Raw genomic sequence first — 57,671 nt, 5'->3', positions numbered from 1 at the left:
CCCGTTTTTTGCCCGTCATGTAATCATCAATCATTTTTGACCAAATCAGATCATAAGTCCTTAACATTTGAAAAGAACCGGCCATATGTTTGGGATCAAGATACCCTTTTTCCCACATCATATTTTTGAGAAATGCTATTTCACTCTCTGTAATGAACAGCATCAACTCGCCTGCCTTTGTAAAATCACCTTGTGCAGCCAAAAGCGAAAGGGTTTTAAGGCGATAATCTTTATTTCGTGCCATCGCAGCAGCAGTGATCATCGCTAAAGTTCCTCCAAGGCAATATCCCATTAAATGAATTTTAGTATTAGGTAAAATAGAACTCACTGCATCGATTGCTGCCATTGCACCAAGGCGATAATAATCATCCATTCCTAAATCCCGATCCTTCTCATCCGGATTACGCCATGAAACGATGAATACCGTATGTCCTTGCCCCACAAGCCATTTAACTAAAGAATTTCCAGGAGATAAATCTAAAATATAATATTTCATTATCCATGCTGGTAATATAAGTATTGGCTCTTTAAAAACCTTTTCTGTTTGTGGTTCATATTGAATTAATTCAACCAAATGGTTAGTAAACACGATTTTGCCAGGGGTAATTGCAACATTCTTGCCCGGTTTGAACTTTCCAGCCCCCGGGGGAGGTAGACCAACTAATCTTCTTAAAGTATGTTCAATAGCAAGCTCTGTACCCTGAATCAAATTGACCCCACCGGAGCGAATCGTTTCATAAAAAAGATCAGGATTGGTCATTACAAAATTGGAAGGCGATAAGGCATCATGTAACTGGCGAATATAAAATGAAACCGTACGCTCTGCTCGACCTGAAAGGCCAGGAACTTTTCGGGTTGCAAATCGCCACCACTCTTCGCTCTGAAGAAAAACTTCTGCATAAAATCGCCAAGGCATCAATTGCCAATTCTCTTTATGAAAACGAACGTCAGTCCCTTGTGCTGGTTGCTTATCACACAGCAGATGCGTCAGAAATTCATCGGAATGTGTGATGTGAAAAAAAGCCAGTGCCAACAAATGCCCAGGTGATTGGGCTAATTGTAAAAGCCAAGCACAATGAGAAGTTCCGATTACAGCTGGACTCATTCCCATAGTAATCTTACCAAGATTTGCCTGATATAATTTATTGATATAATAAAAAAAATCATCTAACTGATTCTTAAATATTTCGTACTGAGGCTTAGCCCCACTCTCGGCTAGAGAAGTAGATTGAATCTTTAGGTGTCGAGTTGAAGCGTTTGTTTTCTCAGTTCCTTTCATAGTGAATATCCTTGGGAGCATTCCAGCATTGATTGGGTGAACAATAAAGTGTTGATATAAATTATAGTATTATTTTTAAATAGAGTGCGTGAATTAAAAAAATAGAGAAAGCAAACAAGGAAATCTTGAGTAGTTCCGATATTAGAGTATGCTTAAAGGAATAAACCAGATAAGGAAAAAAATGAAAAAAATATGGATTATTTTATTGTATGCCGTTCATACTGCGTCATTTGCTGAAGATTTGGGTAAAACAACTTATGAGATATCATGTCAAAATTGTCATGCAGCTCAATTTGCAGTTGGAATGAAAGCTCCTGCCGCCTTTGATAAAAAAGCATGGAGTGTACGTTTTAAAAACGCAGCGCTGGAAGCGAAACAAAATCCTACAGAATATAAAACCGCCATGGATTATTTATTATACAGTATGAAGCGAGGTAAAGGGCTAATGCCTCATAGTGGTTTATGTAAGGAAGTGGATGCCCCTCAGAAAAATTGTTCTGATGAAGCATTCGTTCAAGCCATTCAGTACATGTCACAAAACTAAACGGTAGTGTTTAAATAACTGTGTCATCTCTTTTAATTTGTTTATAATTTAACACTTAAAAGAGGTAGATATGAATAAAAAGAAAATAGATTTATCGAATTTTGATTTCAATGAGTTCAAATTAGAGGCTTTGACCCAGTTAAAGTCTGGCCAATCTCTCACTGGAAAAGACGGCATACTGACCCCCTTAATAAAAGAGCTATTAGAGGCGGCATTAGAAGGTGAAATGGATTCTCATATGACTGATTGTCATGAGACAGGTATTTCAAACCGTCGCAACGGCAAAACGACTAAAACAATTAAATCAACAACTGGAGTTTTTGATTTAGAAACACCTCGAGATAGGGATGGCAGCTTTGAACCCGAGCTTGTAAAAAAACGTCAAACGGTACTCAACGAGTCACTGGATAATAAAGTCCTAGCCCTCTATGCGATAGGCATGAGTTACGAGGCGATAAGCGAGCATTTATCTGAGATGTATGGACTAGAAGTCTCGAGTGCTAAAATCAGCCTGATTACTGACAAACTATTACCCCTGATTACCGAGTGGCGTAATCGCTCCCTAGAATCTGTATACCCAATCGTTTTTCTTGATGCCATGCACTTTAAAGTACGTGTTGAAGGTAAGGTCATAAGTAGAGCATTTTACACCGTCCTTGCTGTAAATTCAGAAGGTAAAAAAGATATTCTAGGGCTCTATTTATCTGAGGCAGAGGGAGCTCGTTTTTGGCTTAGTGTATTAAATGACCTTAAAGCTCGTGGTGTAGAGGATATCCTTATAGCAAGCATCGATGGACTTAAGGGATTTCCTGATGCCATTGCTGAAGTTTTTCCTAACACCGAGATCCAGCTTTGTGTCGTTCATCAAATTCGCAACTCATTAAAGTATGTGGTTAGTAAGGACCAGAAAGCCTTTATGGCCGATTTAAAGCTGGTTTATAAGGCTTCAAGCAAAGATATGGCTTTGCATCATCTACTTGAGTTGGAAGAGAAATGGGGCAAAAAATACCCGGCGGTGATGAAATCCTGGAATAACAACTGGGAAGCTCTATCACAATACTTCAAATACCCAGAAGAGCTAAGACGCATCATTTACACTACCAATATTGTTGAAGGCTTTCATCGGCAAATTCGCAAGTACACTAAAAATAAAGGCGCTTTCACCAGTGAAAACGCCCTTATTAAGCTTATTTATTGTGCTTGCCAGAAAGTACTGGAAAAATGGAATCAGCCCATGCACAATTGGGCGCTTATCGTGTCCCAGTTACAAATCTATTTCGAAGACAGACTAACCCTGGGACTTAGATAATGACTGAGGTGACACAGTTGGATGAACACTCTCAACTAAACATTATATTAGTATCCAAAGACCACTGATTTTGATTCGAAGCCACAAATGTAAGTTCAATTATACTTTGGAGCTTCTGGGGTAGGAGCTTCCTCTCCCTCAGTTTTCAGAGATAAAAGCTCCTCTTTCAATTTCGTTTGCTGTTTGTTGCGTTGTTTCTCTTGAACTTCCTCCGCATTATAAGAAAAAAGGCTAAGATTTAAATTGGATATCGCATCCCATATTCTTTTAAAAACACCTCGTACGTTAGCTGGTTGTACTTTTAAAGTATCCTCATTAACGTTTTTTACAAACATATTCACAGCATCGCGGTATCTATTAAGCACATAATCTCTTTTAGTCATTTCCGATGCAGAGGGCATTAAAAGATCAGTTTGCAATGCTGAATCTAATTTATCTTTTAAGGTTGTTAAGGCTTTATAAGACGGGTCAGTTTTATCTACATTTTGATGATCCAATTCATCAAGAGATGTAACTACCATAGAATAAAAATAATTTATTTTTTCTGTAATCTCCTCGAAACTAATATTACTTTTCGGATCATCTAACATAGCCAAGTTAAATTGAGTAGCCATAACTTGTAATGGTTGAACTATCTCTTCTGTAAATCTTCCTAATTTAGGACTGAGCAAACTATTTACCGCTTGATTTAAAGACTCAGCTTCACTTACTAACTTAATCAGTTCATTTATATGACCTTTGCTTACATTCTCGAGGTCAATTTCTGCAATTTGTTGATTAAGCTCTGCAATTTTTTGATTCAGTTGAACTAAATCTAACTCTTTAACATTACTCGCCTTTTTTTCATAGCTTGGCATTTTGCCGTCATTGACTTCTTTTATTTTCTCTTTTAAGGCACTAAATTGGTCAAAGAGTCTCCTATTATTTTCATAACATTTTCTTTCTTCAGGTGATAAGTTGTAATCTTGAAGAAGCAGGGAGTAACTGGTTACTATAGATGCCATAACATTTCTCGCCACATCTGCCTCTTTTTCTGCAAACGTCTTCTCTTCACCAGGCTTTGCTTGAACTCTCCCGTCAACTACTACGCCATTAACTATGTCTTTATAATTGTCTATGCCAATAGCAGCAATCACATCATCATGTAAACGAGTTCTTTCTTTATTGAGGAGCATTTTTGCCGTTTCATTTAATATAGGGCGCATGTAAGCCATGGTACTCCCTGCTTTTTCAATTCTTTTATTAAAAGAGGCACGATCAACAATAGGCAACTCCAAAGCATCAAAAAGTCTTGATAATTTTCCTATCGTATCTTTAGCTTCTTTTACAATGTTTTTTGGTTGATTTTCTTTATTAGGTTCAGGATCTTTTTTCAAATGCTTTATAAATTGCTCTTTAAACGCATACAAATATACTTCATCTGATCCAGGTGCTAACCCAGCTAACCATGAAATATTTTTTCGTAACTCATCAATACCCACCTCGTTCATAGCACTTGTAATAATCGCCGGAAAGGTAATACCAAATTCTCGTTTTAAATTCTCGACATCACCTTTAAATTTCTCAAGGGCAGCTTTTTCAATGTTATCTGTTTTAGTAATGGCAATAATAGTTCTAGCATTATCGCCTGATACCTCTGCAATTTTTTTTGCATATTCCTTTGCTGCTACTAATGAGTCTGGATTGTTCGGGTCAATACAAATAACTCTTATGTCTGAGTATTTATTAATATTCATCGGCGTTAGACCTGAAAATTTCAGCTCTCCTGCCGTATCAAAAAGCTCAAGCTGAAGACCCTCTATATCTGATGGTACGTTTTGATGGAATGTAAATCCTTGTGTAGGCTGATGATTTTGAAAAAATCTCGGCAATTTATTTAAGCCTTCTTCGGTTAATAATGCACGAGAAAGTTGTGTCTTTCCACTTCCAGAGCTACCAAAAAAGCCAACCTTCACTGTTTGTTTCTTTTCTTTATTAGCTTTTGCCTGCGTCATAATTTTGCTCAAAAAGTCATTCATAAATACTATTATAGTATTTTAATTATACTTTATGAGCAAAAAAAACTTCGATAAAAGCAAGGCAATGATCAAGGCTTATCATGATACAAAACAATTAATTCCTTACTGGAAGAACAGCCTAATAATTCCATGGTTTTAGCTAAAGTTCCTTCTACAGTTCGGTAAGAGATATTCATTTCCCGGGCGATTTCTTTGGAACTTTTTCCCAGAGCAAGTAATCTAAGACAGACGGCTTGTTGTTCTGATAAACGGATGGGTAAATGGGTCGATTTATGAAACAGCACCATATCCTTTTCGTTTAATGAGACTGGTTTGGCTTGTTCTGTATTGCTTTCAGCAACACACTTGAGAGTATGTAATACATGTTCTTCTAAGGCATTATCATCCGTATCAAGAGAGATACTCGCTACCTTTTCAAATAGGTGATCGCGCTTGCTATGCAGCGAATCAAAAAAAGTTTTGAGGTCAGTTGTTAATAATGGCAGTGGATTTCGTGAAATTCGTCCTAGTTGTACGTCAGTACTGACTTGCAAAAATACGACAAGCTCTGAAGACAACAATTCTTGAATTGCTTCATCATCAATAATGCTGGCATCAGTGGTTGCTACAATATGTTCTTTAGCGCGTAACCCCATCAATACTTCTTTTTGGCACTGGTAAAAATTTTTTTGTCCCTCGACGCCGAAAATCTCATGCAAAGTACGCCCCACATGATATTCGATTCCAAGATCCGCATCGATAAACTCCCAGCCCAGTTTTTCAGCCAGAAGCTTTGCGAATAAGCCCTTGCCTGCACCAGGCAGACCGACAATAAAAATACGTTTAGGTTGATTCATCATTTTTCTCCCATGCGTGGCTTCCAATAAGCTTTGAATCTACTCATAGTATAAAAACGTATTTAAATTGCAGCAATACGTAAAAATACGTATCAAATATTAAATTTTTTATACAAAATTTTTTATCCCTTCTGTTTTACTAACATGTGTTTTACAGTTAATAAATCAAGATATGCTTTTTTCTTATCGGCTGGATTTCGTAAAAGATAAGCAGGATGATAGCTTACGATAAAAGGAATATTATTGTAATGATGGAGTGAATTTCGCAATTGTTTCAGCGGCAGTGGTTGATTCAGTAAAAATTGACCCGCAAAGCGTCCTAAAGCCAAGATCAAATGCGGCTGAATCAGCTCAATTTGCCGTGCGAGATAAGAACTGCATTGGGTAATTTCCTCCATCTGAGGATCTCTATTATTGGGTGGTCTACATTTCAAAACATTGGCGATGTAGACATCGTGTTCCTGCATTTCAATGCTCTGTAACATTTGATTCAATAAACTTCCTGCCTTACCTACAAAAGGTAACCCTTGCTGATCCTCATAAAAGCCAGGAGCTTCACCAATAATCATTAATTTTGCGTTCGAACTGCCACGGAAAAAAACAGTTTGCGTCCGCGTTTTATGTAAAGAACATCGAGTGCAAGCAGCCACTTCTTTAGCTAAGGCAGATAATCCTTGTTCACAGGAGGGATGCGAGCTACGTCGCTCCCAGAGATCGATTCCCATAACCTGTAGATAATAACGATTTAAAGGGTCTGACATAGAAGGCTCATTTTACACAATAATTGCTCGAGAAAAGTTGGATGGTTATTTTCGTTTTTAATTTTTGATAAATCAATGCTTCCATAATTAAAAAATCCCCTCATCCCGCCTAGCGAGGCTCTCCATATCGTAGAAGAGTTCTATTGGATGGGAAATCCCTCGCTAGGCTTGGGATGACGTTGGAAATAAATTAGCCGATTCTTTAAGTATCATCTTGCGAGCATTTATAAATTGCGTCTCATTCCAAATGTTTTCTACGAGTAATGTTCCCTTATCGAGACATTCTTCATAAGCAGCTAATCCAATTAATAAATGGGAGAATTTAATTTTTCTAAATTTGCGCAAGGCATCAAATAAAGTCAATCGTTCAATTTCAGATCCACATATATCATCCCCGCATTCTCCATCAATGCCTTTAAATTTTGCCGCAAACCAATCCTCTAAAGACTTTCCTTTCATAATAAAGCTATGGGAGATTTGTGAACCACCAAGTACTCGAGTATCTAAATATTGCTGAATATCAACACAAATTGAGTTGTTCTTTATATATTCCAATGCTTCAGTAAATAATGGGCTTAATTCGAAAGGTTGCACCTGAACTCTAGCACGTAATTCCATCAATGATTTAAGTCTATTTTGTTGTTTTACCTGATTTTCTGTAGTCTTATTTCGCGAAGTTTGTACCTCCTTTTTCATCGCCTCTATTTGATTATCGAGTTCAACTACAATCTTGTGCAGACGAACAGAATTTTTTCCTTTCGTAACCATTTGATCGTGCAACCAATTGCATAACTCTGGAGATAAAGATTGAGTTTGTTTGCTCGAAAATACTTTGGTTAATGCAGCATCGAAATCATCTGGAGTTAATCGATCATAGAGTTCGGCCGCTTTTAAATAAAGATTCGCATGCTCTTCTTCCAGATGTTCCTCCAACATTTTTCGCTCCCAATCATCCATTTTGGTGGCGTTGCTTAATTCAATCATCCCGCCCCCAGGTAAAAGATAATAACCGTGATGTTTTGCAAAACGAATTCGCCCCTGTGCATCGACATGAATTCTATCCACCGCTTCATTTTTAAGCGAACCACCCATTTGAATCTGAATTGGATAGAGTTGATTCGCGGGGGGATGAGCAATATTGAGCTGATCCAAATTAAAAAGATGAGCTTTATTCGTTTTCCTTAAGTGGGCTTTTTGAGCTTCACGAAATTTTTCCCAAATTTCTGACGTATACTCAGGGATTGGTAGTTTCAATCTCATCTGCCCCGGGGTACTACCAAACTCAAACCAAGCGTTTAATTCGTCATCCATCTCCATATTATAAAAATCGAATAAAATTTCAAAAAAGTTCTGATTTTCGATGCGTTGCAAAACATCAGCATAATTAATGAAAGTTGCAGCATATGTTAACTCTTTATAATGTGCCTTCACTTGGCTCTTATCAGTCACTTTACCCGCAAGTTTTTTGATGTCTGCCATTTTATCCAACATTATGGCTTGTCGACCTTGAGTGTTCGCTTCTTTATATTGAATCAACATCGGGCCAATATCAGTAAATAACTGCACCATGTTTTTCCTTATCTGAGATTTGATAAATGTCAGTTTATAACAAAAATGTAAAATTTTAATACATCTGATAAAAATCAAATTATAATACTATTTGAGTTAATTTTATGCTTTCGCTATGCCTCTTATTATAGATTCGCAAAATATTGCACATAATGAATGGATTTGGGATTATCTAGAGTCTCAGCGTCTCGTAGGGAAAGAGGTTTGGAAACCGAATGAAGTATTTACCTATAACGGCACTTCGTACACATTTCAGCAACCTGTATTTGCAAGAAAAAGAAAAAATCCTGCTCAGGGCTATGCTTATGAAATGCTATCCACAAAACGTCTCGGCGCAGGAGAATATGGATCAGTATATCGTATTTCCTGCACTATGAGCCAAGGGAAAACAAATACCTTCCAAGCTAAAGACAAACATCGAGTCGTAAAATTTCTCGATCCTCATCATGCCTTGAATGAGTATGAGGTTGCACGTTACGCCGCACATTTACATATTAAAGCACCAACTCAGCACTACTTGGTCATGAAAGAAATGCCAGGCGAAACACTATTTAGTTTTTTAAGCAAATACGCTCTAAGCCGGCAAGAAAAATTAGATCTGTCTATAGCGCTCGCTTATGCAATTAAAGAACAACTCATTGATATAAAAATTATTCATAGAGATCTTCATGGAGGTAATATTTTAATAAAATATGATCCCCAGTCTTCACAAAACCCTTTTATAGTAAATATTATTGATTATGGGATTGCCAGATATATCCCCACTTTAACTGTCTATCGAGAAAATTATGATGCTTTTTCATTATGTGAGCTTTTAGAGTGGATTTGGGCAAATGAATCAGATAGACCTAAGTACATTAATCGATTATTGTATTTAAGATCAAACGATATACTAGATTACCTTTGTCTTGATGAAATAGTTATATCCCCCACCTCACGATCTCAAGAACCCCTGGATCACATGTTTGTCTATTTAAACAAGTTGGAGAACAAAGAGTTAGCCCAGGAATTACAAACTAATCTATTAACTGCATTAAAAGGATCTAAGGCGAATAATTTAGCTTTGATGAGGCAGGCCGTCCAGGAATGTATAGATAGATTGCAACAACACAAAATTGATCTGAGTACCTTTCCTTATCCAATCTTTATAGAAGATCTAGAGAAACAAAAGCTGTTTAATGATATTAATACCTATTTTAGGCTTTTGGAAAATAAAGGAAAATCCCTGAAGAACACGTCTCAAGAATTAGAAGGAGAACAACTGTGTGCTCTGGCCCACAACTTAAGACAGAAAACATATCAAGCCGCTATGATGCCTTCCCATGATCAACGAAATGCTTTAGTTGAATGCAATGAATATTGCAAACAAGTCTTAAAAGATAATAAAAAATTACTTGATATCCATCGAGACTCCAATTACATTTGGGCGGAAATTGGGATAGCCCTGTGTTCTCTTATTGTGTTCTACCCCGTAGTTGGTTTTATTCATTATCTTGCAACGGATAGGTTTAGATTTTTTAATCAAACCGAATCAGCTGCAGGAGCCCAAAAAATAGAAAAGAATTTTAATCAACTATCTACTCTCAAAGTGGATTAGCAGTTTTTCTTTTACAATTCACATCAATGCACATTGCTTTAAGCACCATCTATAAATTTTTTCCCATAATAGTTAATGATTCAAAATTATTTTGCTAATATAGCTGCCGTTGTCATTATAAGAAGAATAATCTATGACATTAGCAAAAAATTCAAATCCCTATTCAGCTGATACTGCATTTCAAGATGGCCGATTACGCCAAGCGCAGCTAAAAATGCTCGCTATGCTGGAAGTAGTAGACTCTATCTGCAGAAAACATGGTTTGGATTATTGGCTTGATGCAGGAACTCTTTTAGGTGCTGTCCGCCATCAAGGGTTTATTCCCTGGGATGATGATGTGGATATTGCCATGCCCCGCGCCAGCTATGAACAATTTCTACGTGTTGCTCCATTAGAGATTCCAAGCTGGATGTGGTTGCAAACAATCCATAGCGACCCAGGCTATTTTAATATGGCTACTCCTTTAAAAATCAGGGATCGTGCCAGTCGTTTTATTGAAAAACACGAAAAGGGGAATGAGCCGTACGTTCAAGGTATCTTTATTGATGTATTTGTCTATGACAGGATGCCAGTAGACCCAAAACAACGTAAACGATACAAATTCTATGCTAAAAAGCTCTCCCGTTTATTAAGCACTAAATACAGTAAAGTAAAAATAGGACACTATCCTACCCTCTATAAATTGATCGCCTCATTTTTTCCTAAACCTCTGCTTGAGTGGAGTTTGCAGAAAATCATCCATCAAGCAAATGCCAGTCATAGCCCATATATAGGACGAGGTTATAATTGCGTAGGCAAAAATTTAATTAAAAAAGAAGAAATCTATCCTTTGCAGCGCGTCTCTTTTGAAACCAAAGAATTTAATATCCCTCGTAACGCGGAAGCGTTCCTGATCCAACAATATGGTGATTATTTGCAGTTACCTCCAGAAGAACAACGAGTCATGAGACATTGTAAGGAACTGATTCCCCACCTGGAAGAAGCAATATAGCCCCCTACTCCCTGAGTATTGACAGATAATCATGCAATCGGATACAATTGTACCCAATATCTAACAAGCACATCTCTAAGAGGCTTAAACTATCATGGACATTATTTCTTAAGTACGCCTTTTATTTCGGGCGATGACGGAAGCAGTCAAAATCACTGCCCATTTAGAATACTTAAGAGAGTTACATGATGCATAAGCCTATTCGATTTGAAGATCTTAGTCTTTCTTTCCCCCACAAAACATGTTTTGTGGACTTCAGTGGCCAAGTTTACAACGGCAGTCGAATTGCAATTATTGGACGCAATGGCACTGGAAAATCAACTCTGCTCAAAATACTTGCAGGATTGCTTCAACCAACCGAGGGTGACATCCATTTTCCTCAAGCATTAAATATAGGTTATGTCCCCCAAGTCATTGAAGAATATAACTCATTAAGTGGAGGACAACGTTTTCAAAAATTATTGACGCATGCTTTTGCTGCGGATCCAAATCTTTTAATGCTCGATGAGCCTAGTAATCACCTGGATCGTAAAAATCGACATTCTTTAATAAGAATGCTTTCTGATTATCGAGGAACCTTAATTATGGTGACTCATGATATTGAATTACTGCAATCCACTGTGGATACGATTTGGCATATTGATCTAGGTAAGGTCAATGTTTTTACTGGATGTTATGAGGATTACTTGCGAGAAATCACGATTCAGCGCCATGCGATTGAAGGTGAACTTGCGGAACTGATACGTCAGAAAAAGCAACTCCATGTCGACATGATGAAAGAACAAGTACGAGCCAAGAGCAGTAGAGCTCAAGGTGAAAAACACATTCAGCAGCGGAAGTGGCCAACCATTGTTTCACAGAGTAAAGCGAGGAATGCACAAGAGACTTCTGGACGTAGAAAAAGCGCAATCTGCCATAAGAAACACGAGTTAAGTCAACGTTTATCAGAACTCTACTTGCCCGAAACGATTCAACCCAAATTTGCTGTTCCTGGGGTTGCAACAAGCCAGACCTTAGTAACAATCAGCGAAGGAACTGTTGGTTATGTTGAAAATAAGTCAATTTTGCGTGAGTTGAGCGTTTCAATAAAAGCACGAGATCGGATTGGGATTTGTGGCGATAACGGTTCAGGTAAATCCACTTTACTCAAAGCCATTTTAGGTAGTCCGTCTGTCATCAAAACAGGAAATTGGACGGTCCCGCAAGCGGATGAGATTGGCTACCTTGATCAACATTACACGACTCTGCCAGCAGAGAAAACAGTATGGGAGGCGATAAGCTGTTGCTTAATGAATAAATCCTATACCGAAATTAGGGAGCATCTAAATGATTTTTTATTTCGAAAAAATGAAGAAGTTAATGCCTTGGTTTCAACCTTATCTGGTGGAGAAAAGGCTAGACTCTCTTTGGCACAAATTGCGGCGATTACACCCAAAATGCTGATTTTGGATGAAATGACAAACAACTTGGATAGAGAAACACGTGCTCACGTCATTCAGGTACTCAAAGTTTATCCTGGGGCCATGATTGTTATTTCCCATGATGCTGATTTTTTGCATGCTATCCAAGTAACTGATCGGTATGAAATTAAGGGTGGTCTATTAAGCGCCTTATAGTTGTACCCAAAACTGAGTAAAGATTATGAATAAAAAAAATAATTCGCTAAACAATTTTTTCCTGAATCTGATAAAACCATACAGTTGGTATGTTATTGGATTATTGCTTACTGCTGCTTATTGGGGGATTAATAATGCCCTGTCTCCTTATGTGTTAAAACTGATTATTGATAAGGTTGCAGCATTTTCGGGCAATAAATCAGCCCTATTTGATGCGATAAAACCCTATATCATCGTATACATTACGTTGTGGGTGTTAATTGCTATGGATATGCGCCTTTCAGATTGGCTCCGGTTGAAGTTATTTCCCTACTTACGATATGACCTGGTTAATAACATGTTTGCCTATTTGAATCAGCATTCACATCGTTATTTCCAAAATAACTTTGCAGGCAGTTTATCCAATAAAATCTCTGATATGACCGCGGGCACCATCTCGATTTTTACAACAATCGATGATGCTGCCGCGCAAATTGTCGGTCTTATTATTGCGATTATCAGCATGCTGCTTGTGCAGCCGATATTTGCTTTGATTTTATTTGTTTGGGCTATTACTTTTTTGGGAGTCGCAATCGTTTATTTCAAGCCGGTGCAAGATCTTTCTAATATCTTTGCGACCAGTAAAACCACTTTAGTTGGAAAAATTGTTGATAGCATAAGCAATATCACGAACCTGCGCTTGTTTTCCAGAGCAGACTTTGAGAATCAAGTAATTCGAAATGCAACCCAGGATACCACAGATAAGGATCAGACCATGCAATGGACTATCTTGAAAATGCGTATCTATTGGGACGTGAGTATTATTGTGTTGATTGCTACCAACTTATATATGTTGGTCGTTATGTACAGTAAGGGTCAAGTATCAATAGGTGATTTTAGTTTCGTTATCTCATTGTCACTGAGTATTTTCTATAATTTATGGTATCTGGCGAGCCAATTCGTACATTTTGCTGAAGAACTGGGAAAGTGCCGACAAGCCCTAACCCTGATTTCAGAACCCCATGAGATCAACGATCAACCGAATGCGCAGCCACTTACAGTCACTCAAGGTCGGATTGAATTTCAAAACGTGAGCTTTCACTATGATGAAGGAGCCCACCTTTTTAAAAATAAATCCGTTGTGATTGAACCCGGGCAAAAAATTGGTCTGGTAGGTTTATCTGGCTCCGGAAAAAGTACTTTTGTCAATTTGATTCTTCGCCTGTTTGATGTGGAGTCAGGTAAGATTTTGATTGATGGACAAAATATTCGCGAGGTAACTCAAGAATCACTACGCGAAAATATTGCAATGATTCCTCAGGATGTAACCTTATTTCATCGCACTTTAATGGAAAACATTCGTTATGGTCGAATTGATGCAACAGATACTGAAGTAGTTGCTGCATCAAAGAGAGCACATTGCCATGAATTCATTTCCAAACTTCCTGAGCAATATGATGCGTTAGTTGGTGAGCGTGGAATTAAATTATCGGGTGGACAACGACAAAGAATTGCCATCGCCCGAGCTATGTTGAAAAATGCACCGATTCTTATCCTAGATGAAGCAACCTCAGCCCTGGATTCGTTGACTGAAAAATTGATTCAGGATGGCTTACATGTGCTAATGCAAAACAGAACAACCATTGTAATTGCGCACCGACTCTCCACTTTATCTGAAATGGATCGCATCCTGGTTTTTGAAAAAGGCCGTATCATTGAAGATGGTTCTCACGAGGAACTGCTCAAAATACCGAGTCATTACAGTCGTATGTGGAAAATGCAAGCCGGGGGATTTTTACCTGATGCGTTATAACGATCATTAGTGCGGCGCAATTTGGGATTTTTTGTAACTATACCCTCACCCTATCCCCCCCCCCAAAGGGGCGAGGGGATAAAAAACACTCCATAAAAAATCCCCTCTCGCGCTTCAGGTGAGGGTATTAAAATAGCTTTTTCCTTAGATCAGATACTTGTTCCCCCTGAGATATGCACAAACCGATTACGCTATGCTCATAAGAACCACTGAAACAATAAAACAACTATTGTGTTAATTCAGTGACCGCTTTTTTACTCTGCTCATACTGAATGATCATTTCAGAAAGTGCTTCTGGTGAAACGTCTACTTTGGGGTCAATTGCTTGCTCACTCCATTTAGGAATTCGTACTGGCTTAAAATAACGACCTTCGGCCGGTTCAGAGCGTTTATCATACTCAACTGTATAAAGCTTCCCAAATCCCGTGATTTTTCCCTCATCATCTGCCTCTAATTCTACAATAGCCTTTTGGATTGCAGTTTTGGCGTCTATTTTTTTACCCTTAATTCCATCCTCCAGGATCTTCTTAGCATCTTCTATCGTTTCATAAAACAAGACTTCATGACCTAATGAATACCCACAAACTTGCTCAAATGCTAATGTATGAAGAGGGGAAACGAAATAAGAAGCCAAATCAGAAAAACTATCACCAATTTTGGTATATGGAGGTTTCACTAATGCGTATATTTTTTTCATTTTATTCCCTAAAAATTTAAAATATATAAAAAGACAGTTCTCGAATGGGAACTAATCACAATTCTCCGTTGCGTTTGAACTTGAAAAAATGCAGTGACGCAACCTATAAGTGTTTCTTATATCCAGAACAGTAAACACCTGCAGTAGCATTGCAACCATTTTTTTCAGGTTAAATATTATCACACTTGTTCTATTTGTATATAAGCTTCTGCCCCCACTTTTTATTATGAATCCATGGCATTTATTTTGCGTCAGGGTAAAAAAGTACGGTACCAATTTCAGTACAAATTTGATGCAAATTCCTTTGGACAATCTCCTTTGAATATAAATGAACATGGAGAATAATTTTCACCCACTCAACTATACTCAAAATAACCCAGTCGAAAAATTGAGAACTTGCAGGATGCAATACTGGGCTGACTAAACAGGAGTTTTTTTATGAAAGTTAATTATCTGCTCGCCCCTTTTATTTTAATGCCACTATGTGTTTTCAGTCAGACTCATGATGATGTGACCACCTTGATGATTTCACAAAACCCGGAGAATAAAAACAACCAAACCCTCACTTATTCAAATGAAATAGATAACTTTAAAAAAAATAAATCATTGATTCGCAGCATTGATTTTCCGACACAAATCATTCGTATGGATCAAAACATAGAAAATCAACAACTCACCTGTGATGAAGTAAATAGCCAAATTGATAAAATCTTAGTGCAAAAAATAGTGAATGAGCAATTTAGTTATGCGATTTATATTAGTTGTTATTATAATCCGGAAACTCGATTAGCAACCCAATTCATTATCAACAGCTATTTTGATCCTTTAAATGACGAAGCAGTTACCTACTTGGAATCCTATCTTAGCGAATACAATGGCACTGATTTATTTGGGACGAAATATAAAATTGAATCTGCAAAAGGTCTCATCATTTCCTTAGAAGTTGCTGCAGGAATGAAAAAAAAGCCGAATAGACCTCCTTTTGTCGAGTATCACAAAGACCGTAGTAATTTCTACTTCAAAAGCAACTATGAAATGAAAAATAAGTTATTCAGTGATATCTATCAAAATTTCTTTACTCCTGATCCTAATAAAATACTGCCTTTCCTAGATAAATGGGTTTCATCTCATGCAAGCTCCATTTATAAAGCAGTCTTAAGAGATTCAAATTATGTTGAATTACAGCCCGAAAAAATTTTTCTTATGGAGAATGAGGAACTATTTGTTTCTAACTTTAAACAATATTTTGCGCATTATTGCGAGCCTTATGAAAACCATCGATGCTTGAATCCTGGGGGTAAAATAGATAATGAGGAAAATCTTTCGAAAGTAGCTTTGTAAGTTATGAAATGAGTCGTGCAGCAAAATTCCCCTCATCCCTCGTTGCGCATGGGATGAAGGGGATTCTATTTAACCCAATTCGGCTTCATAAGAAGCTATTTTTCTCGGTTTTAATTCGGCTTGCTCCTCGGCAATTGCTTTATCATTGACGATCTTGGTGACACAAGCATCAGACCATACATTTAAAGCAGTTTCTAACATATCAATTAAACCATAGAAAGGTAAAATAACCCCCATAAGCACGATAGGAACGTTCATACTGGATAAGAGGCTAATGCTCAGGAAGAAACATCCCATAGGTACCCCAGCATTGCCAATAGCAGCAACAGTCGCAACGAATACCCACAAAACCATCGTCCCGTAGGAAATGGGCATGCCATGATTCTGCATTAAATAAATTACCGTAGCAAAAATAAAGGCAGCACAACCATTCATGTTAATGCTGGTGCATAAAGGTAAAACAAAACGGCTTACTGCTGGCTTTACCTGTAAATTCTTTTCTATAGTATTCATGGTGACCGGTAATGTCCCTACGGAAGACTTAGAGAAAAAAGCCACTGATAAGGCAGGAAGCATAGAGCGCATTGCAGCAAAGGGTTGAATATTATTCTTTTTTAGCCATAAAGGTAAGACGACAAAACCTTGGACTAAATTGGCTAAAACAACGATTAGTAAATACTCACCAATCCCTTTGATATCCATACCTGAACGCAACTGAACTACTGTTGAGGTAATAAAGCCGAACAAACCTAATGGAATTACTGCAATAATCCAACGCGTCATCACTAAAAACATACCGTGCGCGCCTCGGAAAAAGCGCGTAATGGTATCACGTGCTTCTTCATCAGGTATTTGCCGAACCGCAATACCGATAATAATACTTAAGAACAATACCCCCATAACTTGTTGTTCAAGAAAAGGAGATAATAAATTAGTGGGTATAATATTCGCCAGATATCCCAAATAACCTAAACTGCTCGTTGATGTGGTTGTTTGCGCATCCAAATTGACTTGCACCGAACTGGGTTGAATGATGAGATAAAGCAAACAGCTGATCACCGCAGCCACTATCGTAGTTGAAAAAGTATACTTTATTGTACGTTGCCATATTTTTTTCATATACCCATCAGTTTTGTAGTTTGCCAAAGTAACGATGATGGATAAAGAAATAATGGGTAAACTGATGCACTTAAAAAGTTTAATAAATAAATCAGAAATCAATAGACCTGTTTCTTTCAAAACAGCAACATTTGACATTCCACTGGCAATACCCAAACCAATCATTAAAGCATAAATCACCGGGGTGCTGAAAATGAGTTTTTTCTGTTGTTGATGTGCTGCACACATGTTGGGAATCCTTAAAAAATCAAAAAAATGAACATAAAGAGATTAAGTTAGCAGCAACAACAAGAAACAAGTTTAAAATGAGCGAGGGTTGAACGGTGCATTGTTTGGTTCGAGTGAGTTAACATAAAAACCTTATACTCTGGCTGATTAAAATATGTACAATGAGAAATATTCTAACACATCTAGCATGTTCGTCAAGTTATTTATGTCAAACCACAATCGTTTAATACTGATCTTAAAAGAAATTTCTCTCGGATAACCGAAAAGAGAGCGCATATAAAAGAAGATGCTTATAACTAATTCTCCGCTTTTGTTAGCCATTCATAATCTGCAAAATTCATCTCCTTGGCGATAGGAGGATCTATGAGGCCCTCGCCCGCGCGAAGAATTTGATTAAAAATAAACTTTAAATCGGGGGGGTATTGTGCAATATGCTTTAATTAAAAGCAAAGTAAAGCGTGGTTAGGCAAAAAATTATTGATTATAAAGTAAAAAATAAATAGCCTGACTATCACAGTAATCAGAGTTAATGTAGTCGGATTCATTCGCCCTGCTACAATGATCCTCGTTACATCAACATACTTGACCAGATTATAGTAAATATAAAAGTATGTTGAAGAGATTTTTCTGTGAATTGTTGGGTCCGACTCAACCTACTTGCTCCGTAGTGCCTTGGCTGGAAAACCAACATCCATTGTGTATAATTTTAAATCAATAGAAAGGTAATCATTGGTGTCAATATGTATAGTTTCACTAGAACAGAGAAGTCCTAATAGCAACGAAGGCAATCTGATACTAACACAGGGATATTTTGATTTTTATCCTTTGTTTTGGCCAACAAAAGAATATCTCTCCACAGCAAATCTGAAGGATATGAATGACTATTCCGACGCGATGACTCAACTTCGTAATAAAGCAGTAGGAAATGAAGCTCTAAGTAATTATTTTGGTAAGGTTGAAGATCCGGTATGCTCAATGACGGTATTATTACCTGGCCATGAAACTGGCATTCTCTTTTCTTATCCCGCTATTGGAGAAATTAGCAAAGCGAAAGTAGCAGAAAAACCAAAGGACCAGGATGAATCTCAACCAGTTTTGCATAATATCTTAGTGGGCAATTGCCCTCAAATCGAACTAATTCCATATTGATCGGTTAGCAGATTGGAAAATTGCTAATAATAATAATTAAGGAAATTAGCCTTTTGTTCATTACTGTTTGATTTTGGCTATTTTTCAATTGGGATCTCAGCTACCATCGGTAACATCGTTGCACTGTTTGTATTGTGCAAATTTATGCGAGGTAAGAATTGATACAATGAGTTCGGAACAAGATGATTTAAGGTAGGGAATGCGTTTTTTCATACCTGCGATAATTTCAAACAGGATTCCAAATTAAGCAGAGCATTTTTAATAAATTCTCAAGCCATTGGCGCAAATTAAGCAACTCCCTTATTTATGTTAAGCTCATGTGTAGTGCTTTGGGAGTAGCCTAAAAAAGTGTGAATCAATTCTAAAAATTTCTGTCTACCACATAATGAGCTATCGCTTCTAATTTATTCACTGGAATACCCGTTTTTTTTAAATGTTTTAAGGCTTTATTGAAAATTTCGTTTTCTTTTTGCTTCGCTTTCTGCATCCCAATCAGGGTTGGATAAGTAGGTTTGTTTCTTTCCTGATCCGAACCTTGATGTTTACCTAAAGTCTGGGTATCAGACTCAATTCCAATAATGTCATCATGGATTTGAAATGCTAATCCGATATAGTCTCCAAATTTTTGTAAATTATTTAAAATATTTTTATCATCACAATTGGCAGCGAGGGCGCCCAGTAAAATACTTGCGGTAAGTAAATATCCGGTTTTTAGTTTATAAGTATTTTCTAATTCATTTAAACTTACGTCCTTATCTTTCATCTCAATATCAAGCTCTTCCCCTCCAGCCATCCCTAAAGATCCAATTGCTCGCGCCAGGAGGCGAATCATTTCTATTTCAATCTCAACTGCAATTTTATTTTTATCCAGACTGGCAATAGTTTCAAAAGCCAGGGTCTGTAACGCATCACCCGCTAATATAGCAGTAGCCTCAGAAAATGCTTTATGACATGAAGGTTTACCTCGACGTAGATCATCATTATCTAATGCAGGTAAATCATCATGGATTAAAGAAAAAGCATGGATCATTTCAATAGCGGAACCAAGGTGATCAAGTATATCAAAATCAGCCCCTAGTGCTTCTCCTGTTGCATATACTAAAGCTGCACGTATCCGCTTTCCGCCATTTAATACCGCATATCTCATCGCTTTATGCAGCTCAACAGGTTGTTTATTTTCTGCTGGTAATAAACAGGTTCCATTACTCAGGAAATGATTAATTCGTGTTTGATATTCCTTGAGATAAATTTCTGCATTCATCATGTTGTTTCACCTTATCAACCATTTTGTTATTACGACACAAAGAGCAGCTGAAAAGCCAAGCTTACTCCCCTAAGGATTGGAGCGATCCCCAAAAAGCTCCCTAAGTGCTTTGTCTTATTTCCTTAAGAATTTCGAGTGCATCAGTCTCGTTAACACAATGCGTTTGCTCTAATTTTCCTATCAGCATTTGACTTAAAAGAGGTATCTCTTCTTTTTGCGCACCTACAGACAAAACCAAATTTTTTATATGTAATTTCATATGGCCATTAACAATACCATCAGAAACAAGGGCATTTAATGCAGCAAAATTTTGTATCAAACCTACAGCCGCAACTACTCGGGCAAGCTCATCTGCCCGAGAGATCCCAAGTATCCCGAGACAAATTTTAGCAATCGGATGAATTTGCGTTACTCCTCCTACCGTTCCCAGTTGAATTGGAACTTCAATCCGCCCATATAGATTTCCATCACGCATTTCCCATTTGGTGATTGAACTGTATTGTCCATTCCTAGCTGCATAGGCATGAACTCCAGCCTCAACCGCTCGCCAATCATTACCTGTAGCAATTAATACCGCATCAATGCCATTCATAACCCCTTTGTTATTTGTTGCAGCTCGATAAGGGTCTATTTGAGCAAATAAAGAAGCCTCTTCAATACGTTTTCCCAAGATTGGATCAATGTCATAAATTACTGCATTAGCAACAGTGATTTTTTGATCAGACAAATTGGATAAGATACACATGGTTACCTCTTCATGTGTGTGCGCCTCGATTAGCCCTCGCAAAAACTCACAGGCTTGATTAATTCTATTGGCCCCCATTGCATCACTTGGATCAATTAATACATGTAAAATACCCATAATTTTTTTATCAGGTCGTTCTATAGTACGAACAATGATGTCTGATGCCCCTCCGCCACGCTTGATTAAGGAGCTGAGAACTTTTTGATTTACCTGGTCGAGAAAAAACTCTTTCTGTTCACTAATTTTTTTCTCAAAACGAACTGGATCACGAAGACATGCAAATTGAATTTGACCTATAGCGTGTTTCCCTAAAATTTCGGTGCTCAAATCGCCATGAAGGTTAATAAACTTAGCTGCCTTGCTGAGGCCTGCGATAACGGAGTGTTCTTCAATCACCATTGGAATAATAAAATGTTTTTTATCGATACAAAAATTAACAGCAACTCCTAATGGAATCCCAAACCAACCAATTGGATTTTCGATTAATGTTTCGAGCAGTTCCTCTTTAAAAGTACCTCCATGCTGCAATGCAACGACACCCTCGGGATCCAAAAAAACCGTTGCAACGAGTCTTTCAAGTTTCTCTTTTTTAGTTAACTTGGAAAAACCTTCCCATACTTTTTTACCATTTAAACTAATACTGCTCATCTCAAATAACTCGATACGTTAAAAAAATTTCCATTTGAGCCCAGCCCCAAGTTCCTGTTCCAAGTAAATAATCCGTAAATTCTTTTTCATACACCATTCCAGGCACTATGAGAATATGCGGCAAGAGCAAAAAACTGGGTGCATCTTTCGCAGCAGAACCATTAAGGACAAAGGATGGATGAGAAGTTAGCAGAATCACCATCCCCCCTCTAAGGACCAGATATTCTCCCAAAATGAACGTTTTTGCAGGTACCGATAACTGACAATTCATTATCCTCATCCTTTTATTAGGGATTCGACCAAGTTGGACTCGTTCTTATTGCGACGACGCATTTGCATATAGGCTTCTGCATTAATTTCTTTTCTGTTTTCCAAATCCTTGTTCACATCCTCTCGCCATTTACCCTCTGCTGCCAGATTACCTGCCGTCAATAGCAGCAATTCTGCTCCACAGCCTGAACCATAGGAGAAAGCAGTGATTTGATCGCCAGCATGTAAGCCGCATAGGGTTTTCGCTACAGAAACCCATAAACTTGCCGTATAGGAATTACCGGTTAAAGAATTCCATTCCATTGTAGGATTAACTTTCTCCATGAAGAGCTGTTCACATTTTTGAGGATCTATTCCTGATGATAGGCATATATCTGCAAACGCCTTTTTCACCATTTTAGGAAAGGGTACATGAAAACAAAGCGCTTTATAGACATCAAACAAATTGGCAAACTCCATTTTTTTATCAATACACAATGCCTTGAAGCAGCTACGTGCGGCTTTTTTATAACATTCAAGACTAAAATCCCCATTGACTAAAGGAAAGGGTTCATTCTCCGGCCTCCAAAAATCAAATACTGGCTTGCTGAAAGGGTATGATGCAGAATCGATTGCAGCAATATCGGGAGTATCAATGATAAATGCTACAGCACCGGCTCCTTGCGTGGGTTCTCCGGGATCACCCACTTTATAGAGAGAGATATCAGCAGCAATCACCAACGCGGCTTTTTGGGGGGCAATATTGGCAAGTTTCCACTCCAAAGCTTGTCTAATGGCTAATGTACCTCCGTAACAGGCATGTTTGACTTCATAGGATCGAACAGCACCGTGAATGCCTAATTTTTCTGCTACGAATGCACTCAAAGGCCTACTCATGTCCGGTGCACTTTCAGTGCCTACTGCTAACAACCCAATATCATCCAGTGTACCTCCCCATCGAGAAAGAGCACGTTTTGCTGCCTCTACAGCCAGTTCGACTACGCTTATATTTTCAGGACAAAGTGAAATTTTTCTGCAACCCAGTCCAATAGTGTATTTATCAGGATCTACATTTCGTAGTTTTGCCAGGTTTTCTACAGAAAGAAAAATGGGTGGAAAATGAAGCCCTATTGAAGAGAAACCAACTTTATTCACCTTGCTACTCCTTACAAACATCTTAACGTTATAAATTTAGATATTTACACGATACAACTTGAATGGTAGATCTACTGTCGGCTCTTTTTTCCATAAACTTAGAACATATCCTCCATAACCTGCCTCTATGACTTTGCAAGCTAAAGCATACTTTTTGAGAATATCTATATGACTCTTAACTCGTTCTGATATGAGTCCCCATTCAAAATAACATTCATTCGCGAGATTCAGTGCATCTGCTAGCAAGAATAATCTGTACTTTTGATTACTTTCCAAAGCATGTCTGGTTTCAATGGAGGAAGTTATCATTTTTTCGTCAACAAGAGCGGCTTTAGAAGGCTCCAATAATCTCATTTCATTAATTTTTTGCAGGCAATCGTCACTTATTGTGGTTTCTTTGGTACTTGATATATAAAGATGAGGGTGCCATGTAGGGTTTAATTTTTTTATTTCACGTGAATAGGAGTACATGATGAGGCTGGGTGACATCACTCCTGCAATATCGGCTCCATTACTGCTTTCCCGGAGTGAGCTCTCTAGTTTTAAAGTAAACTCAAACAAATTACTTCTTTGCATGAGGCCGTAATAAACAAGCCACTCAGCCACGGCATAATAAAGAGCAGCAAAAAAACCAAAGCCATTACATGGAGGGATGTTGCAATTTAATTCAAAATATCCTGTCAACACGGAGCATTCCTTGCCGAGCAATTCCAAAGCCCGGCTTATCACAGACCATAGAATTATCTGGGTGGAATTAAATCCCTCTCCGGTAATCGTTCGAATTGTTTTGATTTCATTAGGATAATATTTTAGAACTAATTTATAGCGCTCAAATGGACTAATAATTGCATATCCTTTCTGGTTGTTAATAAACTCACCGCTTAATATGCATTTTGCAGGAATACAGACTTTAAAACCCAACATAGACATCATCAAGAAAATTAAGGTATCTATAAATTTAGCACATAATTACTCGATTCGTATTATTTTTATACAACTCTAGAATATTCTTTGTGATTTCGAAAGTCTAAATAATTGCGAATTAACTCCACTCACTTAGCTCATAAAACTTAAAATTAATCAGCTATACTTTTTTTTATGCTATGAATAAAAATTGAGACGGTGGAGACGGCAATGACTTTCAAAATTAACGTACCAGCAAAATGTATTTTAGCTGGTGAACACCTTATTCTGGAACGTGGTTATGCAATTGTTGCTCCATTTTATCAGTATAATTTAACCCTGAGTTATGAGCCGGATAAAACAAAAACAATGCATCTTATTTCTGCTGAAGCTAATGATTCCTTTGGCATTATATTATGGCCGGCGATTTATAAAGCATATGAACTATTACAAAAAGATCCTCATAAAATTACAGGTGTTTTTGATATCAAATCAACCATCACTCCTTGCGGAGGTCTAGGTTTTTCCGCTGCGCTATGCGTTGCCATCACCGAGTGGATTATCTATCAAGGATTATTACCTCGTTCTCAATTATTTCAGTTTGCAGTAGAGTTGGAAAATATGTTTCATAAACAAAGTAGTGGTGTGGATATTGCCGGTGTAACGGCTAAAAACATGATAAAATATTTCCCTAATCGTGAACTATGTGAGATAGACCTTGCATGGCAACCTCTTTTTTATATTTCTTCATCCAATGAAACCAGTTTTACTGGACCATGTGTTAAAAAAGTCCAGGAATTAAAAAAGGAAAATCCCCAAAAATCGGAAATTATTTATGAAAAAATGTTACATGCGGTTCTCTTAATTCAAAGTGCATTAGAAGAAAAAAATGATGAGAGTCTGCGTATTTTGGCGCAAGGGCTATCAACTGGAAATGAATGTTTTTATGACTGGGACTTGGTATCTCCCCAACTACATAATCACATCCAGCAATTAAAAGAGTATGCATTAGCCTGTAAAGTAGTGGGCTCAGGTTTTGGTGGCCATGTTTTAAGTTTATGGAAAGAGCCTCCTCCTTCTGATTTTCCTATCCAATTACATCCTCTGATACTAAATTCAACTAAAAAAGCAGAGCTATCATCGTAGATATCGAGGAGTGTAGGCAATTTTTTTATTTATGTTTATTGGTCAGTCATTATGAAGTGCTTTAAAAGCATATTTTGGAGGTTTTATGAAATCCATGAGTAGCAATTTCCCTATAAGCAACTTTACTACAACACTAATTAGACTAATAAAATCTCGTATAGTAGTTATCTATCGGCCAATTTTTGCCTTATTAACTTATCTGGCTTCTGCTGGACCTGATTATAAGATATCGACCAGTATTTTAGTTGTACTAACAGTTTATCTTGCGGGATTTGGGACATATCTTTACAATGATTTGAATGATTTTGAAGAAGACAGTATGAATAATGAGGTGACAAGTTTTACCTATGATGTCACTTTATATCGTACGATATTGATTGTTTCTATTTTTTGCCTGTGCAGCGCATTACTTTTAGGAATTTATCTTAGTATCTACAATCTCTTTATTGGATTGTTTAGTTTATTATTAGCGTTCACTTACTCACATCCGAAAATTCACCTCAAGACTTATTTCTTAATCAAAACAATAGCCACTGCTGTAGCTTCCGTATTAGCAGCCCTTGTAGGTGTTGCTGCATCGAATCATTTCTCCTGGAAAATTTGGCCTTTCTTGGCCTTGGCATTCCTGATTTCATGGGCAATTTCACCATTGAATGATGTTCGAGATATCAAGGGAGATAAAATCAGCGGACGAAAAACTATTCCTATTGTACTAGGAGTTAAGGTCACTTTTTTCATTACTTGCAGCGCGGTTCTAATCTCCTTAGTCATTGCGACTCTTGGTGTCTATAGCATTACCCTAACTGTAAATTACAGTTCTATGATTTTAGCGCTTATAGCGGGTTTTTATTCGCTGTATTTGCAACTGTGTTTGTATAATAATCAAACGGATAAGCCTCTGATGAAAAAGCTTCTTAGTCACCTTCAGATCTCTATGATTAGTATGCAAGTTGCAGCATTAATTGCCTTTATATGGGGTTAGTCAATTTGAAAAAGCGATGAATTTCTTGCATTCGTCTTGCCCCTGATTGGGATAAAAATTATGTCATATAATTCGTTAGAAGAGCAAAACACCCATGTTATTTTAGTCGATTCACAAGATAACTGCATAGGAATAATGGATAAACTGTCTGCCCATCGAGTAGGGAAACTCCATAGAGCTTATTCTATATTGGTATTTCGCAAATATAGAGACACCATTGAGCTCCTTATCCAACAGCGTGCCAATAGCAAATATCATGGAGGAGGACTGTGGACTAATACATGTTGCAGTCATCCACAACCCGGCAATGATTTACTTGAGGATGCAACGAAGAGATTATTTGTAGAAATGGGTATCAAAGTAACATTGATTGAAGTTGGAGTATTCCAGTATTTTGCCGACTTGAATAATAATATGTTTGAGCATGAGATAGACCATGTTTTAATTGGCTATTGGGTTGAACAGAACGTTCATCCTAATCCTCTGGAAGTTGATAATTATTGCTGGATAAGCATTCATAAACTACAAGAACAGCTGGCAGAATGCCCTAAAGTATTCACCCCCTGGCTACCTCAAGTTTTAAATATTGCCTTAACAAGCAAACAGTTTATTCATTATTTTGGTCAATTAAAGAGATTATCATGAAGATAAAATACCCCTCTCATTTAGCGATTATTATGGATGGAAATCGGCGTTGGGCAAAAAACCGGTTTTTACCCGCGATTACAGGATATATTATTGGAGCTAAAACAGCATGGAAAATTCTGTGTACCTGTATGGAGTTAAACATCCAATATCTTACTTTATTTTCCTTTAGTACCGAAAATTGGCAAAGAACTCAAAAAAAACAATCATCTCATCTTCTTAAATTTATAATTTCCTATCTATCCCATCATGTAGAACGTTTTCATAGTAAAGGTATCAAAATACGTATTATTGGTTCTAAAAAAAGACTCAATGAAAACTTATTGAGAATGCTGGATGAGGTTGAGAAAAAAACAGCACAAAATTCACGTTTAACATTATTTATTGCTTTAGATTATGGCGGAAAATGGGACATTCTCAATGCGACCAAACAAATTGTTCGGCAAGTGACAGAGAAACAATTAGATATTGAGAATCTTGATGAAAAAGATTTTGCCAAATTTTTGGCGACTCAAGAAGCCCCTGATCCCGAGTTAGTCATTAGAACAGGAGGCGAACTCAGACTTAGCAATTTTTTATTATGGCAAATTGCCTATTCAGAAATTTATTATACTCCTGTATTGTGGCCAGAATTTAATGAGCAGGAATTGTTAAAAGCATTTGCTGCATTTACAGAACGCCAACAAAATTTTGGAAAATAAGAGCCTGTCCGGAAAGTGTCTGCCCCCAATGCCAAAGCTTTTGTGCTAACAGCCATGTTTAGCCTGAACTATAGACTTTTATGACTCATGTTTGGTGTGTTTTATTTCTCTTATATACTCTACCAGGAGTTTCTTTTGTTCCTTTAGCTGATTGGCGCCAAATCCCACATAAATCCCATGAATTTCCTATAACCTCAAGAGACTTTAAAACCTTAACCACAATAATTTATTAATAAATCTGGGTCAAAAAACGGTAATTTCCCTAGGTGAACTTATGTACCAAGGTAGATGTTATGAGTTCTCAATCAACTAACTCAATGCACTTAATTTGTTGCTTTAAACGAATGATTCGACGGTAGGCATCTTCGATACGTTGTTGCTCTATTTTTTGTTCAAAAATAAGTCGTTCAATTACTTCAATCACTTCTGGAGCCGAAATTTTTGCTAATTGATTTGCGAAGATGAGCATATCAGCCCCTGCGTTGATTGTCATACATAGGGCATCCTCAAGTGAGTAATGATCTGTAATTGCCTGCATTTGTAAATCATCAGCGATGATGACTCCATCATAGCCAATAGTCTCACGCAATAAGCCTGTTAAGATAGCATGGGATAAAGTAGCAGGTAAGCCTTGCTTATCCAACTGTTTATTCACCACATGCGCCGTCATAATCAAAGTAGGTTTATAAGCCTCTTTTGCTAATCGATAGTAAGGAATCAACTCTTCCTCATGAAATGTATTCGTAACATCCACAAATCCTTTATGGGTATCACCCAATGCACTACCATGTCCTGGGAAATGTTTATAACAACACGCGATACCATAATGAGAAAAGACATCAACAAATTTTCTAGCCAAATGAACTACATCATCAGGATTGCTTGAAAAACTACGCTGTAAACTGCCAATAATTCCTTGCTCTTCTTGTAGATGCAAATCAACAACTGGGCTGAAATTAAGATTAAACCCTAAAGACTTTAGGGTAAATGCCATTTGTGTCAGTTCAGCCTGCAACGCTTCAGGAGATAATTGTGCCATCGCGTAGGCACTCATAGTGGGCATGCATCCTTCAATCCGTGACAATCGATCTATGGCGCCCCCTTCATAATCGAGGGCAATTAATAAAGGCAATTCATTGTTTTTGTAATTTATTTCTGAAGAATAATAATTAAGTTGGTGTGTTAAGCGTTTGATTTGTGCTTGATTTTTTAAATTCCTACCATATAAATCTGTAGAAATATCGTAATCGAATAACAGAACGCCACCTAATCCATCTGAAGATAGCCATTCAGCAACAGGGCTTTTGTTGTGAATATCACAGCCATCAAATCCCATGACTAACATCTGACCAATTTTATTTCTAAGAGTAATCATCAGTCGCTCCGTCAACAAATTAGGAAAAAATCCTTCCTAAAAAATTAGTTTATGTTGTGACGAGAATCATACACAAAGATAAAAATTAATGCCATTTATATCTTTTTTGGCGGTATCGCCGGAATATCATTAAAATTGCAACTGCAATTTCCTGATGCATCGGGAGGCAGCGGGACTAGTGAAAAATCACTCGGGTAACAGACCGTGACATTCCAGGCTGAATCTCCAGGATTTACAGTATTGGGCAAAGACCAATAATTTTTAGCAATGTAAGTTTTCCCTTTGTCACTTTCCCAAAAAACTGGTGAAAACTGAGCTCGATACATTAGCTTTTGCCCAGGTTCACAAGGAAAAGTCTGTCGTATCCAAGATTTTCCAGAAGGAACTGCTACAGTTGTTAGCGTTTTACCTGATGCTGCATCCATGATTTCCACAGATACATCATATTTAGTCCAACAATTATCCTTAACTAAAGTGTAATAACAGGTAATAGCAGCCGAAAGAGAACTTGATGAAATAAGGCTTAAAATAGTAATAAAAGTGCTTGCTAACATAATTTAATCCTTTTAAATGGTGCGTGTTAACAATTTGCTTGGCCTAAAAGCAAACAATTAAAATGAATTGTTAACAGACTTTAGAGCCATTTATTAATAGTATATACAATATCAATTATAAATTATGTAGATAAGTTATCAATTTAGGCCCGTACAAGGGTTGATTTTATTATCCGACCTGTATAAGCTTGCCCGAATTGGAGAGATGGCCGAGCGGTCGAAGGCGCACGCCTGGAAAGTGTGTATACGGCAACGTATCGAGGGTTCGAATCCCTCTCTCTCCGCCAAATTCAATAAAAAAACGGTTAAATTATGCTTAAAGTGCCTACCGTTTTTTTATGTTTACTATTCCCATAGGTACTTTTGCAGTGATGGAACTAGGGGCTAAAAAATTCAAATTATTGGCATGCAAAAGTATGATTATGAACAATTCATTTAGGGATATGGCATATGAAATTAATTATAATAGGAATTTTATTATCATTTAATGCAATCGCTGGTGATTATTTCCCTAAACTAACATCACAAGATCAACCATGGTCTGTTACTGCGAGTGCAGGCACAGGCAATTACCAAATCTCTTCCAGAGACAAAAATGCTCCAATAGGACGATTAGCCCTGGCTAATGAAATGATGCTTGCAGGAAATATTGCATTAGGCTTGGAATTAGGACTGCAAACTGGGACTCGGATAAAATTAAACATGACCCGAGAAACACTCCATGCACTTAAAAAATGGATACCCATGCAAACTACTCTTGCTCCTACGCTGGATTTATTAATTACCACCAAAAGCGACCCCCTGGGAAATAGTTCTTTTTTTGCCCAATTAAAAGGGGGGCTGGCTTATCGGCATTGGCGTGACGATCGTGTTCCTCTTAATGACATCTCCCAATTAGCTGGCGAAATACAAGCAGGTTTTGGTTATCCAATTACTGCTTTGGCTAGCCTAAGTTTGTTGTATCAAGGAATATTTAGTGGTAATGGTCCAAATTTTCATTTGGAAACTTATTCTAAAAAAGAGCAGTTATCTAACATCCCTACATTACACGCCGTTCTCCTGGGTTTATCGGTTAACCTTTAAAAATCCCCGTCATCCCGGGAGATTTCTCACTGCGTTCGGGATGATGGCAAAAGATTCCGGATAAAAGTCAGATGGGTGTACAGATTGAGAATCCTTTTCACGCAAGATGCGCCAAATGTGGCTTTTCCTAGACTATAATGTAAGCAAATAGGTCCTCTTCTCCATTGATTTTCAGGGAGTATTATCATGAAAGAACAACATTATGCCTATAAAATAACGCACAGCGCATCAGGTTTGAATTGCCCACATTCTGCATTGGAGAATGCTAAAATGGTGGACTTGCTAAAAGAAATAGAAAACCAGCATAGCAATGGAATATTTTGGGTATTTAAACAATTTGGTGATCAACCACAAGAACCACTTTGCATCATAGACTGTTCAAAAAAACGTATTTACTTTCATTATTCCGGTGAGGTTGAAGATTTAAAAGATGCTATAGCCAATTTAAGCCATTAACTTATATTCTCAAAGCCTTGTTTGTTTTTTAAATCAAAATGAATATTATTTTTTTATTTTGATTTTATTTAACCCATTCCAAGTCTAGACAAATGAACTTTTTTTAGTCACCATTCCCTTCCTTTATTCCAGTTGAAGAGAATACCATGTCTTTAAAAACCAAAATAATTATTTTAAGCGCGCTTTTTTTTAATTTATTTACCTGTGCTTATGCAAGCTCTGCAGCAAAGCCTGTAGAAAATGATACCGCCATTCAAAACGCTGTTTTATTCTATATAAACCAATACCGACAGCAACACGGCTTATCTAAGCTTACAATGGATAATAAGATTGTAATTCAAGCCAAACAACACTCTCAGGATATGGCCAACCATCGTATGCCTTTTGGCCATCAGGACTTTGGAAAGCGTATTGCCAAACTGCGTTCTCAAATTAAAAATACTGGCGGCGGCGCCGAGAATGTCGCATACAACTACAAAACGGCTCAAATCGTAGTTAGCCAATGGGTTCGTAGCCCAGGACATCGAAAAAATATCATGGGTAATTATAATATTACTGGGATAGGTGTTGCTCGTGACAAACAAGGCAAACTTTATTATACCCAAATTTTTCTACAAACAAGCAAGAATCCACCGCAAAGACACGCAGCAAGAAGAACTTACATTGGCGTCCCCTTTTTTGGTATTCAGCGTCGTAGTTAAAGATTCGTTAGCCTGGGTGCAGCGCAGCGAAAATCCAGGCTAAATTTTCTTCATTAATTCAACACATTAACAAATACCTGTTCAATTTTAACGAAATCTTTGCAAAAAACCAGCAAAATCAAGTGGCAATAGAACGCATATTGGCCTATCATAGAATCATAGACAGTACACATTGTTCAGCCAACATTATTACTTTGGGAGCCAGAGTGAGAGTGCGGTGCGCAAGCTTAGCAAGTACTAAGAAGCCTAAAACACTCCAGAGGAGTCCACCTTGGTAAAAAGGACTGTACTCAATCTTACTGTCTATCCCAAATTTCATAAAAGGGCGTTTAAAATACGCCCTTTTTCATTTCTATGTCCCTGTGTAAATTATGATTATGAGTTTTGGTGCTGTTTAGCAGCTTCCTGTTATCCCTCACGGCACTCGTCATGACGAGGTTCTAAGGGGGCTTCACCCAGACTATAATACCCACTCATTTTGTTCGATTGTTTTTTTTAATGTATAACCACTATAATCAAACAGTTAAAACCTGAATTATAATTAAATACATACTTCTATAATGGACACTCAAGCAAATGGATATTTTATTAATTTTTCTTATCCTATTCTTTTTTAGCTTATCCTTTGGGCTAATCCGATTCTTTGATTATCTAGCAAGGAGTGAATCATGAGTTTGTATTTAAGCTGCGGAATAATTGCTTTATGTTTGTTAATTTATTTGTTAATTGTGTTATTCAAACCCGAGTTATTCTAGGCTAACCGATTTAATTTAAAATGGGAATGGACCCCTTATGACTAAAGTTGGTTTTCTGCAAATTGCATTTTATTTCATCTTCCTATTACTGCTTGTAAAACCATTAGGTTGGTATATGGCCCAAGTCTATCAAGGACGTCCCTGTTTATTAGATGCCGTTTTAAGACCGTTTGAACAATTGACCTACAGGATTTGTGGTATTCGTACTCAAGAGGAAATGGGATGGAAAACCTATTTATCAACCATGCTCTTCGTTAATTTAGTTGGATTACTGTTCGTTTACCTCATACAACGTATTCAATTTTATCTCCCACTGAATCCTCAGGAGTTTACTTCCCCATCGCCTGATCTTGCATTTAATACTGCAGCAAGCTTTGCCACCAACTCCAATTGGCAAGCCTATAGTGGTGAAACCACGATGAGTTATTTTACACAAATGGTCGCACTAACCACACAAAATTTTATCTCAGCAGCGACAGGCATGTCGTTACTCATTGCACTAATACGAGGTATCGTAAAAAATGAAAAGAACACCCTGGGAAATTTCTGGGTGGATACAGTACGTGGAATACTTTATATCTTATTGCCGTTATCTTTAATTTTGGCACTTATTCTGTGTTCTCAGGGAGTCATTCAGAATTTTAAACCCTATCAAAAAATAAGCTTACCGTACCCCTTTACCTGCAAACAGACAATAACAGATGCAACAGGTAAAACGGTATTGGATAACCTAGGCAACCCTGAAACAACACCGGTAAAAATAACCGAACAAATCATTCCTATGGGGCCGGTAGCCTCACAAGTTGCCATTAAACAACTGGGTACAAATGGTGGTGGTTTTTTTAATACTAACTCTGCTCACCCATTTGAAAATCCTACTCCATTGACCAATTTTCTGGAAATGGTAGCAATCCTGCTCATTCCTGCCGCTTTTTGTTTTACGTTTGGCACTATGGCTCGCGATAAAAGGCAAGGCTGGGCTATATTAATCGCCATGGCCATTCTTTTTGTTCCATGGTTAATATTCGAAGTTGCAGTCGAGCAAGCAGGAAATCCCTCATTTCAACAAATGGGGATTGACCCTATCGTCAAATCTGAACTTTATCCTGCCGGTAATATGGAGGGTAAGGAAACACGTTTTGGTATTGTCAATTCAGCAATTTGGGCAACAGCTACAACAGCAGCCTCTAACGGTTCAGTAAACTCCATGCTCGATTCATTTACTCCCCTAGGAGGATTTGTTCCTTTATGGATGATGCATTTAGGAGAAGTCAGTTTTGGCGGCGTTGGTTCCGGGCTATATGGAATGTTAATGATGGTTATTCTTACTGTATTTATTGCAGGACTTATGGTTGGCAGAACTCCTGAGTATTTAGGTAAAAAAATTGAGCCTTTTGAGATGAAAATGGCCTCCATCGCTGTTTTAATTATGCCTCTAATTGTCCTCATTACAACAGCCTATGCTTCAGTAACTCCTGCTGGAACAAACTCCATCGCAAATCCTGGGGAACATGGTTTTACAGAAATACTTTATGCATTTACGTCTATGGGAAATAATAATGGGAGTGCTTTTGCGGGTTTAGATGCCAACACCCCTTTTTATAATATTATCGGTGGCGTGCTGATGTTGATCAGTCGATATTGGCTAGCTATTCCTGCACTTGCAATTGCAGGTTCGCTCGTTAGAAAAAAAAGAATTCCCAGCAGCTTGGGCACATTAACCACTCATACCCCTCTTTTTGTTACTTTATTGATTTGTATTGTCATTGTTATCAGCGCATTATCTTTTTTTCCAGCACTTGCTCTGGGTCCTATTGTGGAGCATTTGATGCTTTGGGGGAAATATGGCAACTAAATCACATTCTATTTGGGATTTTAGCATTATTAGAGGCGCGCTTCTGGATTCATTTTTAAAATTAGCCCCTCACAACCAAATAAAAAACCCGGTCATGTTTACTGTATATGTGAGTTCAATTGTCACTACAGTCCTTTTTATACAAGCACTGATAGCGAATGGAGAAGCTGCACCGTGGTTTATTCTAGCTATCAGTTTATGGCTTTGGTTTACACTCCTGTTTGCTAATTTCGCAGAAGCTATGGCAGAAGGTCGGGGTAAGGCACAGGCAGAAGAGTTGCGTCGCGCACGGCAAGAAATTCAAGCCAAAAAATTAGCTAAGGCATCTAAAAGTGCAAAATTCACAATAATTCCATCCGTGCAATTACGTGCAGGGGATTTGGTTTTGGTTGAGGCAGGTGATTTTATTCCCAGTGATGGGGAGATTATTGAAGGAATTGCTTCAGTTAATGAAAGTGCCATCACCGGAGAGAGCGCCCCGGTAATTCGTGAAAGCGGCGGGGATCGAAGCGCAGTAACCGGAGGTACTCAAATTATCTCAGATTGGCTTATCATCCGTATTACCTCTAATCCGGGTGAAACCTTCTTGGATCGGATGATTGCTCTGGTAGAAGGTGCTAAAAGACAAAAAACACCGAATGAACTTGCATTGACGATCTTACTTGCTGCATTAACCATCGTGTTCCTGGTCGTTTGTAGTACCCTGCTCTCTTTTTCAATGTTTAGTGTGTCCGTCACTAAAGCAGGTTCAGCAATTTCTATCACAGTGCTTGTTGCTCTTTTTGTTTGTTTGGCACCAACAACGATTGGCGGGCTCCTTTCAGCCATTGGTATTTCTGGCATGGATCGCATGATTCAGGCCAATGTGATTGCCTTATCTGGACGCGCGGTTGAAGCGGCTGGAGATATTGACGTTTTATTGCTGGATAAAACCGGAACGATTACTTTAGGTAACCGACAGGCAACTGAATTTATTCCTGCAGAAGGCGTCGATGTCAAGGATTTAGCTGACGCAGCTCAACTCGCTTCTCTTGCTGATGAAACACCCGAAGGCCGAAGTATTGTTATTCTTGCTAAAAGAAAATATAAGTTACGCGGCAGAGCACTTGCCGAACTGGATGCAACGTTTATTCCTTTTACAGCACAAACCCGTATGAGTGGCGCGAATCTTGGAGTCCGACAAATTCGTAAAGGTTCCTCCGAAGCCATCGAAGAATACATCAATGAGCTGGGAGGTAACGTTCCTGAAAATGTAAAAACTAATGTAGAAATTATTTCACGCCAAGGAAGCACAGCCCTGGTTGTGGCAGAAGGAAAAAACGTCTTAGGAATTGTTCGCCTTAAAGACATCATTAAGGGGGGAATTCATGAACGATTTGCCCAGCTAAGACAAATGGGGATTAAAACCATCATGGTGACCGGCGATAATCCTCTAACTGCGGCCTCAATCGCCGGTGAAGCGGGCGTGGATGATTTTCTAGCCAATGCAAAACCCGAAGATAAACTTAAATTGATTCGTGACTTACAAGCTCAAGGTCATTTAGTAGCAATGACCGGTGATGGGACCAACGATGCACCTGCACTGGCTCAAGCTGACGTTGCGGTAGCGATGAATTCAGGAACACAAGCCGCAAAAGAAGCAGGCAATTTGGTTGATCTGGATTCAAATCCAACTAAGTTAATTGAAGTAGTTGAAATAGGTAAGCAGTTACTTATGACGCGCGGCGCCCTAACGACTTTTAGTATTGCGAATGACATTGCCAAATATTTTGCCATCTTACCCGCTGCGTTTGCCAGTACTTATCCCGCACTGCGTGTACTCAATATCATGCACCTTGAAACGCCACAAACTGCAGTGCTTTCCACAGTAATTTTTAATGCGCTTATCATTATTTTCCTCATTCCTTTAGCGTTACATGGAGTAAAATACCGCCGACTTCCTGCGGCACAACTCCTCAGAAATAATGTAATTATCTATGGGTTAGGTGGATTAATCGTTCCTTTTATCGGCATTAAAATGATTGATTTACTCATAACAGCGTTGGGTTTAACAGGATAAAAAAATGGTTCTAGAAACTCTAAAACAAATAAAAACTGCCTTAATATTTCTACTTCTCTTTTCAATTCTGACTGGCTTAATTTATCCAGCACTGGTTACCGCATTAGCCCAGCTATTTTTCCCTTATCAAGCAAATGGTAGTTTGTTATGGAACAATGGCCATCCGATTGGTTCTACACTGATTGGACAATATTTTGATGCACCCTATTATTTTTGGGGACGCCCCTCCGCCACCACCCCATTTCCCTATAATGCAACGAATTCTTCAGGTTCAAATATGGGACCTTCTAACCCCGAATTTTTGGATACGGTAAAAAAACGAATCGCTGCGCTTCGACAATATACTTTGGCAGATCAAAATGAGACCAGACAATTAGTACCAGTAGATTTAGTTACTGCATCGGCTAGTGGATTGGACCCTGAAATAAGTCCACTCGCAGCCTTATATCAGATTCCTCGTATTGCCAAAGCACGCCATATTTCAGAACAAGAAATTCAAGGATTAGTAAATCAGTTAATAAAAAAACGTACCCTGCATCTTTTAGGAGAACCACGAATCAACGTATTGGAGCTCAATTTAGCTCTGGATCATCTAAGGACAACTCAATGACCGACAAACGCCCTGATCCTAATGCATTACTACAACAAGTATTAGAAGAGGAACAACAAAAACAACGTGGTAAACTCAAAATTTATCTTGGTGCCGCACCCGGAGTTGGAAAAACACATTCCATGCTTCATGAAGCAATGCAGGAGCAAGCTAAGGGATTAGATATCGTAGTCGGTATTGTCGAATCTCATGGACGGATTGAAATTGAGGAAATACTTAAAAATTTCGTCATCTTACCTAAAGTAACCATTGATTATCACGGAAAAAAAATACAAGAATTTGATTTGGATGCCGCCCTGAAAAGAAATCCAGGATTAATTCTCATGGATGAAATGGCACATACAAATGTTAGTGGTGTACGGCATAAAAAACGTTGGCAAGATATTAAAGAACTATTAGACCGTGGAATTGATGTATGTACCACCCTCAATGTTCAACACATAGAAAGCCTCAATGATGATGTCTCACAAATCATTCATGCCCCCGTTCAAGAGACAGTCCCGGACTCAATGATTGAAAGGGCGAATACGATTGAGTTAGTTGACTTAGCCCCCGAAGATTTATTAAAACGCCTGTCCGAAGGTAAAGTCTACGTCCCCAAACAAGCCCGTCTTGCTGCAGAGTTTTATTTTCGCAAAGGAAATCTAATGGCTTTACGCGAATTGGCATTACGTACTCTAGCAAAGCGGGTGAATACGCAGGTACTTTTATACAGACAAGGTCAAGGTATTAAACACATTTGGCCCATTATGGAAAAGATACTCGTTTGCGTGGGGCCAGGTCCTGAGTCACATAAATTGATTCGAGCAGCCAAAAGAATGGCTACCAGTCTGCAAGCCGATTGGATTGCCGTATATGTAGATTCCACACGAATTCAATTATCTAGAACGCAACGTAATCAAGCCATAAAGAATTTATTTTTTGCAGAACAGTTAGGGGCTGAAACTCATATTTTAATGGCTTATGACCTTGTTAAAGAAGTCATCAATTTTTCTCGTGATCAAAATGTCACCCTCATTATGATCTGCAAACAAATTCGTACGCGATGGAGAAATTTTTTCTTTCGCAGTTTGGCCGATGAAATTTTACGCTATAGTGGTGAAATTGATGTCTATACCATGACCATAGCATCAAAAAAATCAAAGAGTAAAAATCTTCCCAAACCAAAGACGCCATGGTTCTATTACCTTTTATCGACCAGCATTGTCACGGTCACGACACTGATTAATTATTTAATTTATCCTCTGGTCAACGAAACCAGTTTAACTCTGGTTTATTTAATAGGAATGATTTGCATTGCATTATTAGGACGTACAGGACCTGCAATTTCAGGAGTTATTCTCAGCATTTTAATCTATGATTATGTGTTTATTCCACCCTATTACAGCTTTCTCATGGCACAATCCGATTATTTCTTCACTTTGATTATGATGTTCATTATGGCGCTGTTTATTTGCCAGTTAACTTTAGTCACCCGCCGTCAATCAGAAATTGCACGGCTTGCAGAATATCAAACCTCTGCCTTATATACCCTAAGTCGGCGATTATCGAGAACACGAGGGATAGTCAGATTACTAAGAACAGGGGTTAATTATATTTCAGAAATTTTTCATTGCGAGATTATCGCGTTGTTACCAAAAAATGGAAAACTCGTTGTTCAAGCGAGCGCAAAATCACATCAAGAATTGGATGAAAAAGAGTACAGCATTGCTCAATGGGTGTTTGAATTAGGACAAAAAGCAGGATGGGGAACTGATACCCTCTCCTTTTCTAATGCCTTATTTATTCCGTTACTTGGTGCACGCGGTACCATGGGAGTTTTAAGGGTCCAACCCACCAAGAATGATGATTGTACAACACCTGAAAAAATACAGCTTCTGGAATCATGCGCCAATCAAATTGCACTTGCTATAGAGGTAGATAGTTTGCAAGAAGAACAAAATAAGTCAGGTAATACTTCTGTTTAACTACTTACTCATGTTACGCACATGACCTTGTAGTTTGAATAAAAAGCATTAGAATTTCGTCCTTATTTTAGGGAGGAAGTTAAATGGATATGCTTGATCTTTATAGTGATTATTTAATTTGTCAGAACAAATATGCGACAGCCACCGGATTATCTGATTTGGTTGATGGAGCATTTGCGCATGACAAGGTGACTCGATTTCTTCGTTTTGAGTCTTTTGATTCAAAATCCCTTTGGCGCTATGTAAAAAAGCCAGTGAGGTCGCAAGAAACGGTTGGTGGTGTCTTAATACTGGATGACTCCATCGAAGAGAAACCCTACACGGATGAGAATGAAATTAATTGTTGGCATTACTCTCATGCTAAAGGGAGCGTGCTCAAAGGAATCAACATCTTGTCATGCATGGTTCGCTATGCTGACTTCAGTGTACCCATAGGGTATGAGGTGATTAAAAAAGATGTTGCCTATTGTGATATTAAAACCAAACAAGCCAGAAGAAAATCATCGGTTACCAAAAATCAATTATTTCAAAACCTGATTACTCAGGCCATTACCAATAAAGTGATGTTTGATTATGTGCTTGCAGACAACTGGTTTGGCTCGAAGGCCAATATGGTTCACATCCATAAAGACCTTCAAAAATCGTTTATCATTGGGATTAAATCTAACCGCACGTTAGCTTTATCTGAAAACGAGGCCAAAAACGGACGGTACCAACAAGTAAGAGCTTTAGAATTAGAAGAGGATGTAGCCCACACAGTCTGGCTTAAAGGCCTAGACTTCCCCGTGAGGCTCCTGAAAAAAGTGTTCAAAAACGAAAACGGTTCAACAGGAATTCTCTATCTTGTTTCTAATGACATGCCAAGTAGTGCCGAACGTCTTTATGAAGTGTACCAGAAACGGTGGCGGATTGAAGAGTATCACAAATCAATTAAGCAAAATGCAAGCTTAACCAAGTCGCCCACTCGAACCGTTAAAACTCAGTGTAATCATATTTATGCTTCTATTATTGCATACTGCAAGCTGGAATTGTTGAAGATAAAAACTCAATTAAATCATTTTGCCATTAAGTACAGATTGATCCTTAGAGCAAATCAGCTTGCATGGCGGGAGCTTAAAAATATGGCTGCTTAAAATAGATCGTGCGTAACATGAGCTACTTAGATTGCCTAGCCTGGTGCAAACACCGTCATCTCAAGCGCAGCGAGGGATCTCCCATGATCTGGCACACTGTTACGATTGAGAGATCCCTCGTTACACTCGGGATGACGCCAATACCCCTTACCAGAATTTGCCAAATTCTGATCCTTAGTATGGAAAATTATTCTAAATTACAATAGGATAATTAATATTTAGGTAAAAAGGATTTACCCATGATGATCGCAACCTTACTAGCACCAGGTAATGAAACCCGAGTGGCCATTACCCCTAACTCAGCGAAGCACTTTATTAAATCAGGCTTTGAAGTCGCTATAGAAAAAAATGCTGGAGTCGCTGCACGTTTTAGGGATCAGGATTATGAACAAGTTGGCGTATCGATTCAGAGTAAAAAAAGCATATTAGAAAAAACCAACATTCTGCTTTGCATTAATGAACCAGATCCCAAAGAGCTAGAGGGTTTATCGCCAGGCGCGCTAGTCATCGGACATATCGATAACGAACCAGAAAGTAAATTAATCACCTGGTGCAAGGAAAAACAAATTACCTTATTTTCAATGAACCTGATTCCACGCATCAGTCGGGCCCAAAGCATGGATAGTCTCTCCTCACAAGCTAATTTAGCAGGCTATAGAGCGGTCTTAGAAGCATGTACCCAGTTTCATCGTGCAATTCCCATGATGATGACGGCTGCAGGAATGATTCAGCCGGCTAAAGTACTCATTCTGGGCGCTGGAGTCGCAGGCTTACAGGCAATAGCAACAGCCAAACGTTTGGGTGCCGTAGTTTATGCGTTTGACGTTCGGCGTGCAGCAAAGGAACAAGTTGAAAGTTTAGGTGCAGAATTTATTGAAGTAAGCCAGGATCAAGATAGTGAAACGAAGGGAGGATATGCTTCCGAAATGAGTGAAGAATATAAAAAACTTCAAGCAGAACTGATTGATCAATACGCGAAATTAGCAGATATCATTATTTCCACAGCCTTAATCCCCGGTAGAAAAGCGCCTATTTTATTGTATAAAAAAACAATAGAAGAGATGAAACCCGGTTCAGTTGTCGTTGATCTTGCCACCTCACGAGGTGGCAATTGTGAAGTGAGTGTTCCTGATAAAACAATAAAGCATGGAGAAGTCACTGTCATTGGTTTAAGTAACATGGCTGGCTTGGTTCCAGCTACCGCAAGTGAGCTTTATGCCAATAATCTGGTACATTTAATTAACCTCTTAGCACAAAACCCACCCGAAATTACGTTTAATCCTAATGATGAAATCATTCAGCAAGCAGTACTTTGTCATCAGAATCAATATCTACCCTTCCAGGTAATAAAGGAGACACAAAATGCATGAGATGAACTCCCTAGGAAATCCATACATTGCCATACTGACCATTTTCGTTTTGGCCTGCTTTGTTGGATATTATGTGGTTTGGAAAGTCACCCCAGCCCTCCATACGCCGTTAATGTCAGTAACTAACGCCATATCCAGTATTATTGTTTTAGGAGCACTCATTGCTGCGGGTACTCAGCTAACAGGGAAAATCACTTGGATAGGCGGCCTCGCAATATTTATCACCTCAATTAACATTTTTGGTGGATTTGTTGTTACCCAACGCATGTTGCGTATGTATAAAAAATAATGACAAACATTATAACCGTTGACCACTCTTTTAAAACCGTGGGAAAAAGTCATATTTTAATCCTAGATGGAACGAATATGGCTTTTCGATGAACCGTAGTGAATCGTTACAAAAATAAGGATGATTTCTCATGACAACCCTGGTCCCTTTATTTTATCTATTATCTGCCGTGTGCTTTATATTGGCGCTAAAAGGCTTAGCCAGTCCCGCATCGGCAAGAAGAGGAAATCTTTTGGGTATTGCCGGCATGATCCTCGCGGTAGGTTCAACCTTGATGATGCCAACAACATACCATCAGCCCCTACTCATTAGTTTAATCATCGCAGGAGGCATAATTGGTACGTTCATTGCCTTCAAAATTAATATGACAGCTATACCGCAGCTCGTCGCAGCCTTCCACTCTTTAGTGGGTATGGCCGCAGTTTTAGTTGCTTTCTGCGCGTTCTTATCCCCTACCTCTTTTCATATTGGCGTTCCAGGAGCAATTGCCAAAGCAAGCCTTATCGAAATGAGTCTTGGTTTAATTATAGGTGCCATCACTTTTTCAGGTTCAGTCATTGCTTTTCTCAAATTGCAGGGCATTATGTCGGGTGTCCCCATTAAACTCTTAGGTCATAACACCATTAATTTGATTACCGCGGTAGTCATCCTTATTTTATTTGCCTTGTTCTTAATTAATCAGACACTAACGCTGTTTAGTGTAATGGCAGGACTCGCTTTTTTACTGGGCGTATTACTCATTATCCCTATTGGTGGTGCAGACATGCCCGTCGTCATTTCTATGCTTAACTCTTATTCAGGATGGGCAGCCGCGGGTATTGGATTTACACTAAGCAACCATTTGCTTGTAATTACCGGGGCTTTGGTCGGTGCGAGCGGAGCCATTCTGAGCTATATCATGTGTGTTGGCATGAACCGATCTATTTTCAATGTCATTTTTGGAGGTATCCAATCATCAGGAAGTCACTCACAAGCGAATGCAACAAATGAATCACGTACAGTACGTCAAGGTAATGGCGAAGATGCAGCATTTCTATTAAGTAATGCTAAAGATGTAATTATTGTTCCTGGATATGGCATGGCCGTAGCGCATGCGCAACACGCAGTTAAAGAATTAGTTGATGCCCTAGAACGTCGCAATATCAAAGTTCGCTTTGCAATCCACCCTGTTGCTGGTCGTATGCCTGGGCATATGAATGTGTTACTTGCTGAAGCCAATATTCCTTATGATAGAGTGTTTGAACAAAGTGAAATTAACCGTGATTTTACAAGCTGTGATGTAGCATATGTTATTGGGGCAAATGACATCACCAATCCGGCAGCAAAAACTGATCCAGGCTCACCAATTTATGGCATGCCAGTCTTGGAAGTAGAGAAAGCTAGAAATGTATTATTTGTCAAAAGGAGTTTGGCCCCAGGCTATGCAGGCGTCGAAAACGATTTATTTTATCATGATAATACGTACATGCTTTTTGGTGATGCTAAAGCGATGACTGAGTCGATTGCTAAGGCTTTGGAAGCATTATAGAAAAGCCCACTAAATCTTCACATCAACTGAATAGCTTCTGAGAAATTCTCAAAAATTACAATCAACTTCCCTACGTACCGCGCTTTATGCGCGGTATCCAGAAGCTGTTGCTTCGCTTTTAGAATTTTTTTCCTTTATAAGGCTAAGGATACTGCGTAGGAGTTTTTGAAAAAAATTTTAGCAGTGAGTTGTCAAGAATTTATCCAACGTTTGCCATGCATACAAAATACGGGTATCTTAGGTCGTTTACAATTATGGAGTTATATAATGCTACAAAAATTTAGACTTGTCTTACTGTGTGTCGCCGCGTCTTTAACTACAGGCGCGCATGCTGTGGAAAGTTTGCCTACTAAGACTATTGGAGCCACAATTGAATACATATTGCAAAGCAATGTTCCCGAACCAGTGGCTAATTTTTTTATGTGGACGATAGAGGCTGAATGTAAAATTGTGTCTGAAGATCAAAGTAATGATATTTTATTCGTAGCTCTGGCAAAAAAAGGAAAAGTTAATAACATGGATTTAATCGCAGGACAATCTTTACTGCTAACTGTTCATCCGAATGACATTGTGAAATTAAGCGCAGACTCAGGGGCACGAGTTGATATCACTAATTTTGGGCCCCACACAGTTAAAGCAATTTGTACTGCTTAATAGAAATTTTAATTCTAATAGAGCGTCGCAATGCTCGGGATGGCGAGGGAAGCTCCCTCCCTAATGTTCCCGAGTTGCATGAAATTTAATTTTAGGATACCGCTCTTCAGCCATGGTTAAATTAACACGGGTTGGAGCAAGATACATCAATGCATCGCTTCCGTCCAAAGCCAAATAATCATGCGCTTTTGTACGGAATTCACTCATTGCTTTATCATCATCAGAGTAAACCCAACGAGCACAGGCGACATTCACATTTTCATAAATACAATCCACTTTATATTCATGTTTTAAACGATGCGCTACCACGTCAAATTGCAGCACACCCACTGCCCCAAGAATTAACTGATTACTATTTAATGGTCGAAATACTTGTGTTGCCCCCTCTTCCGATAACTCGATTAAACCTTTTAATAAAGCCTTACTCTTTAAAGGATCTTTTAAACGCACTAACCGAAACAATTCAGGTGCAAAATTGGGGATACCGGTGAATTTTAATTGCTCACCTTGAGTAAAGGTATCACCTATTCGAATTGTTCCATGGTTATGTAGACCAATAATATCGCCAGGCAAAGCAACTTCTGTATGTGAACGATCACCCGCCATAAAAGTTAAAGCATTAGCAATTTGCACTTCTTTGCCAATACGCAGATGATTGATTTTCATTCCTTTTCGATAAGCTCCGGAGCAAATTCGTAAAAAAGCAATTCTATCCCTATGCTTTGGATCCATATTAGCTTGGATTTTAAACACAAATCCGCTAAAAGCATCTTCATTAGCAGAGACAATACGCTCTTGGGCTGTCCGAGGTTGTGGACCTGGAGCATAACGTACGTAATCATCCAATAACTCTTTGATACCAAAATTATTAATTGCCGAACCAAAATAAACTGGCGTCATTTTACCCGCTAAATAATCCTCTAAATTGAATTCATGCGAAGCCCCTTTCACTAAATCAATTTCCTCACGTAATTCTTGGGCACTTTCCCCCAAAAGCTCATCCAGTAGAGGGTTATCCAAACCTTTAATTTGCATTGCTTCTTGCTTTTGGGCGTTCTTACCGGGTTGATAGAGATAAACGATATCTTCATAACGATGATAGATGCCTTTAAAACGTTTCCCCATACCTACAGGCCAGGTCACAGGCGCGCATTGAATACCTAAAACAGATTCAACTTCATCCAACAAATCAATAGGATCACGACCCTCGCGATCCAATTTATTAATAAAAGTCATAATCGGTGTATCACGCAAACGACATACTTCCATCAATTTAACCGTTCGCTCCTCGACCCCTTTAGCTACGTCAATAACCATCAGCGCTGAATCTACTGCGGTCAGGGTACGGTATGTATCTTCAGAAAAGTCCTCATGCCCAGGGGTATCTAACAAATTCATTACATGCTGATTGTGTACAAACTGCATCACTGAAGTAGTAATAGAAATGCCACGCTCTTTTTCCATCTCCATCCAATCGGAGGTCGCATGCCGATCGGCTTTACGTCCTTTGACAGTTCCTGCCAATTGAATTGCACCTCCGAACAACAGTAATTTCTCGGTTACTGTGGTTTTACCTGCATCAGGGTGAGAGATAATTGCAAAGGTTCGTCGTGTATTAAAATCCTGATAAAAATCGGACATGAAGTTCTCTAAATAAATATAATGTTAATGTATGTAGTGAATTTTAAGACATTCCTGAACAAATACAAGACGAAGGCGTTGTTTCTAGGGTAAACACCGCTCGAAAAAGGGAGATTACACTCATAAAACGAGATTTGAATAGTCATTAACGCATAAAAGCGCTATGATTAAAGAGGATTATGAAATAGGTCAACTGTATATCTGCTTAAACTCATAGATGCAGAACACAACTACATCATCCCGAGCGCTGTGGCCCTGAATGACGGGACTATAGCCGCCCAAAATCACTAAATAAAATTTATAGGAGATAAGTGTTCATTATGAAACGTTGCCCTTGGGTTGGTACTGGCAAACCTTATTATGAAGAGTACCATGATAAGGAATGGGGTGTTCCCGTACATGATGATCACAAACACTTTGAAATGCTTATTCTTGAAGGAGCACAAGCTGGTTTGAGCTGGGAAACAATACTCAAACGGCGGGAAGCGTACCGAAAAGCATTCAAACAGTTTGACCCTCATGCTGTAGCAAAGATGAGCGATGAGGAATTAAATAGCTTGCTTAACGATTCGGGGATTATTCGTAATCGTCTTAAAATTTTTTCGGCGCGCAAAAATGCGATCGTGTTTCTTAAGATTGCTCAAGAATTTAGAACTTTTGACAACTATATTTGGCAATTTGTGAATGGAAGTCCCAAAATAAATTACCCTAAAACACTTCAAGAAGTCCCTGCCCGTACTGCTGAATCTGACGCGTTATCCAAAGACTTGAAAAAAAGAGGAATGAGTTTTGTCGGGTCAACGATTATGTATGCCCACATGCAAGCAGTAGGTCTGGTTGATGATCATCTTGTCGATTGTTTTTGCAAAAATTGAAATCATGGTGCATAAAATCGGTTAATTTAAGCCTTTAGGAAGGACAAAAGCCCCTTCTAGAACTGATCTATCCCCACGAATTATGAGTTGAAATAAAGAGCGTCTCATGATCAAATGAGCGTCATTAAGACTCATGGAAATTAAAATGTTAGCTGTAGAAACCTATCTTTATAATTCGCTTACAGAATCATGTCCTGAAATTCATATATCACGATTGAATGCAGTAATGGATGTAGCATCAGGCTTAAGACATAGCCAAAACCTTTCATTAAGTGAATTAGGGAGGAACTTGCCTGGAGATGCAAAATTAAAAAATAAGATAAAGAAAGTTGATAGGCTGGAAGGCAATAAGGCACTGCATAATGAACTTTTTTCCATTTATCAAGGGTTATCAAGCTTTGTTTTTACTTACATCTCGCAAGATACAACCTTACCTTTGATTGTAGATATTTGCTGCTTAAAAGACGACCGAGAAATTCAAATGCTCAGTGCAGAAATAGCGTTAAAAGGTAGAAGTCTTCCTCTTTATCGAGAAGTGTATAGAGATACCGAAACAAAAGGACGAGCTAAGGACTTTTTAAAAGAGTTGAGTCTTTGTTTGCCCAAAAATCGTCGAGTAATCGTAATCATGGATGCCGGTTTTTATGAAGAATGGTTTAAAGAAATAGAAGCGCTGGGCTGGTATTGGCTAAGTCGTGTAAGAGGAGTTAAATCGGTACAATTATCCGAAGAACTGGGATGGAAACTCATTAAAGAACTAATCCCTGATATTAAATCTAAAACGACACATTATGAGCATGCTCTATTAACCAAAGAGCATACAAGACCTTGTAGGGTGGTTACAACCTATCGTAAGCCTAAGGGAAGAAAGGTAAAGACATCACGAGGAAAAACCACCTCGACACTGTCTAATGGAAGTTATAGTCAAGCTAATAAAGAGCCATGGATTTTGGCTACTAATTTACCATTGGATGTAGGGCCTACTGATATTATCAATCTCTATTTTAAAAGAATGCAAATAGAAGAATCGTTTAGAGATGTTAAAAGTCATCAATTCGGACTAGCAGGACGTTATGTGCGTACTCATTCAGTAGATAGATGGGGAGTAAAAATGCTTCTTGCTGCTATTGTGCAAATTACTTATTGGGTTATTGGAGTAATTGCACATAGTCAAAATAAACAACAATACTTCCAAGCCAATACGGTCAAAGATAAGAAAATATTCTCTTATTTTACCCTGGGTAAGCTTATGATTGAGCATAATCAGCTCTGTTCCTTAGCCCCTGACCCTAGAACCTTACAAGAGATTATAGAACAGGAGCTTAACCGTGTTTGGTAATTTCGTGGGGATCTTTCAGTTCTAGAAGGCTCTGCCCCAAGACTTCGAGACAGCGCTGCGTTTCCTCTGCACGGGCACAAAAAAATTTTGGAAGATTGCCTCAGCACCTCGTTTCGCTCAGATTAAGATGAAATTCTTTTCAAAATTTCCTCAATAGGTAAACCCATAACATTATAATAAGAACCTTTTATTTCTTTAACAAACGTGTCATGAACATTTTGAATACCATACCCTCCCGCTTTATCAAAGGGGTCCCCTGAGTCAACATAATTTTGAATTTGTCGTTCTGTAAGCGAGTGAAATGTAATACTGGTTGTTACGCAATCAACCCACCACTTTTGTTCGGGTAGAGAAATTAGGGCATAACCGGTATAGACCTCGTGGGAGCTGCCACTGAGCATACGCAGCATTCTATAAGCATCTTCAGGGTCGCGAGGTTTTTCTAAAATATGGTTCTGATAAGCTACGGTAGTATCTGCTGCCAGAATAAAATCTGCTGCTCCTACTTCAATCTGAGACAAAATAGTTTGAGCTTTTTCTCTGGCCAGTCGAGTTACATATATTTTAGCTTCCTCATCTTTTTGCAGAACTTCTTCAATATTGGCAGGCATAACAACAGTAGCCAATCCGTGCTCTTGCAATATTTGCAATCGTCTTGGTGATGCGCTAGCTAAGATGAATTTTAATAGATGCTTAGGCTTCATGAGTTGTGTTTCTAAAAATAGGATTAGATGAATTATCAGCCTCTATTTAATTCCATGCAATATTGACGCATGATACATTAAGTGATCTTCGATAAAACTAGCGATAAAATAATAGCTGTGATCATAATGCTCATGCATTCGTAGGTTCAGTTCGACTCCAGCCTTCAAGCATGCTGCCTGAAATAATTCGGGTTTGAGTTGCTCCTTTAAATAAGGATCCTGTGCACCCTGATCAATGAGAATGTGTTGATGTGGCCATCCTTTAGCTAAGATGAGTTCGCAAGCATCATATTTTTTCCACCGCTCCTTATCATACCCCAGATATCCTGTGAATGCTTTTTGACCCCATGGACATTGCGATGGGGCGCAAATAGGTGCAAATGCAGAAACTGAACGATAGTGCTTAGGATAAGTTAATGCCAAAATAAGCGCACCATGCCCTCCCATTGAATGGCCAAAGATACCACATGCTTGATGATTAACCGGGAAATGGTCTTGCAGTAGATGGGGTAATTCTTCATGTACATAAGTCGACATTTTATAATATTTTGACCATGGAGATTGTGTGGCATCCACATAAAATCCCGCACCCATACCAAAATCATAACTCTCCTGAGCGCCTGGCACATTATCTCCTCGAGGACTTGTATCCGGAGTAACCAGTGCTAAACCTAATTGGGCAGCAATCCGTTGCGCCCCTGCTTTCGTAATAAAATTTTGCTCCGTACATGTTAATCCGGAAAGCCAATACACTACGGGTACGCTTTGTTTCCGTGCGAGAGGTGGTAAAAAAAGACCAAAGCGCATAGTACAATGGGTTGAATCAGCTTGATGGGCATAAACCCGTTGAATACCTCCAAAACAGTAATGTTCTTCAATGAGTTCAATGGCCATTTAATTTATTCCTTGAAACACACTTTTAAAAAGTGAGCACCGTACGGATTGATTGACCAAGATGCATTAGATCAAAAGCATGATTAATCTGCTCAACCGGAAGAACTCGGGTAATTAAATCATCCACATTGATTTTCCCATCCATGTACCAATCAACAATTTTAGGTACATCAGTACGTCCACGTGCACCACCAAATGCAGATCCCTTCCATACTCTGCCAGTGATCAATTGGAACGGTCTAGTAGAAATCTCTTGACCTGCTCCTGCAACCCCAACCACAGTACAAACGCCCCACCCTTTATGGCAACACTCCAATGCCTGACGCATCAGTTTTACATTCCCTACGCACTCAAAACTGTAATCAGCGCCTCCCTTAGTCAGCTCAACAAGATAAGCTACCAAATCGTTACTGATTTCCGAAGGATTAACAAAATCGGTCATTCCCATTTTTTCTGCCAAAACCCTCCGTTGAGGATTAATGTCCACCCCTACAATCTGTTCGGCTCCCACCATACGAGCACCTTGGATCACATTAAGCCCGATACCCCCCAAACCAAAAACAACAACTCGAGATCCTGGCGTCACTTTTGCAGTATAAATCACAGCCCCCAGACCTGTAGTTACCCCACAACCGATGTAACAGACTTTCTCAAAAGGAGCATCTTTACGAATTGCCGCAACAGCAATTTCAGGCAATACAATATAATTAGCAAACGTTGATGTCCCCATATAATGGAATATTTTTTTTCCATTAAGGCTGAAACGGCTTGTTCCATCAGGCATAACCCCTTGACCTTGTGTTGTTCGAATTGCCTGACAAAGGTTGGTTTTTTGGGAAAGACAGTATTCACATTGACGGCATTCAGGGGTATATAAGGGAATCACATGATCGCCTGGCTTAACAGATGTCACTCCCGCACCAACATCTACAATAATACCGGCACCCTCATGTCCTAAAATGACTGGGAAAAGACCTTCAGGATCATCACCAGATAAAGTAAATGCATCCGTATGGCAAACACCTGTAGCCTTAATTTCAACAAGCACCTCCCCCTTTTTGGGGCCTTCCAAGTCAACCGTTTCAATTACTAATGGCTTCCCTGCCTCATAAGCTACTGCTGCCTTTACTTGCATCAAACCTCCGGTAATGAAAGAAACATCATCTTAAGTAATCTATTCATTTAATTAAAAAAAACGTTCTAAATAAGATAATGTAAATGCAGATGATCGCTTTAGCAATGAAAACTGTAACTAAACTACAACTTATCACTTCGCATTTTTTTCTATTTAGTATTATTTTATACTTAAAGACTAAAGTAGCACTATAAAGCTTAAATAAATCTCAATACATAGGGTACTAGAGTATGATCATTCATAGTGAATTTAAGCCTGCTTGGTGGTTAACCAATGCGCATGGACAAACTCTGTATCGAACTTTAACTCATCGCATGAATGCCTTTGTTGACTCTTATGAGCGGCTTGAATTGCCTGATGGCGATTTTATTGATTTAGCCTGGAGAGTGAATGGATTAAACAAGGATGCTCCTCTAATTATTTTGTTGCATGGATTGGGAGGTGATGAGAATTCAGCTTATGTTGCAACCTTATTCAATGCATTCAATCAATCAGGTTATCGAACCGTATTGATGAACTTCCGTGGTGCAAGTGGCGAACCAAACCGTTTACCACGTTTTTATCATGGTGGCGATACTGCAGATTTGGCTTTTTTGCTCCAGGTTATAAAACTGAGAGAGCCCACAACAAAAAAAGGGGTAGTCGGTATTTCTTTAGGCGGTAATGTGCTCCTTAAATGGTTAGGAGAAACAGGGTCTCAATCTCTAATTGATGTTGCTGTTGCAGTTTCTGTACCCTTTCAATTGCAAAACGTGGTTCATAAATTAAATAAAGGATTTTCTCGGGTGTATCAGAAATATTTGTTAGAAAAATTGCGTAGGGTTTTTCTCCAAAAATTGGATGTTTTTAATAACGAATTGCCGCTGTCTCAACAAAAACTTTATTCAATAAAAACTCTATATGAATTTGATGAACAAATAACTGCTCCGTTACACGGATTTACCAGTGCAAGTGACTATTATCAAAAATCCAGTTCGCGGCAGTATCTATCTCTAATCAAAACGCCTACTTTAATTATTCATGCTTTAGATGATCCTTTTATGACATCTGACATTCTCCCAACCTCCAAGGAGTTATCTCCCGATATTCTCTTAGAATTGAGCCAACATGGAGGCCATGTAGGATTTATCGCTGAGAGAAGACACCATTGGTTGGAGCAACACATACCTAATTTTTTAATGGATTACTTTCCGCACCCTTCTTATCTACGTGATTTTGAAAAGATTAATTAATTACGTGCTGATTACAAAGCGAATACCCAGCAATAACGCCTCAAAAACTAACACTCTGTGTTCCCTATATTTATTTGATGAAGTTGGCACTTATCCAGTTCGACTTAACATCGAATGACCAAAAAAAACCCATTATGTTCTATACTTACAATTAGAGTTTTTTTAGAGCCTAGATGATGATTAGAACAAAAATAATTAACAGCGAAAGCTTACTTAAAATCTATGCAAGCAATTACTCGTCATTGGCCCATAATCGCGCTGATCTGGAATACTTTAAAGAATGTAAAGTGCGGATATTTTTTAGAGAATCAGAGGAAAAAATGCTAGCAGGTTTTTGCATCAATTCAGGTCCTAACTATCGTACATTTCTTCCTTTAAATCCATCTCAATTACAAAAATTATATAATGCTCATCGCTTTGATCGAAAGAAACCCCATGAAATTACATGCCTTTGGATAGAGAAAAAGTCACAGCATGCTACATGGATTATATTTCTTTATTTTATATTATTTCTAGATGTGCTGTGCCTGCATCCAGGCCCCCTTATTTTTGGAACACACGGGAAAAATATCAGTACCTTTTTTTCCCTACCGTTTCCTAAAACCATTTTCAATGAAAAGCTATTTGTACCTACAAAAGGAGAGGAATGCGATTTTTGGATTAGAAAAGGTTCTAAATTGCAATTCCTCAAAGGTTTTATGGTCCTTGCAACCATCAGATTTTTTGGGGGGAATAAAGCATTAGCTCGCTTTCGCTTGTTGCTTGATAAAAAAAAGCCAAGTTGAACTAAATTCCTGAGCAATATCATGGAGAGTTGTATGAGTAGTATGAAAAGAGAATATTCTTCTTTGAGACAATTGGCGTTATATGGAGGGTCTCCCATTCGCCAAAAACCATGGCCTACCTATGACAAAGGAAATGTCATCATTGATGAGGAAGACACCGAACTTATCTTAGATGTGATTAAAAGTAAGCGATTGTTTCGCTATGATAATCGTGAAATCAAAGATACTAAAGTAGGACAATTCGAAGAGGGGCTGAAGGAATACTTTAAGAGTGAATTTGCACTGGCTGTCAGTTCAGGTACTGCAGCAATTTCATTACCTCTTATGGCTCTCGATCTACCTGACGATTCATTAGTGGGATGTCCTGCGTATTCATTTACAGCAACACCGAGTGCCATTATACAAGCAAAATTAAAACCACTCCTAATCGAAGTCGATCGCGATCTCCATATGGATCTTACGGATCTTGATAATAAAATGAGTCGCCTAAAAGCATTAGTGGTGGTTCATATGAGAGGATTTCCCGCCCCGCTCCCCCAAATTATGGAAATCGCCAATAAACATGGTGTGCCTATTATTGAGGATGCGGTACCTAGTCTTGGCTGTAAATTAAAAAATAAATATTTGGGTACTTATGGTTTAGCCGGGGCATTTAGCACTCAATCAGATAAATCATTGAATACCGGAGAAGGGGGATTTATCTTAACCAACAACAAAGACCTCTATCTAAAATGTGTGATTTTATCAGGAGCTTACGAGCGTCTTTATGAAAAGCATTTTTCCGACCAACCGTGTACCATTGACTTCACCAGGTTGCCGTTATTTAACTTTCGCTTGGATGAAATCCGTGGTGCACTTGGAGTATCCCAATTAAAAAAATTAAATAAGCGACTTGACTTGTTGTCCCAAAATTATGCTTACGTCACTCAAGGCATTAGCCCTTTAAAATATTTACGACCACGTGCTACCTGGGATAAAACTGCATTGCCTTTGGGTGATAATTTGCTTTTGGAGTTAGAGGGCTCGAGCGAAGACTGTTGTTGGTTTGCCGAAGCACTTACTGCAGAAGGAATCGACACGAAAGCGCTTGGTGATCCCAATAAAATCAATGTGCGAAGATTTTGGGACTGGGCCTATTTATTCAAGGATGTATCCAAACAAGAAATTCCCGAGCTTTATCCTAATAGTTTTAGATACATTAGTTCTTATATTGATATTGCGCTATCACCCACATTGGGAAAAGAAGATCTGGATGAACTTATAACTGCTATCAAAAAGGTGCATGACCATTATGGACTCAAAAAATGATTTGAATCATTGTGTTGCTTTAGTTACAGGGGGAAATGGAGGATTAGGCCTAGCCATGGCGTGTGCTTTGCAACAAGCAGGCGCACAAGTTATCATTTGTGGCCGAGATCAGGAAAAATTAAAACACGCCCAAATACACCACTTAATTCCTCTAACAATGGATGTGAGTTCGGAGGACAGCATTCACGCTGGCTTTAAAACCATTGAAGATCAATTTAAAAGATTGGATATCCTGATTAACAACGCAGGTATCTATGAGGACCAGCATCTTTCAGCTCTTTCACTGAAACATTGGGAACATCTCATCCGTACCAATCTTACTTCAGTTTTTCTTTGTTCTCAAAGTGCGGCACGTTTCATGAAACCACAACAACGTGGAAAAATTATTAATGTGGGTTCTATGTATTCACTATTTGGACATCCTAATTCCATTGGCTATGCCACAACAAAAACAGGGATTTTAGGTCTCACGCGATCGCTTGCATTAGAACTTGGCCCTTGGAATATTCAGGTAAATGCTATTTTGCCGGGTTGGTTTGAAACAGCAATTAATGGCTCCTTGCCACAAACAACTCGCGGCGAAGAAATTAGGAAGAAAACAGCACTCGGTAGATGGGGAAAACCCCAGGATATTGGGCCTTTAGCCGTTTTTCTCTCTTCAAGCGGCTCAGATTTTATCACCGGAGCCATGATCCCCATTGATGGAGGATACTCCGTTTCTGATCGAACAATCTGGTGATGCATTCACCGAGGTGCGTCAATCCCGAACGCCGTGAGGATCTCCAGTACTGTCAATATTTGAGCTCAAATCAGGAGATCCTTCGCGTACACCACTCTGGATAATAAGTAAGACATTACCTCGATAAAATACTTGGAGTTGGCTTAGAGTCTAATTCAGAAATTGTTGCAATCACTGAGTCCATTAACTTTTGTTCACTCATCCTTGTTTTTTCTGGCTTAAAATTCACGTACGTATTATCTATCACTATATCATAGTAGCCGTCGTCGCAGCGCTTTATCTTAATATGGATTGATGAGTAGTTCTCAGGGAGTTGTATTCCGGCATTTTTGATAAATTTTTCCACATTATGTTTTGATTTATTAATCTCATTAAACCAATCAATAAAAAAATGTTCCTTATTCTTTGATGCAAGCAATTGATGAAGTTCTATAGGTAACTTTTCGCTAAATTTTTCTCTATTTACTTCCCATATAAAGTGCTTCATTACTGCATTAGCACTGATGTTCTTTAATGAGGTTGGTTGATCTGGCATAAATATCTTCTCTATCTATTTTTTGACCAAAATAAAAAAACAATTATGACATAAAAATACACAATGTTAATAATTAAGACACCTTACCATCGAAAAATGTGTATCAAGATTTTCAGGTGGTAATTCCTTTTTATTATGAATCAATTAAATGGAGAAAATAAAAATTCAGGCTCCGATTTAGGCTGCTTTTTATCTTGATGATAAGAAAATAACATCGGGGAATTCTTAATAGCTGTAGATAGAGATTCTTGAAATAAATAATCAAATCGTTGATGTGAAAAATCAATCCCCCTCACATTGGTCTTTAATGATTTGAAAATATTAAGCTCATCTATATCACTTTCTGTTTTTCTTTTTGGAAGTAGTGCATTGTATTTCTCCAATAATGCCAAAACAATTTCGTTCTCCGTAGCATCTTGCATCTTTAATTTTTCGCATTGATACCTGCCATTTCCTTGATATATGCATTCTACACTTGCCCATTCGCGCTCGGGACAATCAATATGTCCATATATCACTACGCTATCCCCAGGGTCTATATCTTGCTCATTAGCATCAAGTCCCATTGTTTCACTGTCTATGCTTTCCTCTTTAAGATCTATAGGATCAGCAAGAAAGTCTTCATTGTAGACTTCTAAAAACTCATGCTTTATTTCACTTTCTGTCATTGCTTTAGGTAACCCAAAACCTCGATATTTATGATCGCCCATCGCCATAGAATGCAGTCCACTCCCATTTTTAGATGCATCAAATAAGGTAGCCATCCAATATTCAGAGAAATTGTTGAGATAGAGCCAATCCCCGGGAATTAACTCCTCTGGTGTTAAACCAAATTTATAAGGAAGTATTTCTTTTAAATCATCTGCAAAATCTCCGGATAAAAACATACCGTCTGCAATGATGAGTGGCTTTCGTGCAAAAAGAAGATCAAAATTGTTCGCACCCACGGTATCTAATAACGCTTTATATTGAATAGAGAGCATCCAACTATGACATTCAAGTACAACAAGATGAGAACCATCAAAAATTGAGTTGATGGCTTCAGAGGGACGCTGTCCATTTTTTAATATAAAAAAGCCATTTTGCTTATCCGGCATATGCCAATAATGCTCATCGAGTTGCAAATAATTTTCTTTTTGTGTTGGATATCTATAATGTTCTGCCTCTAAATGAAATTTATCGGTATCCATGAGCTTTATTGCATTATATCGAAACAATAATTCCGCATTAAATCGTTTATAAGATTTAAAATAACGAAGACTATTAACCATTTTTAAGAGGATATCTCTTTTTAAAGGATCCCCCTCTTCCTTTGTTAAAGCTAATCTTCTGATTTCCAATTCTGAGGCCATTTTTTCTGGGGAATCCCCAAATTTTGTGAGATTGATTTCATAGAGTCGCGTTAGAAAACTACTGCCGTTAAAAAACTGTTCATAGGTTTGAATTATCTGGAATCGTTTAAAATCCTCAATTAGTTCCTGAAGATTACTAAAAACAATTTTCTTCTTATGGTTTAATATCATATTAAACCGATGTTCATTGCCTGCGACTGCAGATTTTAATTCGTCAGATTTAAAATCGTGAGTGATCTCAACATACTTTTTATTTTGGTAAAAACGGAACAGGAGCATGAATTTAAAATATATCGTAAATAGGTCACATATTGTTACACTTATCCCTCCAAATTGGAAATATAACTTACACTAGGGATTATTAACTCGCTATTTGAGAAGAGTAAGAACAACTTTTTTAAACGAATTAAGCAAAGCGAATGTCCCGACCTCAACTAGTTGTTGGCCTATTTTGCCACTCCAATGCTTTCGTTCCAGTTTCCAACCTATAAAAAAAGCAGAAACAAGCAATAACAAAGTAGGTACATGAAAACGAGTTAGTTTACTTTCGGCAAAATACTCTTGATGTTCAGCTACTTTGTTGCTCTGGAATCGCAACTTCTTGTCCATCAGTGCAATTTGTGCCCGAATCTGTCTTCTCGAGTTGCTCATGCTCTTCGCTCTTTTGAGAAAAATATGCTCTTGTTTTAGGAAAACTCATACTTTTTAAGTTATAGGATAAATACTTAAGCAATCCAAGTAAGAATCCCACATTCAACAGTAAAACAAGGGAAATAGATAGCAGAAAACGATTAGATGCCAAAAATACAAAATAACCTATTAAAAACATAGCAGTTAGCCATACCGTAATAAGCACCACAAACAGCATGCATATATTCAGTAATAAAGGAAAAACGCTAAGTCCAGCTAACTTTGCCTCAAGACGAATTAAAGACCATACTGTTTTAATAACAGATATTTTTGCAGTAACTAGAGCTTCTAACTGTTTAAAAACTTCCATTACTTTTTCATTAACCGAGACAATAAAAAGCCAATTCCTCCTGCGATTAAAACAGAAGTTAATGGATTGTCTTGTACTTTCTTTATTAAATGATCAGAATATTCTTTGACATTTTCTTCTACTTGATTTGCCTTAGATAATCCTTCTTCATACAGTTGATTTACCTTTTTTTTCCCTTCATTTAGTAATTGGCTTGCAGCTGCTTCAAGATGGTCTCTAGGAGTATATGTTGGTTTCTCACTGGAACTTTTCATGTTATTACTCTCCTTAGTTAACAACGTTTTCTTCATACATTTCGTGAAACATAATATATAAATATAGTTATTGCTGGGGATAAATCAATAAATACTTTCCTTTTTTATTGTGCGTTTGACTCTTTTTTGGACTTCTATGGAGTCAATTAAATTGTCGCGCATTTCCCGCCCATTTAGAAAATAAAATAATAAAATCAATTTTATT

At 38.3% G+C, this 57,671-nt stretch carries 53 protein-coding genes, 1 tRNA gene and 1 other RNA gene (1 of these 55 running past the window's edge); 33 read left to right on the top strand and 22 right to left on the bottom strand.

Features of this window, described 5'->3' with window-relative positions; translation table 11 throughout:
• Positions 1-1,279, bottom strand: partial view of a PHA/PHB synthase family protein gene (locus OQJ26_RS04080; protein ID WP_265702685.1) — the 5' portion only. It extends 512 nt beyond the left edge of the window; the window shows 1,279 of its 1,791 coding nt (coding positions 1-1,279); its start codon is at positions 1,277-1,279; its stop codon lies off the left edge, out of view.
• Between the two features lie 181 nt (positions 1,280-1,460).
• Here OQJ26_RS04080 and OQJ26_RS04075 point away from each other — a divergent pair, with 181 nt between their 5' ends.
• Together OQJ26_RS04075 and OQJ26_RS04070 are read left to right on the top strand one after the other, a co-directional pair.
• Complete coding sequence (locus tag OQJ26_RS04075) at positions 1,461-1,823, top strand: c-type cytochrome (RefSeq protein ID WP_265702684.1); 363 nt, start codon at positions 1,461-1,463, stop codon at positions 1,821-1,823.
• A 70-nt stretch (positions 1,824-1,893) separates the two neighbouring features.
• On the top strand, positions 1,894-3,132 hold the full coding sequence (locus OQJ26_RS04070) for an IS256 family transposase (RefSeq protein ID WP_265701939.1): 1,239 nt from the start codon (positions 1,894-1,896) through the stop codon (positions 3,130-3,132).
• Between the two features lie 95 nt (positions 3,133-3,227).
• Here the strand turns inward: OQJ26_RS04070 and OQJ26_RS04065 are convergent, their stop codons facing one another.
• The 4 genes from OQJ26_RS04065 to OQJ26_RS04050 form a co-directional block, all read right to left on the bottom strand.
• On the bottom strand, positions 3,228-5,126 hold the full coding sequence (locus tag OQJ26_RS04065; RefSeq protein ID WP_265702683.1) for a GTPase domain-containing protein: 1,899 nt from the start codon (positions 5,124-5,126) through the stop codon (positions 3,228-3,230).
• A 92-nt stretch (positions 5,127-5,218) separates the two neighbouring features.
• Positions 5,219-5,986: a shikimate kinase gene (locus OQJ26_RS04060; RefSeq protein ID WP_265702840.1), complete on the bottom strand. Its 768-nt coding sequence runs from the start codon at positions 5,984-5,986 to the stop codon at positions 5,219-5,221.
• A gap of 122 nt (positions 5,987-6,108) precedes the next feature.
• Positions 6,109-6,747 (bottom strand): uracil-DNA glycosylase, encoded by a 639-nt coding sequence (locus OQJ26_RS04055; RefSeq protein ID WP_265702682.1) that lies wholly within the window; start codon positions 6,745-6,747, stop codon positions 6,109-6,111.
• A gap of 162 nt (positions 6,748-6,909) precedes the next feature.
• Entirely contained in the window at positions 6,910-8,316 is a 1,407-nt protein-coding gene (locus OQJ26_RS04050) for a hypothetical protein (protein WP_265702681.1), read from the bottom strand.
• Positions 8,317-8,431: 115 nt separating this feature from the next.
• Between OQJ26_RS04050 and OQJ26_RS04045 the strand changes: the two genes are divergently transcribed.
• The 4 genes from OQJ26_RS04045 (at position 8,432) to OQJ26_RS04030 (ending at position 14,312) form a co-directional block, all read left to right on the top strand.
• The gene (locus OQJ26_RS04045) at positions 8,432-9,913 is read left to right on the top strand and encodes a protein kinase domain-containing protein (RefSeq protein WP_265702680.1); all 1,482 of its coding nucleotides are present in this window, start codon (positions 8,432-8,434) and stop codon (positions 9,911-9,913) included.
• A gap of 133 nt (positions 9,914-10,046) precedes the next feature.
• Positions 10,047-10,904 carry a LicD family protein gene (locus tag OQJ26_RS04040; protein ID WP_265702679.1) on the top strand — a complete coding sequence of 286 codons (858 nt, stop codon included), beginning with the start codon at positions 10,047-10,049 and terminating at the stop codon, positions 10,902-10,904.
• A gap of 185 nt (positions 10,905-11,089) precedes the next feature.
• Entirely contained in the window at positions 11,090-12,520 is a 1,431-nt protein-coding gene (locus tag OQJ26_RS04035; RefSeq protein WP_265702678.1) for an ABC-F family ATP-binding cassette domain-containing protein, read from the top strand.
• 25 nt (positions 12,521-12,545) lie between these two features.
• Positions 12,546-14,312 carry an ABC transporter ATP-binding protein gene (locus tag OQJ26_RS04030; RefSeq protein ID WP_265702677.1) on the top strand — a complete coding sequence of 589 codons (1,767 nt, stop codon included), beginning with the start codon at positions 12,546-12,548 and terminating at the stop codon, positions 14,310-14,312.
• A 226-nt stretch (positions 14,313-14,538) separates the two neighbouring features.
• On the opposite strand, the gene OQJ26_RS04025 is transcribed toward OQJ26_RS04030, so the two are convergent.
• Complete coding sequence (locus OQJ26_RS04025) at positions 14,539-15,009, bottom strand: hypothetical protein (RefSeq protein ID WP_265702676.1); 471 nt, start codon at positions 15,007-15,009, stop codon at positions 14,539-14,541.
• Between the two features lie 438 nt (positions 15,010-15,447).
• On the opposite strand from OQJ26_RS04025, the gene OQJ26_RS04020 reads away from it, so the two are divergent.
• Positions 15,448-16,350, top strand: a complete 903-nt coding sequence (locus OQJ26_RS04020; protein WP_265702675.1) for an Lpg0189 family type II secretion system effector — start codon at positions 15,448-15,450, stop codon at positions 16,348-16,350.
• A 69-nt stretch (positions 16,351-16,419) separates the two neighbouring features.
• On the opposite strand, the gene OQJ26_RS04015 is transcribed toward OQJ26_RS04020, so the two are convergent.
• Positions 16,420-17,697 (bottom strand): dicarboxylate/amino acid:cation symporter, encoded by a 1,278-nt coding sequence (locus OQJ26_RS04015; protein WP_265702674.1) that lies wholly within the window; start codon positions 17,695-17,697, stop codon positions 16,420-16,422.
• Positions 17,698-18,429: 732 nt separating this feature from the next.
• Between OQJ26_RS04015 and OQJ26_RS04010 the strand changes: the two genes are divergently transcribed.
• Positions 18,430-18,846 (top strand): hypothetical protein, encoded by a 417-nt coding sequence (locus OQJ26_RS04010; RefSeq protein WP_265702673.1) that lies wholly within the window; start codon positions 18,430-18,432, stop codon positions 18,844-18,846.
• Positions 18,847-19,207: 361 nt separating this feature from the next.
• On the opposite strand, the gene OQJ26_RS04005 is transcribed toward OQJ26_RS04010, so the two are convergent.
• From OQJ26_RS04005 to OQJ26_RS03985, 5 genes are all read right to left on the bottom strand, one after another.
• On the bottom strand, positions 19,208-20,110 hold the full coding sequence (locus OQJ26_RS04005) for a polyprenyl synthetase family protein (RefSeq protein ID WP_265702672.1): 903 nt from the start codon (positions 20,108-20,110) through the stop codon (positions 19,208-19,210).
• 100 nt (positions 20,111-20,210) lie between these two features.
• On the bottom strand, positions 20,211-21,503 hold the full coding sequence (locus OQJ26_RS04000; protein ID WP_265702671.1) for a hydroxymethylglutaryl-CoA reductase, degradative: 1,293 nt from the start codon (positions 21,501-21,503) through the stop codon (positions 20,211-20,213).
• A 1-nt stretch (position 21,504) separates the two neighbouring features.
• Entirely contained in the window at positions 21,505-21,774 is a 270-nt protein-coding gene (locus tag OQJ26_RS03995; protein WP_265702670.1) for a hypothetical protein, read from the bottom strand.
• Between the two features lie 5 nt (positions 21,775-21,779).
• Positions 21,780-22,907, bottom strand: a complete 1,128-nt coding sequence (locus OQJ26_RS03990; protein WP_265702669.1) for a hydroxymethylglutaryl-CoA synthase family protein — start codon at positions 22,905-22,907, stop codon at positions 21,780-21,782.
• A gap of 36 nt (positions 22,908-22,943) precedes the next feature.
• Entirely contained in the window at positions 22,944-23,831 is an 888-nt protein-coding gene (locus tag OQJ26_RS03985) for a mevalonate kinase (protein ID WP_265702668.1), read from the bottom strand.
• Between the two features lie 210 nt (positions 23,832-24,041).
• Between OQJ26_RS03985 and OQJ26_RS03980 the strand changes: the two genes are divergently transcribed.
• From OQJ26_RS03980 to uppS, 4 genes are all read left to right on the top strand, one after another.
• Positions 24,042-24,956 carry a mevalonate kinase family protein gene (locus OQJ26_RS03980; RefSeq protein ID WP_265702667.1) on the top strand — a complete coding sequence of 305 codons (915 nt, stop codon included), beginning with the start codon at positions 24,042-24,044 and terminating at the stop codon, positions 24,954-24,956.
• Between the two features lie 85 nt (positions 24,957-25,041).
• Positions 25,042-25,938: a UbiA family prenyltransferase gene (locus OQJ26_RS03975; protein ID WP_265702666.1), complete on the top strand. Its 897-nt coding sequence runs from the start codon at positions 25,042-25,044 to the stop codon at positions 25,936-25,938.
• Positions 25,939-25,998: 60 nt separating this feature from the next.
• The gene (idi, locus tag OQJ26_RS03970) at positions 25,999-26,583 is read left to right on the top strand and encodes an isopentenyl-diphosphate Delta-isomerase (RefSeq protein ID WP_265702665.1); all 585 of its coding nucleotides are present in this window, start codon (positions 25,999-26,001) and stop codon (positions 26,581-26,583) included.
• Positions 26,580-27,284 (top strand): polyprenyl diphosphate synthase, encoded by a 705-nt coding sequence (gene uppS, locus OQJ26_RS03965; protein WP_265702664.1) that lies wholly within the window; start codon positions 26,580-26,582, stop codon positions 27,282-27,284. The genes idi and uppS overlap by 4 nt, the downstream gene beginning before the upstream one ends.
• Before the next feature lie 301 nt (positions 27,285-27,585).
• Here uppS and OQJ26_RS03960 read toward each other — a convergent pair whose 3' ends face one another.
• Positions 27,586-28,659, bottom strand: coding sequence for a glycoside hydrolase family 3 N-terminal domain-containing protein (locus OQJ26_RS03960; protein WP_265702663.1), 1,074 nt, complete (start codon positions 28,657-28,659; stop codon positions 27,586-27,588).
• 95 nt (positions 28,660-28,754) lie between these two features.
• Positions 28,755-29,213: a hypothetical protein gene (locus OQJ26_RS03955; RefSeq protein WP_265702662.1), complete on the bottom strand. Its 459-nt coding sequence runs from the start codon at positions 29,211-29,213 to the stop codon at positions 28,755-28,757.
• A gap of 199 nt (positions 29,214-29,412) precedes the next feature.
• Here OQJ26_RS03955 and OQJ26_RS03950 point away from each other — a divergent pair.
• The 15 genes from OQJ26_RS03950 (at position 29,413) to OQJ26_RS03890 (ending at position 43,673) form a co-directional block, all read left to right on the top strand.
• Positions 29,413-29,500: transfer RNA gene (locus tag OQJ26_RS03950), tRNA-Ser, on the top strand.
• A 163-nt stretch (positions 29,501-29,663) separates the two neighbouring features.
• Positions 29,664-30,296, top strand: coding sequence for a hypothetical protein (locus OQJ26_RS03945; RefSeq protein WP_265702661.1), 633 nt, complete (start codon positions 29,664-29,666; stop codon positions 30,294-30,296).
• A 186-nt stretch (positions 30,297-30,482) separates the two neighbouring features.
• Entirely contained in the window at positions 30,483-30,752 is a 270-nt protein-coding gene (locus OQJ26_RS03940; RefSeq protein WP_265702660.1) for a hypothetical protein, read from the top strand.
• A 146-nt stretch (positions 30,753-30,898) separates the two neighbouring features.
• Positions 30,899-31,453 (top strand): CAP domain-containing protein, encoded by a 555-nt coding sequence (locus OQJ26_RS03935; RefSeq protein WP_265702659.1) that lies wholly within the window; start codon positions 30,899-30,901, stop codon positions 31,451-31,453.
• Between the two features lie 157 nt (positions 31,454-31,610).
• A non-coding RNA gene (gene ssrS / locus OQJ26_RS19515) (6S RNA) lies at positions 31,611-31,762 on the top strand.
• A gap of 359 nt (positions 31,763-32,121) precedes the next feature.
• Entirely contained in the window at positions 32,122-32,208 is an 87-nt protein-coding gene (locus OQJ26_RS19435) for a potassium-transporting ATPase subunit F (protein WP_081776841.1), read from the top strand.
• Positions 32,209-32,245: 37 nt separating this feature from the next.
• Positions 32,246-34,063, top strand: a complete 1,818-nt coding sequence (kdpA, locus tag OQJ26_RS03930) for a potassium-transporting ATPase subunit KdpA (RefSeq protein WP_265702658.1) — start codon at positions 32,246-32,248, stop codon at positions 34,061-34,063.
• Complete coding sequence (gene kdpB / locus OQJ26_RS03925; RefSeq protein ID WP_265702657.1) at positions 34,053-36,122, top strand: potassium-transporting ATPase subunit KdpB; 2,070 nt, start codon at positions 34,053-34,055, stop codon at positions 36,120-36,122. The genes kdpA and kdpB overlap by 11 nt, the downstream gene beginning before the upstream one ends.
• Before the next feature lie 4 nt (positions 36,123-36,126).
• Entirely contained in the window at positions 36,127-36,732 is a 606-nt protein-coding gene (gene kdpC / locus OQJ26_RS03920; RefSeq protein ID WP_265702656.1) for a potassium-transporting ATPase subunit KdpC, read from the top strand.
• Positions 36,729-38,699, top strand: a complete 1,971-nt coding sequence (locus OQJ26_RS03915; RefSeq protein ID WP_265702655.1) for a DUF4118 domain-containing protein — start codon at positions 36,729-36,731, stop codon at positions 38,697-38,699. Before kdpC ends, OQJ26_RS03915 begins: the two co-directional genes overlap by 4 nt.
• Positions 38,700-38,782: 83 nt before the next feature.
• Positions 38,783-39,832, top strand: a complete 1,050-nt coding sequence (locus OQJ26_RS03910; RefSeq protein WP_265701959.1) for an IS701 family transposase — start codon at positions 38,783-38,785, stop codon at positions 39,830-39,832.
• 239 nt (positions 39,833-40,071) lie between these two features.
• Positions 40,072-41,202 carry a Re/Si-specific NAD(P)(+) transhydrogenase subunit alpha gene (locus OQJ26_RS03905; RefSeq protein ID WP_265702654.1) on the top strand — a complete coding sequence of 377 codons (1,131 nt, stop codon included), beginning with the start codon at positions 40,072-40,074 and terminating at the stop codon, positions 41,200-41,202.
• On the top strand, positions 41,195-41,491 hold the full coding sequence (locus tag OQJ26_RS03900; protein ID WP_028379911.1) for a proton-translocating transhydrogenase family protein: 297 nt from the start codon (positions 41,195-41,197) through the stop codon (positions 41,489-41,491). Before OQJ26_RS03905 ends, OQJ26_RS03900 begins: the two co-directional genes overlap by 8 nt.
• Before the next feature lie 130 nt (positions 41,492-41,621).
• Entirely contained in the window at positions 41,622-43,019 is a 1,398-nt protein-coding gene (locus OQJ26_RS03895) for an NAD(P)(+) transhydrogenase (Re/Si-specific) subunit beta (protein ID WP_265702653.1), read from the top strand.
• 165 nt (positions 43,020-43,184) lie between these two features.
• Entirely contained in the window at positions 43,185-43,673 is a 489-nt protein-coding gene (locus OQJ26_RS03890; RefSeq protein WP_265702652.1) for a hypothetical protein, read from the top strand.
• Between the two features lie 60 nt (positions 43,674-43,733).
• On the opposite strand, the gene OQJ26_RS03885 is transcribed toward OQJ26_RS03890, so the two are convergent.
• Positions 43,734-45,314, bottom strand: a complete 1,581-nt coding sequence (locus tag OQJ26_RS03885; protein ID WP_265702651.1) for a peptide chain release factor 3 — start codon at positions 45,312-45,314, stop codon at positions 43,734-43,736.
• Positions 45,315-45,634: 320 nt separating this feature from the next.
• Here OQJ26_RS03885 and OQJ26_RS03880 point away from each other — a divergent pair, with 320 nt between their 5' ends.
• Together OQJ26_RS03880 and OQJ26_RS03875 are read left to right on the top strand one after the other, a co-directional pair.
• Complete coding sequence (locus OQJ26_RS03880) at positions 45,635-46,189, top strand: DNA-3-methyladenine glycosylase I (RefSeq protein ID WP_265702650.1); 555 nt, start codon at positions 45,635-45,637, stop codon at positions 46,187-46,189.
• A 133-nt stretch (positions 46,190-46,322) separates the two neighbouring features.
• Complete coding sequence (locus tag OQJ26_RS03875) at positions 46,323-47,528, top strand: IS4 family transposase (RefSeq protein ID WP_265702028.1); 1,206 nt, start codon at positions 46,323-46,325, stop codon at positions 47,526-47,528.
• Between the two features lie 122 nt (positions 47,529-47,650).
• Here OQJ26_RS03875 and OQJ26_RS03870 read toward each other — a convergent pair whose 3' ends face one another.
• Genes OQJ26_RS03870 through OQJ26_RS03860 form a run of 3 tightly spaced genes read right to left on the bottom strand, consistent with a single transcriptional unit; the run spans position 47,651 to position 50,261 of the window.
• Positions 47,651-48,232: a nucleoside triphosphate pyrophosphatase gene (locus OQJ26_RS03870; protein WP_265702649.1), complete on the bottom strand. Its 582-nt coding sequence runs from the start codon at positions 48,230-48,232 to the stop codon at positions 47,651-47,653.
• 42 nt (positions 48,233-48,274) lie between these two features.
• Positions 48,275-49,126, bottom strand: coding sequence for an S-formylglutathione hydrolase (fghA, locus tag OQJ26_RS03865; protein ID WP_416209940.1), 852 nt, complete (start codon positions 49,124-49,126; stop codon positions 48,275-48,277).
• Between the two features lie 25 nt (positions 49,127-49,151).
• Positions 49,152-50,261 carry an S-(hydroxymethyl)glutathione dehydrogenase/class III alcohol dehydrogenase gene (locus OQJ26_RS03860; RefSeq protein ID WP_265702648.1) on the bottom strand — a complete coding sequence of 370 codons (1,110 nt, stop codon included), beginning with the start codon at positions 50,259-50,261 and terminating at the stop codon, positions 49,152-49,154.
• A gap of 230 nt (positions 50,262-50,491) precedes the next feature.
• Here OQJ26_RS03860 and OQJ26_RS03855 point away from each other — a divergent pair, with 230 nt between their 5' ends.
• The 4 genes from OQJ26_RS03855 (at position 50,492) to OQJ26_RS03840 (ending at position 54,325) form a co-directional block, all read left to right on the top strand.
• Positions 50,492-51,493 carry a hydrolase gene (locus OQJ26_RS03855; RefSeq protein ID WP_265702647.1) on the top strand — a complete coding sequence of 334 codons (1,002 nt, stop codon included), beginning with the start codon at positions 50,492-50,494 and terminating at the stop codon, positions 51,491-51,493.
• 173 nt (positions 51,494-51,666) lie between these two features.
• Complete coding sequence (locus OQJ26_RS03850; protein ID WP_265702646.1) at positions 51,667-52,278, top strand: hypothetical protein; 612 nt, start codon at positions 51,667-51,669, stop codon at positions 52,276-52,278.
• Positions 52,279-52,311: 33 nt separating this feature from the next.
• Positions 52,312-53,586, top strand: coding sequence for a DegT/DnrJ/EryC1/StrS family aminotransferase (locus OQJ26_RS03845; RefSeq protein WP_265702645.1), 1,275 nt, complete (start codon positions 52,312-52,314; stop codon positions 53,584-53,586).
• On the top strand, positions 53,570-54,325 hold the full coding sequence (locus tag OQJ26_RS03840) for an SDR family NAD(P)-dependent oxidoreductase (protein WP_265702644.1): 756 nt from the start codon (positions 53,570-53,572) through the stop codon (positions 54,323-54,325). Before OQJ26_RS03845 ends, OQJ26_RS03840 begins: the two co-directional genes overlap by 17 nt.
• Positions 54,326-54,440: 115 nt before the next feature.
• On the opposite strand, the gene OQJ26_RS03835 is transcribed toward OQJ26_RS03840, so the two are convergent.
• From OQJ26_RS03835 to OQJ26_RS03820, 4 genes are all read right to left on the bottom strand, one after another.
• Positions 54,441-54,860, bottom strand: a complete 420-nt coding sequence (locus OQJ26_RS03835; protein WP_265702643.1) for a type 2 periplasmic-binding domain-containing protein — start codon at positions 54,858-54,860, stop codon at positions 54,441-54,443.
• 140 nt (positions 54,861-55,000) lie between these two features.
• Positions 55,001-56,383: a transglutaminase gene (locus OQJ26_RS03830; protein ID WP_265702642.1), complete on the bottom strand. Its 1,383-nt coding sequence runs from the start codon at positions 56,381-56,383 to the stop codon at positions 55,001-55,003.
• A gap of 397 nt (positions 56,384-56,780) precedes the next feature.
• Positions 56,781-57,212: a hypothetical protein gene (locus OQJ26_RS03825; protein WP_265702641.1), complete on the bottom strand. Its 432-nt coding sequence runs from the start codon at positions 57,210-57,212 to the stop codon at positions 56,781-56,783.
• Positions 57,212-57,466 carry an ElaB/YgaM/YqjD family protein gene (locus OQJ26_RS03820; RefSeq protein WP_265702640.1) on the bottom strand — a complete coding sequence of 85 codons (255 nt, stop codon included), beginning with the start codon at positions 57,464-57,466 and terminating at the stop codon, positions 57,212-57,214. The genes OQJ26_RS03825 and OQJ26_RS03820 overlap by 1 nt, the downstream gene beginning before the upstream one ends.
• Positions 57,467-57,671: the final 205 nt, after the last annotated feature.

It is taken from the genome of Legionella sheltonii, from assembly GCF_026191355.1.
GTDB lineage: Bacteria > Pseudomonadota > Gammaproteobacteria > Legionellales > Legionellaceae > Legionella > Legionella sheltonii.
This window is presented reverse-complemented; position numbering and strand designations above follow the sequence as displayed.

Coding starts and splice junctions, on each gene's coding strand:
- idi (WP_265702665.1), top strand. CDS start 25,999: ATGTCATATAATTCGTTAGAAGAGCAAAACACCCATGTTATTTTAGTC.
- OQJ26_RS04020 (WP_265702675.1), top strand. CDS start 15,448: ATGAAAGTTAATTATCTGCTCGCCCCTTTTATTTTAATGCCACTATGT.
- OQJ26_RS03845 (WP_265702645.1), top strand. CDS start 52,312: ATGAGTAGTATGAAAAGAGAATATTCTTCTTTGAGACAATTGGCGTTA.
- OQJ26_RS04050 (WP_265702681.1), bottom strand. CDS start 8,316: ATGGTGCAGTTATTTACTGATATTGGCCCGATGTTGATTCAATATAAA.
- OQJ26_RS04040 (WP_265702679.1), top strand. CDS start 10,047: ATGACATTAGCAAAAAATTCAAATCCCTATTCAGCTGATACTGCATTT.
- OQJ26_RS04025 (WP_265702676.1), bottom strand. CDS start 15,009: ATGAAAAAAATATACGCATTAGTGAAACCTCCATATACCAAAATTGGT.
- OQJ26_RS03985 (WP_265702668.1), bottom strand. CDS start 23,831: ATGTTGGGTTTTAAAGTCTGTATTCCTGCAAAATGCATATTAAGCGGT.
- OQJ26_RS03875 (WP_265702028.1), top strand. CDS start 46,323: ATGGAAATTAAAATGTTAGCTGTAGAAACCTATCTTTATAATTCGCTT.
- OQJ26_RS03940 (WP_265702660.1), top strand. CDS start 30,483: ATGAAAGAACAACATTATGCCTATAAAATAACGCACAGCGCATCAGGT.
- kdpA (WP_265702658.1), top strand. CDS start 32,246: ATGACTAAAGTTGGTTTTCTGCAAATTGCATTTTATTTCATCTTCCTA.
- OQJ26_RS04045 (WP_265702680.1), top strand. CDS start 8,432: ATGCCTCTTATTATAGATTCGCAAAATATTGCACATAATGAATGGATT.
- fghA (WP_416209940.1), bottom strand. CDS start 49,126: ATGGCCATTGAACTCATTGAAGAACATTACTGTTTTGGAGGTATTCAA.
- OQJ26_RS04030 (WP_265702677.1), top strand. CDS start 12,546: ATGAATAAAAAAAATAATTCGCTAAACAATTTTTTCCTGAATCTGATA.
- OQJ26_RS03980 (WP_265702667.1), top strand. CDS start 24,042: ATGACTTTCAAAATTAACGTACCAGCAAAATGTATTTTAGCTGGTGAA.
- OQJ26_RS03905 (WP_265702654.1), top strand. CDS start 40,072: ATGATGATCGCAACCTTACTAGCACCAGGTAATGAAACCCGAGTGGCC.
- kdpC (WP_265702656.1), top strand. CDS start 36,127: ATGGTTCTAGAAACTCTAAAACAAATAAAAACTGCCTTAATATTTCTA.
- OQJ26_RS04035 (WP_265702678.1), top strand. CDS start 11,090: ATGATGCATAAGCCTATTCGATTTGAAGATCTTAGTCTTTCTTTCCCC.
- OQJ26_RS03900 (WP_028379911.1), top strand. CDS start 41,195: ATGCATGAGATGAACTCCCTAGGAAATCCATACATTGCCATACTGACC.
- OQJ26_RS03955 (WP_265702662.1), bottom strand. CDS start 29,213: ATGTTAGCAAGCACTTTTATTACTATTTTAAGCCTTATTTCATCAAGT.
- OQJ26_RS19435 (WP_081776841.1), top strand. CDS start 32,122: ATGAGTTTGTATTTAAGCTGCGGAATAATTGCTTTATGTTTGTTAATT.
- OQJ26_RS03885 (WP_265702651.1), bottom strand. CDS start 45,314: ATGTCCGATTTTTATCAGGATTTTAATACACGACGAACCTTTGCAATT.
- OQJ26_RS04015 (WP_265702674.1), bottom strand. CDS start 17,697: ATGTGTGCAGCACATCAACAACAGAAAAAACTCATTTTCAGCACCCCG.
- OQJ26_RS03870 (WP_265702649.1), bottom strand. CDS start 48,232: ATGAAGCCTAAGCATCTATTAAAATTCATCTTAGCTAGCGCATCACCA.
- OQJ26_RS03830 (WP_265702642.1), bottom strand. CDS start 56,383: ATGATATTAAACCATAAGAAGAAAATTGTTTTTAGTAATCTTCAGGAA.
- OQJ26_RS04065 (WP_265702683.1), bottom strand. CDS start 5,126: ATGACGCAGGCAAAAGCTAATAAAGAAAAGAAACAAACAGTGAAGGTT.
- OQJ26_RS03935 (WP_265702659.1), top strand. CDS start 30,899: ATGTCTTTAAAAACCAAAATAATTATTTTAAGCGCGCTTTTTTTTAAT.
- OQJ26_RS04000 (WP_265702671.1), bottom strand. CDS start 21,503: ATGAGCAGTATTAGTTTAAATGGTAAAAAAGTATGGGAAGGTTTTTCC.
- OQJ26_RS03860 (WP_265702648.1), bottom strand. CDS start 50,261: ATGCAAGTAAAGGCAGCAGTAGCTTATGAGGCAGGGAAGCCATTAGTA.
- OQJ26_RS03910 (WP_265701959.1), top strand. CDS start 38,783: ATGGATATGCTTGATCTTTATAGTGATTATTTAATTTGTCAGAACAAA.
- OQJ26_RS03975 (WP_265702666.1), top strand. CDS start 25,042: ATGAAATCCATGAGTAGCAATTTCCCTATAAGCAACTTTACTACAACA.
- OQJ26_RS03945 (WP_265702661.1), top strand. CDS start 29,664: ATGAAATTAATTATAATAGGAATTTTATTATCATTTAATGCAATCGCT.
- OQJ26_RS03895 (WP_265702653.1), top strand. CDS start 41,622: ATGACAACCCTGGTCCCTTTATTTTATCTATTATCTGCCGTGTGCTTT.
- OQJ26_RS03850 (WP_265702646.1), top strand. CDS start 51,667: ATGATGATTAGAACAAAAATAATTAACAGCGAAAGCTTACTTAAAATC.
- OQJ26_RS03880 (WP_265702650.1), top strand. CDS start 45,635: ATGAAACGTTGCCCTTGGGTTGGTACTGGCAAACCTTATTATGAAGAG.
- OQJ26_RS04055 (WP_265702682.1), bottom strand. CDS start 6,747: ATGTCAGACCCTTTAAATCGTTATTATCTACAGGTTATGGGAATCGAT.
- OQJ26_RS04075 (WP_265702684.1), top strand. CDS start 1,461: ATGAAAAAAATATGGATTATTTTATTGTATGCCGTTCATACTGCGTCA.
- OQJ26_RS03855 (WP_265702647.1), top strand. CDS start 50,492: ATGATCATTCATAGTGAATTTAAGCCTGCTTGGTGGTTAACCAATGCG.
- OQJ26_RS03960 (WP_265702663.1), bottom strand. CDS start 28,659: ATGATTACTCTTAGAAATAAAATTGGTCAGATGTTAGTCATGGGATTT.
- OQJ26_RS03820 (WP_265702640.1), bottom strand. CDS start 57,466: ATGAAAAGTTCCAGTGAGAAACCAACATATACTCCTAGAGACCATCTT.
- OQJ26_RS03915 (WP_265702655.1), top strand. CDS start 36,729: ATGACCGACAAACGCCCTGATCCTAATGCATTACTACAACAAGTATTA.
- kdpB (WP_265702657.1), top strand. CDS start 34,053: ATGGCAACTAAATCACATTCTATTTGGGATTTTAGCATTATTAGAGGC.
- OQJ26_RS03995 (WP_265702670.1), bottom strand. CDS start 21,774: ATGAATTGTCAGTTATCGGTACCTGCAAAAACGTTCATTTTGGGAGAA.
- uppS (WP_265702664.1), top strand. CDS start 26,580: ATGAAGATAAAATACCCCTCTCATTTAGCGATTATTATGGATGGAAAT.
- OQJ26_RS03825 (WP_265702641.1), bottom strand. CDS start 57,212: ATGGAAGTTTTTAAACAGTTAGAAGCTCTAGTTACTGCAAAAATATCT.
- OQJ26_RS04005 (WP_265702672.1), bottom strand. CDS start 20,110: ATGATGAATGCAGAAATTTATCTCAAGGAATATCAAACACGAATTAAT.
- OQJ26_RS03835 (WP_265702643.1), bottom strand. CDS start 54,860: ATGCCAGATCAACCAACCTCATTAAAGAACATCAGTGCTAATGCAGTA.
- OQJ26_RS04070 (WP_265701939.1), top strand. CDS start 1,894: ATGAATAAAAAGAAAATAGATTTATCGAATTTTGATTTCAATGAGTTC.
- OQJ26_RS03840 (WP_265702644.1), top strand. CDS start 53,570: ATGGACTCAAAAAATGATTTGAATCATTGTGTTGCTTTAGTTACAGGG.
- OQJ26_RS04060 (WP_265702840.1), bottom strand. CDS start 5,986: ATGAATCAACCTAAACGTATTTTTATTGTCGGTCTGCCTGGTGCAGGC.